The sequence below is a fragment of the Pseudomonas sp. H2_D02 genome (assembly GCF_054677635.1).
Genome location: NZ_CP162816.1, coordinates 6,083,062 through 6,140,732, shown reverse-complemented (window position 1 = coordinate 6,140,732; position 57,671 = coordinate 6,083,062). Strand labels below are relative to the sequence as shown.

General features: G+C 58.0%; 43 protein-coding genes and 3 pseudogenes (2 of these 46 only partly in view). 29 read left to right on the top strand and 17 right to left on the bottom strand.

The window, feature by feature from the left end:
* The 5 genes and pseudogenes from recB to AB4N42_RS28065 form a co-directional block, all read left to right on the top strand.
* Window positions 1–1,048: pseudogene (gene recB / locus AB4N42_RS28085) on the top strand (exodeoxyribonuclease V subunit beta); it begins 2,643 nt to the left of the window's first position.
* A complete protein-coding gene (gene recD, locus AB4N42_RS28080; RefSeq protein ID WP_460115639.1) occupies window positions 1,045–3,141 on the top strand; it encodes an exodeoxyribonuclease V subunit alpha in 2,097 nt (698 codons plus the stop codon). The pseudogene recB and the gene recD overlap by 4 nt, the downstream one beginning before the upstream one ends.
* 138 nt (window positions 3,142–3,279) lie before the next feature.
* Window positions 3,280–3,852, top strand: a complete 573-nt coding sequence (locus tag AB4N42_RS28075) for a YfiR family protein (protein ID WP_030139714.1) — start codon at window positions 3,280–3,282, stop codon at window positions 3,850–3,852.
* Entirely contained in the window at window positions 3,849–5,117 is a 1,269-nt protein-coding gene (locus AB4N42_RS28070; RefSeq protein ID WP_030139715.1) for a diguanylate cyclase domain-containing protein, read from the top strand. Before AB4N42_RS28075 ends, AB4N42_RS28070 begins: the two co-directional genes overlap by 4 nt.
* A gap of 4 nt (window positions 5,118–5,121) precedes the next feature.
* Complete coding sequence (locus tag AB4N42_RS28065) at window positions 5,122–5,625, top strand: OmpA family protein (protein ID WP_030139716.1); 504 nt, start codon at window positions 5,122–5,124, stop codon at window positions 5,623–5,625.
* Here the strand turns inward: AB4N42_RS28065 and AB4N42_RS28060 are convergent.
* The gene (locus AB4N42_RS28060; protein WP_030139717.1) at window positions 5,622–6,569 is read right to left on the bottom strand and encodes a LysR family transcriptional regulator; all 948 of its coding nucleotides are present in this window, start codon (window positions 6,567–6,569) and stop codon (window positions 5,622–5,624) included. The two genes, AB4N42_RS28065 and AB4N42_RS28060, sit on opposite strands and share 4 nt — an antisense overlap.
* A 139-nt stretch (window positions 6,570–6,708) precedes the next feature.
* Between AB4N42_RS28060 and AB4N42_RS28055 the strand changes: the two genes are divergently transcribed.
* Together AB4N42_RS28055 and mmsB are read left to right on the top strand one after the other, a co-directional pair.
* The gene (locus AB4N42_RS28055; protein ID WP_460115638.1) at window positions 6,709–8,235 is read left to right on the top strand and encodes a CoA-acylating methylmalonate-semialdehyde dehydrogenase; all 1,527 of its coding nucleotides are present in this window, start codon (window positions 6,709–6,711) and stop codon (window positions 8,233–8,235) included.
* A 10-nt stretch (window positions 8,236–8,245) separates the two neighbouring features.
* Window positions 8,246–9,133, top strand: a complete 888-nt coding sequence (mmsB, locus tag AB4N42_RS28050; protein ID WP_030139719.1) for a 3-hydroxyisobutyrate dehydrogenase — start codon at window positions 8,246–8,248, stop codon at window positions 9,131–9,133.
* Window positions 9,134–9,367: 234 nt separating this feature from the next.
* Here mmsB and AB4N42_RS28045 read toward each other — a convergent pair whose 3' ends face one another.
* Window positions 9,368–9,712: a cupin domain-containing protein gene (locus tag AB4N42_RS28045; protein ID WP_003177747.1), complete on the bottom strand. Its 345-nt coding sequence runs from the start codon at window positions 9,710–9,712 to the stop codon at window positions 9,368–9,370.
* 99 nt (window positions 9,713–9,811) lie between these two features.
* The gene (locus tag AB4N42_RS28040) at window positions 9,812–10,693 is read right to left on the bottom strand and encodes a LysR substrate-binding domain-containing protein (RefSeq protein WP_460115637.1); all 882 of its coding nucleotides are present in this window, start codon (window positions 10,691–10,693) and stop codon (window positions 9,812–9,814) included.
* Window positions 10,694–10,900: 207 nt separating this feature from the next.
* On the opposite strand from AB4N42_RS28040, the gene AB4N42_RS28035 reads away from it, so the two are divergent.
* Complete coding sequence (locus tag AB4N42_RS28035; protein ID WP_431146288.1) at window positions 10,901–11,665, top strand: sulfite exporter TauE/SafE family protein; 765 nt, start codon at window positions 10,901–10,903, stop codon at window positions 11,663–11,665.
* Here AB4N42_RS28035 and AB4N42_RS28030 read toward each other — a convergent pair.
* Complete coding sequence (locus AB4N42_RS28030) at window positions 11,655–11,969, bottom strand: putative quinol monooxygenase (protein ID WP_030139722.1); 315 nt, start codon at window positions 11,967–11,969, stop codon at window positions 11,655–11,657. The genes AB4N42_RS28035 and AB4N42_RS28030 overlap by 11 nt on opposite strands.
* 198 nt (window positions 11,970–12,167) lie before the next feature.
* Between AB4N42_RS28030 and AB4N42_RS28025 the strand changes: the two genes are divergently transcribed.
* From AB4N42_RS28025 to AB4N42_RS28015, 3 genes are all read left to right on the top strand, one after another.
* Complete coding sequence (locus AB4N42_RS28025) at window positions 12,168–12,758, top strand: NADPH:quinone oxidoreductase MdaB (protein WP_030139723.1); 591 nt, start codon at window positions 12,168–12,170, stop codon at window positions 12,756–12,758.
* 174 nt (window positions 12,759–12,932) lie between these two features.
* Window positions 12,933–13,844, top strand: a complete 912-nt coding sequence (locus AB4N42_RS28020) for a LysR substrate-binding domain-containing protein (RefSeq protein WP_460115635.1) — start codon at window positions 12,933–12,935, stop codon at window positions 13,842–13,844.
* A 102-nt stretch (window positions 13,845–13,946) separates the two neighbouring features.
* Complete coding sequence (locus AB4N42_RS28015; protein ID WP_460115634.1) at window positions 13,947–14,840, top strand: NAD-dependent epimerase/dehydratase family protein; 894 nt, start codon at window positions 13,947–13,949, stop codon at window positions 14,838–14,840.
* A gap of 152 nt (window positions 14,841–14,992) precedes the next feature.
* Here AB4N42_RS28015 and AB4N42_RS28010 read toward each other — a convergent pair whose 3' ends face one another.
* Both AB4N42_RS28010 and AB4N42_RS28005 read right to left on the bottom strand, forming a co-directional pair.
* Complete coding sequence (locus tag AB4N42_RS28010; protein WP_323154035.1) at window positions 14,993–16,438, bottom strand: SulP family inorganic anion transporter; 1,446 nt, start codon at window positions 16,436–16,438, stop codon at window positions 14,993–14,995.
* Window positions 16,435–16,776: a hypothetical protein gene (locus AB4N42_RS28005; protein WP_407682836.1), complete on the bottom strand. Its 342-nt coding sequence runs from the start codon at window positions 16,774–16,776 to the stop codon at window positions 16,435–16,437. Before AB4N42_RS28005 ends, AB4N42_RS28010 begins: the two co-directional genes overlap by 4 nt.
* Here AB4N42_RS28005 and AB4N42_RS28000 point away from each other — a divergent pair.
* The 4 genes and pseudogenes from AB4N42_RS28000 to AB4N42_RS27985 all read left to right on the top strand — a co-directional run bounded on the left by AB4N42_RS28000 (window position 16,775) and on the right by AB4N42_RS27985 (window position 20,985).
* Window positions 16,775–18,124, top strand: a complete 1,350-nt coding sequence (locus tag AB4N42_RS28000; RefSeq protein ID WP_460115632.1) for a GntT/GntP/DsdX family permease — start codon at window positions 16,775–16,777, stop codon at window positions 18,122–18,124. The genes AB4N42_RS28005 and AB4N42_RS28000 overlap by 2 nt on opposite strands.
* A gap of 21 nt (window positions 18,125–18,145) precedes the next feature.
* Entirely contained in the window at window positions 18,146–19,006 is an 861-nt protein-coding gene (locus AB4N42_RS27995) for a MurR/RpiR family transcriptional regulator (RefSeq protein WP_460115631.1), read from the top strand.
* A 1-nt stretch (window position 19,007) separates the two neighbouring features.
* A pseudogene (locus tag AB4N42_RS27990) lies at window positions 19,008–20,475 on the top strand (N-acyl-D-amino-acid deacylase family protein).
* Window positions 20,476–20,616: 141 nt separating this feature from the next.
* The gene (locus AB4N42_RS27985) at window positions 20,617–20,985 is read left to right on the top strand and encodes a glyoxalase superfamily protein (protein WP_030139730.1); all 369 of its coding nucleotides are present in this window, start codon (window positions 20,617–20,619) and stop codon (window positions 20,983–20,985) included.
* A gap of 69 nt (window positions 20,986–21,054) precedes the next feature.
* Here the strand turns inward: AB4N42_RS27985 and AB4N42_RS27980 are convergent, their stop codons facing one another.
* Together AB4N42_RS27980 and AB4N42_RS27975 are read right to left on the bottom strand one after the other, a co-directional pair.
* On the bottom strand, window positions 21,055–21,759 hold the full coding sequence (locus AB4N42_RS27980; protein ID WP_460116423.1) for a methyl-accepting chemotaxis protein: 705 nt from the start codon (window positions 21,757–21,759) through the stop codon (window positions 21,055–21,057).
* 201 nt (window positions 21,760–21,960) lie between these two features.
* Window positions 21,961–22,839, bottom strand: a pseudogene (locus AB4N42_RS27975) (methyl-accepting chemotaxis protein); the annotation flags it as partial.
* Between the two features lie 394 nt (window positions 22,840–23,233).
* On the opposite strand from AB4N42_RS27975, the gene pmrG reads away from it, so the two are divergent.
* From pmrG to AB4N42_RS27945, 6 genes are all read left to right on the top strand, one after another.
* Window positions 23,234–23,905: a lipopolysaccharide core heptose(II)-phosphate phosphatase PmrG gene (pmrG, locus tag AB4N42_RS27970; protein ID WP_460115630.1), complete on the top strand. Its 672-nt coding sequence runs from the start codon at window positions 23,234–23,236 to the stop codon at window positions 23,903–23,905.
* Window positions 23,906–23,929: 24 nt separating this feature from the next.
* Window positions 23,930–24,778: a phosphatase PAP2 family protein gene (locus AB4N42_RS27965; protein WP_030139733.1), complete on the top strand. Its 849-nt coding sequence runs from the start codon at window positions 23,930–23,932 to the stop codon at window positions 24,776–24,778.
* A gap of 318 nt (window positions 24,779–25,096) precedes the next feature.
* Window positions 25,097–26,803: a ShlB/FhaC/HecB family hemolysin secretion/activation protein gene (locus tag AB4N42_RS27960; RefSeq protein WP_460115629.1), complete on the top strand. Its 1,707-nt coding sequence runs from the start codon at window positions 25,097–25,099 to the stop codon at window positions 26,801–26,803.
* Window positions 26,804–26,825: 22 nt separating this feature from the next.
* Complete coding sequence (locus AB4N42_RS27955) at window positions 26,826–34,508, top strand: two-partner secretion domain-containing protein (protein ID WP_460115628.1); 7,683 nt, start codon at window positions 26,826–26,828, stop codon at window positions 34,506–34,508.
* Window positions 34,509–34,518: 10 nt separating this feature from the next.
* The gene (locus AB4N42_RS27950) at window positions 34,519–34,965 is read left to right on the top strand and encodes a hypothetical protein (protein WP_080628548.1); all 447 of its coding nucleotides are present in this window, start codon (window positions 34,519–34,521) and stop codon (window positions 34,963–34,965) included.
* A 685-nt stretch (window positions 34,966–35,650) separates the two neighbouring features.
* Window positions 35,651–36,286: a hypothetical protein gene (locus AB4N42_RS27945; RefSeq protein WP_030139736.1), complete on the top strand. Its 636-nt coding sequence runs from the start codon at window positions 35,651–35,653 to the stop codon at window positions 36,284–36,286.
* A gap of 215 nt (window positions 36,287–36,501) precedes the next feature.
* Here AB4N42_RS27945 and AB4N42_RS27940 read toward each other — a convergent pair whose 3' ends face one another.
* The 3 genes from AB4N42_RS27940 to AB4N42_RS27930 all read right to left on the bottom strand — a co-directional run bounded on the left by AB4N42_RS27940 (window position 36,502) and on the right by AB4N42_RS27930 (window position 40,266).
* Window positions 36,502–37,863 (bottom strand): Fic family protein, encoded by a 1,362-nt coding sequence (locus AB4N42_RS27940; protein WP_030139737.1) that lies wholly within the window; start codon window positions 37,861–37,863, stop codon window positions 36,502–36,504.
* A 183-nt stretch (window positions 37,864–38,046) separates the two neighbouring features.
* Window positions 38,047–38,319 (bottom strand): hypothetical protein, encoded by a 273-nt coding sequence (locus tag AB4N42_RS27935; RefSeq protein WP_030139738.1) that lies wholly within the window; start codon window positions 38,317–38,319, stop codon window positions 38,047–38,049.
* A gap of 384 nt (window positions 38,320–38,703) precedes the next feature.
* A complete protein-coding gene (locus tag AB4N42_RS27930) occupies window positions 38,704–40,266 on the bottom strand; it encodes a delta-60 repeat domain-containing protein (RefSeq protein WP_460115627.1) in 1,563 nt (520 codons plus the stop codon).
* A 175-nt stretch (window positions 40,267–40,441) separates the two neighbouring features.
* Here AB4N42_RS27930 and AB4N42_RS27925 point away from each other — a divergent pair, with 175 nt between their 5' ends.
* The 3 genes from AB4N42_RS27925 to AB4N42_RS27915 all read left to right on the top strand — a co-directional run bounded on the left by AB4N42_RS27925 (window position 40,442) and on the right by AB4N42_RS27915 (window position 43,810).
* Window positions 40,442–41,923 carry a leucine-rich repeat domain-containing protein gene (locus tag AB4N42_RS27925; RefSeq protein ID WP_460115625.1) on the top strand — a complete coding sequence of 494 codons (1,482 nt, stop codon included), beginning with the start codon at window positions 40,442–40,444 and terminating at the stop codon, window positions 41,921–41,923.
* Window positions 41,924–42,023: 100 nt separating this feature from the next.
* Window positions 42,024–42,857, top strand: a complete 834-nt coding sequence (locus tag AB4N42_RS27920; RefSeq protein WP_460115623.1) for an oxidoreductase — start codon at window positions 42,024–42,026, stop codon at window positions 42,855–42,857.
* A 23-nt stretch (window positions 42,858–42,880) separates the two neighbouring features.
* Complete coding sequence (locus AB4N42_RS27915; protein WP_460115622.1) at window positions 42,881–43,810, top strand: AraC family transcriptional regulator; 930 nt, start codon at window positions 42,881–42,883, stop codon at window positions 43,808–43,810.
* 31 nt (window positions 43,811–43,841) lie between these two features.
* Here the strand turns inward: AB4N42_RS27915 and AB4N42_RS27910 are convergent, their stop codons facing one another.
* On the bottom strand, window positions 43,842–44,588 hold the full coding sequence (locus AB4N42_RS27910) for an NADPH-dependent F420 reductase (protein WP_460115621.1): 747 nt from the start codon (window positions 44,586–44,588) through the stop codon (window positions 43,842–43,844).
* 102 nt (window positions 44,589–44,690) lie between these two features.
* Here AB4N42_RS27910 and AB4N42_RS27905 point away from each other — a divergent pair, with 102 nt between their 5' ends.
* Entirely contained in the window at window positions 44,691–45,044 is a 354-nt protein-coding gene (locus tag AB4N42_RS27905; RefSeq protein ID WP_198797640.1) for a winged helix-turn-helix transcriptional regulator, read from the top strand.
* A gap of 43 nt (window positions 45,045–45,087) precedes the next feature.
* On the opposite strand, the gene AB4N42_RS27900 is transcribed toward AB4N42_RS27905, so the two are convergent.
* The gene (locus tag AB4N42_RS27900; protein WP_198797639.1) at window positions 45,088–45,966 is read right to left on the bottom strand and encodes a LysR family transcriptional regulator; all 879 of its coding nucleotides are present in this window, start codon (window positions 45,964–45,966) and stop codon (window positions 45,088–45,090) included.
* 99 nt (window positions 45,967–46,065) lie between these two features.
* On the opposite strand from AB4N42_RS27900, the gene AB4N42_RS27895 reads away from it, so the two are divergent.
* From AB4N42_RS27895 to AB4N42_RS27880, 4 genes are all read left to right on the top strand, one after another.
* Window positions 46,066–47,235, top strand: a complete 1,170-nt coding sequence (locus AB4N42_RS27895) for a mandelate racemase/muconate lactonizing enzyme family protein (RefSeq protein ID WP_217861228.1) — start codon at window positions 46,066–46,068, stop codon at window positions 47,233–47,235.
* Window positions 47,236–47,336: 101 nt separating this feature from the next.
* Window positions 47,337–48,644, top strand: coding sequence for a C4-dicarboxylate transporter DctA (gene dctA / locus AB4N42_RS27890; protein ID WP_460115618.1), 1,308 nt, complete (start codon window positions 47,337–47,339; stop codon window positions 48,642–48,644).
* 757 nt (window positions 48,645–49,401) lie between these two features.
* Window positions 49,402–50,136, top strand: coding sequence for a hypothetical protein (locus tag AB4N42_RS27885; protein ID WP_057396610.1), 735 nt, complete (start codon window positions 49,402–49,404; stop codon window positions 50,134–50,136).
* Window positions 50,126–52,408, top strand: a complete 2,283-nt coding sequence (locus AB4N42_RS27880; protein ID WP_460115617.1) for a DEAD/DEAH box helicase — start codon at window positions 50,126–50,128, stop codon at window positions 52,406–52,408. Before AB4N42_RS27885 ends, AB4N42_RS27880 begins: the two co-directional genes overlap by 11 nt.
* 295 nt (window positions 52,409–52,703) lie before the next feature.
* Here AB4N42_RS27880 and AB4N42_RS27875 read toward each other — a convergent pair whose 3' ends face one another.
* The 4 genes from AB4N42_RS27875 to hsdR form a co-directional block, all read right to left on the bottom strand.
* Window positions 52,704–53,831 (bottom strand): SIR2 family protein, encoded by a 1,128-nt coding sequence (locus tag AB4N42_RS27875; RefSeq protein WP_460115616.1) that lies wholly within the window; start codon window positions 53,829–53,831, stop codon window positions 52,704–52,706.
* Complete coding sequence (locus AB4N42_RS27870) at window positions 53,828–55,543, bottom strand: restriction endonuclease subunit S (protein WP_460115615.1); 1,716 nt, start codon at window positions 55,541–55,543, stop codon at window positions 53,828–53,830. The genes AB4N42_RS27875 and AB4N42_RS27870 overlap by 4 nt, the downstream gene beginning before the upstream one ends.
* Entirely contained in the window at window positions 55,540–57,009 is a 1,470-nt protein-coding gene (locus tag AB4N42_RS27865) for a type I restriction-modification system subunit M (RefSeq protein ID WP_460115614.1), read from the bottom strand. Before AB4N42_RS27865 ends, AB4N42_RS27870 begins: the two co-directional genes overlap by 4 nt.
* 99 nt (window positions 57,010–57,108) lie before the next feature.
* A protein-coding gene (hsdR, locus tag AB4N42_RS27860; RefSeq protein ID WP_460115613.1) for an EcoAI/FtnUII family type I restriction enzme subunit R crosses the window boundary here: on the bottom strand, window positions 57,109–57,671 show its end. The gene runs 1,801 nt beyond the window's last position; 563 of the gene's 2,364 nt are visible here — the last part of the coding sequence; its start codon lies off the right edge, out of view; its stop codon occupies window positions 57,109–57,111.

The window sequence follows — 57,671 nt, the reverse complement described above, 5'->3', positions numbered from 1 at the left end:
GGAGGATCTGCAACAAGGCAGCACATCGGTGAACTGCCAGGATATGCCCCAGGCCAACGACGAACACTACCTGCCAGCCCAAAACGAAGCGGTGTTGCGCGCACCTTTGTTGCCGGTACGCAAAGCCAGCGAGAACTGGTGGATCGCTTCCTACAGCGCATTGCGCCTGGGCGAAACGCTTAGCGCGGGGGGAGACACCGCACCGGAAAACCCACAGGCGCAGAAACAGTTCGATGATGAGCGTCTTGACCCGGATGCCCCCAGGGAAGTGGTTGCTGTCGGCGGCGACATCCATCGCTTTCCACGCGGCCCAAACCCGGGCACGTTCCTGCATGGCCTCCTGGAGTGGTCGGCCAGGGAAGGATTTACCACCACGCCAGCGATAATCGAGGATGCCATTGCCCGACGTTGCAACCGCCGAGGCTGGAAAGGCTGGATCACCACGCTAGGCGACTGGTTGCAGCACCTGATTACAACACCTTTGCATATCGGTGGCGGCCAGGCTCCGGTGTTGTTGACGCAACTGACTCGGTTCCAGGTCGAAATGGAGTTCTGGTTCGCCAGTCACAAAGTCGATGTGCTCAAGCTTGACGAACTCGTCTGCCGACTCACCCACGGCGGCGTGGCTCGCATCGCCGCGGAGCCGGTGTTGCTCAACGGCATGTTCAAGGGTTTCATCGACTTGACCTTCGAACATGACGGTCGGTACTACGTGGCTGATTACAAGTCCAACTGGCTGGGGGCTGATGACACGGCCTACACCGTGCAGGCGATGGAGCAATCGATCCTGGATAATCGCTACGACTTGCAATACGTCCTGTACCTGTTGGCGCTGCATCGCCAGCTCAAGGCACGCTTGCCCGATTATGACTACGACCGGCATGTCGGCGGAGCGTTGTATATATTCTTGCGTGGCACGCGCGCAGCCAGCCAGGGCGTGTATTTCACCAAGCCCCCGCGAGCCTTGATCGAACAACTCGATCGCCTGTTCCGAGGGGCGCCCGAACCCAAGGCCGAACCGGCGTGGGTACAGGGAGAACTGTTATGAGTCGTTCCTTTGCCGACCTGCTCCCCAGACCGTCCGAAGACGAGAGCCTGGCCAACCTTGCGCCGCTGAGTGAGGCGAGTGATCTGTTGCTGCTGCTCACGCGCTGGGTGGAGCGCGGCTGGCTTCGAGCCCTGGACAAGGCGTTTGTCGCGTTCCTCCATGAGCTGGAGCCCAACGACGATCCGCTGGTACTGCTCGCCGCGGCACTGACCAGTCACCAACTGGGTCATGGACACGTCTGCCTGGATCTGTTCGAGACACTCAGCGAGCCGGACTTCGCACTGTCGCTCCCTCCCGAGGGCGACGTTCAGACAGGCGCAACGCTGTTGCCGTCCCAGATACTGCAAGCTCTGGACCCCGCCCATTGGTGCAAGGTCCTGGCATCCAGTCGCCTGGTCGCCTTGGCGGTCGACATGACTGAAGAGGCGCAGCAGCGGCCGTTGGTGCTGTCGGGCAAACGCCTCTATCTGCGCCGTTACTGGGCCTATGAACGGCGGATCGATGAAGCATTGCGTCAACGGCTGGCCGATCATGGCGCAGCGCCCGATGACCTGCGCGAGCGCCTTGCGGGATTGTTCGGAGCGGCCAGTCTCACAGGTCCGATCGATTGGCAGAAGCTGGCCTGCGCGCTGGCGACCCGGAGCGCTTTCAGCATCGTGACGGGCGGCCCGGGCACAGGGAAGACCACCACGGTCGTGCGTCTGCTTGCCTTGTTGCAGGCGCCGGCTGTCGAGGCTGGGAAACCGCTGCGTATTCGCCTGGCCGCGCCCACTGGCAAGGCAGCGGCGCGCTTGACCGAGTCCATCAGCCAGCAGGTCCGGACGCTGGATGTGTCCGATGGCGTGCGCGAGCGCATTCCCTGCGACGTCACCACCGTCCATCGACTGCTGGGCAGCCGCCCTGGTACTCGGCATTTTCGCCATCATCGGGGCAATCGCTTGCCACTGGATGTGCTGGTGGTTGATGAAGCGTCAATGATCGACCTGGAAATGATGGCGAATTTGCTGGATGCACTGCCGCCTCATGCGCGCCTGGTGCTGCTGGGTGACAAGGACCAGTTGGCGTCGGTCGAGGCGGGTGCGGTTCTGGGGGATCTATGTCGGGATGCCGAGGAAGGCTGGTATAGCCCGCAGACCCTGGCCTGGCTCGAGTCCGTCAGCGGCGAGAACCTGGCGGCCAGCGACCTGAAGCAGGACCTCGATGGCGCTCATCCCCTGGCCCAGCAAGTGGTCATGCTCAGGCATTCCCGGCGCTTTGGCGAAGGCAGCGGCATTGGGCAATTGGCCCGCAGCGTGAATCGGCAACAGCCGGAGAAAGCCCGTCAGGTGCTGCAGGGCGGTCAATATGTGGACCTGTTTTTCCTTGGGCTCAAAGGCGAGCATGACGGAGTGCTGGAGCGTTTTCTGCTCGACGGCCGAGTAGATGGCCCGCAAGGGTATCGGCATTACCTGAATCTGCTGCGGCAACGGCGCCCGGACATTTCTCGTCCGTTGGAAGACAGTTGCTGGACGGAGTGGGCCAGGGATGTCCTGGCGGCATTCGACGAGTTCCAGTTGCTTTGTGCCGTGCGCAAAGGCCCGTGGGGTGCCGAGGGGTTGAATCAGCGGATCACGGCTGCGTTGCTCAAGGCTCGTTTGATCGACAGCGATCATCTCTGGTACGAGGGGCGTCCGGTACTGATGACTCGCAACGACTACGGGCTCGGGTTGATGAATGGCGATATCGGCATCGCCCTAAAGCTGCCTGAGCGTGACGGGCCTGATGCGGGCAGACAGGTGTTGAGAGTTGCCTTCCCCCGTAACGATGGCCAAGGTGGCGTGCGTTTTGTCCTGCCCAGTCGCCTGAATGATGTGGAAACCGTGTACGCCATGACGGTGCACAAGTCCCAAGGCTCGGAGTTCGCCCATACGGCGCTCATCCTTCCCGATGTGTTGAACCCCGTGTTGACCAAGGAACTGGTATACACGGCGGTTACCCGGGGCAAGCACTGGTTCAGTCTCATAGAGCCGAGAGCCGGGGTATTCGAGGAGGCCGTCCGCCGCAAGGTCAAGCGCCTGAGTGGGTTGATGTTGGAATGGGAACAAGGTGGCTGATTGCCTAACTTTCACCTTTAATGCTTCGATCGCGGTTCTGCCTGTTTTTTGTCGGAAATCGCCGTAGGGCACTGTCTCGCTGGCTTTTTGACACTGTGTTATCGTTTCGGCTCTTATCTTAATCAGAGATCATCCAGGATGGTGGCAGTTCGGGGGGCAGCGTGCAGCGAGAACTGGAAGCCTCATGTGCTTGCCGGCTTCCTATGGATGCTGTCATTCGCGGTGGTCGCTCAAGAGCAGGCAACCCCCGACCGCGCCGACCAGCGAGCCGAAGCGGTCACACAGGTCGTGCTGGGCATCCTCAGCTATGCCCGTTGGCCTGTGGAGCCGACACAATTGCAGCTCTGTATCGTCGGTCCGACTCAATATACCGATGTGCTTGTCAAAGGTACGACCCAGGCCACGGGCCGACCGGTATCCGTGCAGCGGGTGCTGGCAGATCATCCTGGCATCGCCGACGACTGCAACGCTGTCTACATCGGCAGGCTGACCAATGAGGAACGCTCGCGCCTGTTCACGTCATTGATTGGCAAGCCTGTGTTGAGCATCAGCGAGGGGGGCGATCAATGTACCGTGGGCAGTCTGTTCTGCCTGCGGGTCGGCGATGAACAGGTCTCGTTCGAGGTCAACCTTGATTCGGTTGCGCGCAGTGGCGTGCGAATTCATCCGAGCGTTCTCCAGCTTTCACGTCGCAGGCCGGCCGCCCCATGAGTTCCCCAAAGCCACGAGTTCGGCCCACGTTGGGCTCGGTTATCGGTCGCGGCCATCTGATCGTCGCACTGGTGGCGATCTCCATGGCCAGCATTTCGCTGACGCTGCTCGGCGTGCTCGCGTTGCGGGTCTATGCCGATCACAACCTGCATTTGATCGCCCGTTCAATCAATTACACCGTGGAGGCCGCCGTGGTGTTTGATGACGCGGCCGCCGCCACGGAAGCGCTGGCGCTGATTGCCGCCACCGAAGAAGTAGCCGATGCGCAGATATTCAATGAGCACGGTCGCCTTCTGGCTCACTGGCAGCGACCCGACACCGGCCTCTTGTCGGGTCTGGAATTGCATATCGCGAAGGCATTCCTGGAAAAACCGATCAGCCTTCCCATCGTCCACCAAGGACAGAACATCGGCAGAATCTTGCTGGCCGGACATGGCGGAAGCCTGTTGCGATTTTTGCTTAGCGGCCTCGCGGGCATTGTTTTATGTACGGCGATAAGCGCCTGGGTCGCGCTGTATCTGGCGAGGCGCCAGTTGCGGTCGATTACCGGGCCACTGCGCAGCCTGGCTGAAGTGGCTCACGCCGCGCGCTGCGAGCGCGCTCTGGATCGTCGCGTGCCGCCGGCCGACATCGCTGAACTGGACAACCTGGGCAACGACTTCAACGCCTTGCTTGCCGAACTGGAATCCTGGCAGACCCATCTGCAAAGTGAAAACGAAACCTTGGCTCACCAGGCCAGCCACGACAGCCTGACCGGATTGCCTAACCGGGCATTTTTCGAAGGTCGATTGATCCGCGCGTTGCGCAATGCCAGCAAGCTCGACGAGCAGGTGGCCGTCCTGTATCTGGACAGCGACCGCTTCAAGGGCATCAATGACAACTTCGGTCACGCTGCCGGCGACGCGGTGCTGACTGCCGTGGCGACCCGGGTCCGCGCGCAGTTGCGAGAGAATGACCTGGTCGCGCGCCTGGGGGGCGATGAGTTTGCCGTGCTGCTGACGCCCCTGCACAAGGTCGAGGATGCCGAGCGGATCGCTGAGAAAATCATTGCCAGCATGGACATGCCGATTCAGTTGCCCGGCAATGCCTCGGTCTTGACGTCCCTCAGTGTCGGTATCGCGGTTTTTCCCGAACATGGTGCCACGCCCGGCGCCTTGCTGAGTGCCGCCGATGCGGCGATGTACCAGGCCAAGCGCCTCGCCCGAGGCGGCCAACACACGGCAGGGTCGGAGCACCCGGTCGCGGATCTTCAAACCAGGAGCTGATTGCATGCGTTCAAATGCTCGTTTCCCCCTGCTGCGATTCGCAGCATTTTTATTGATCGCCGTTTTTACCCTCGCCGGGTGCCAGACCACACCGCCGAAAGGCCTGACCCCAGCGCAGATCGCCGTCCTCAAGGAGCAGGGTTTCAAGTTGACGGAGGAGGGCTGGGCCTTCGGTCTCTCCGGCAAAGTGCTGTTTGGCAGCGATGTGGAAAGCCTCAATCCTGCCAGTACCGAAATTGTCGAGCGGATCGGCAAGGCCCTGTTGGGCGCAGGTATCGAGCGAGTACGTGTCGACGGTCATACCGACGCATCGGGCTCCCAAGCCTATAACGAACAACTGTCGGTACGCCGGGCCAACAGCGTTGGCAAGGTCTTGACAGGCGTGGGCATGCGAGAAGAAAACGTCCAGCTGCGCGGCCTGGGCAGCAGCCAACCCGTCGCATCCAACGACACGGCCAGCGGCCGCACCGAAAACCGCCGCGTCGCCATCGTGGTCATTGCCGACTAATCGGCAAACACCATCTCCCGGCTGTCGCCCATCAGCAACAGCCGGTTCTGTTCAGTCACCTCGCGAATGTAATCCCACAACAAGGTGATCCGCTTGAGCTTGCGCAGGTCCTCCCGGCAATACATCCAGAACTGCCGGGTAACCGTGATTTCCTCCGGCAGCACCGGCAACAGGCGTGGGTCCTGGGCCGCCAGGAAGCACGGCAGGATCGCCAGCGACCGCCCCTGTTGGGCCGCGACAAATTGCGCGATCACGCTGGTGCTGCGCAGGTGAGCATGCGCGCCGGGCAGGACGTTGGCGAGGTAGAGCAGCTCGGAACTGAATGCCAGGTCGTCCACATAGCTGATGAACGAGTGCTTGCCCAAGTCCGCCGGACGGTGGATGGGCGGGTGGTTGTCCAGGTATTGCTGGGTGGCGTAGAGCTGCAGGCGGTAGTCGCACAGCTTGCAGCATACGTATGGGCCGTGTTCTGGGCGTTCGAGGGCGATGACGATGTCGGCTTCGCGCTTGGAGAGGCTGATGAAGTGCGGTAGCGGCAGGATGTCCACGGAAATGGCCGGGTAGGCATCGACGAAGTGGCTCAGTTGCGGCGTGATGAAAAAACTGCCGAAGCCTTCTGTGCAGCCCATGCGCACATGGCCCGACAGCGCGACGCCGGAGCCTGAGACCTGTTCGCAAGCCATGTGCAGCGTGCTTTCGATCGATTCGGCGTAGCCCAGCAATCGTTGGCCTTCAGCCGTCAGGACAAAACCGTTGGTCCGGGATTTCTCGAACAGCAGCGTACCCAGTGAAGCTTCCAGCGAGCTGATGCGTCGCGACACCGTGGTGTAATCGACCGCCAGGCGCTTGGCGGCCGTGCTGGCCTTGCGGGTACGGGCCACTTCGAGGAAAAACTTGAGGTCATCCCAATTCAGCGACCCCAGGGAGGTGATGTTTTTTTGCATGATGGACCGGACTTTATGTGCGTTCTTATTAGAAGTTTGCACATCTATACTCCAAAAACCGTCTTATCACCAAGGTGTCCGTTCACCTTGGTCGTTGCTGAACCAGCGCTCTCTTATAAGAACAATCCCGGAGGCCAGCATGAACGTTTCCCTTACGCCCAGCGACACTGCCCTGCAAACCGTCAGACTGTTGATCGATGGCGAGTGGGTTGAATCCCAATCCAACGAATGGCATGACATCGTCAACCCGGCCACCCAGCAGGTATTGGCGAAGGTTCCGTTCGCCACGGCCTCGGAAGTCGATGCCGCCATCGCCGCCGCCCAGCGTGCTTTCCAGACCTGGAAACTGACGCCCATCGGTGCGCGGATGCGCATCATGCTGAAGCTCCAGGCATTGATTCGCGAGCATTCCAAGCGCATCGCCGCGGTGCTCAGCGCGGAACAAGGCAAGACCATCGCCGACGCCGAGGGCGATATTTTCCGTGGCCTGGAAGTGGTCGAGCATGCCTGTTCCATCGGCACCCTGCAGATGGGCGAGTTTGCCGAAAACGTCGCCGGGGGGGTGGATACCTACACGCTGCGCCAACCGATCGGGGTGTGCGCGGGCATCACGCCGTTCAACTTCCCGGCGATGATTCCGCTGTGGATGTTCCCGATGGCCATCGCCTGCGGCAACACCTTTGTGCTCAAGCCGTCGGAACAGGATCCGTTGTCGACCATGCTCCTGGTGGAGCTGGCCATCGAGGCCGGCGTGCCGGCGGGCGTTCTAAACGTGGTGCACGGCGGCAAGGATGTGGTGGATGCGCTCTGCACCCACAAGGACATCAAGGCCGTTTCCTTTGTCGGTTCGACGGCAGTCGGTACCCATGTCTATGACCTGGCGGGCCGCCATGGCAAGCGCGTGCAATCGATGATGGGCGCCAAGAATCATGCGGTGGTGTTGCCCGATGCCAATCGTGAGCAGACCCTCAACGCCTTGGTCGGTGCTGGTTTCGGCGCGGCGGGGCAACGTTGCATGGCCACCTCCGTGGTGGTGATGGTGGGCGCAGCGAAGCAATGGTTGCCGGAGCTCAAGGCCCTGGCACAGAAACTCAAGGTCAACGCCGGCAGCGAGCCAGGCACGGACGTTGGGCCGGTAATTTCCAAGCGGGCTAAGGCGCGGATCCTCGAACTGATCGAAAGTGGCGTGCAGCAAGGCGCGAAGCTGGAACTCGATGGCCGTGGCATCAACGTGCCGGGCTTCGAACAGGGCAATTTTGTCGGCCCGACCCTGTTTTCCGGCGTGACGACCGATATGCGCATCTACACCGAAGAGATCTTCGGCCCGGTGCTGGTGGTGCTGGAAGTCGATACCCTCGACCAGGCCATTGCCTTGGTCAACGCCAACCCATTCGGCAACGGCACCGGCCTGTTCACCCAGAGCGGTGCGGCGGCGCGCAAATTCCAGAGCGAAATCGACGTCGGGCAGGTGGGTATCAACATTCCGATCCCGGTGCCGGTACCGTTCTTCAGTTTCACCGGTTCCCGTGGTTCGAAACTCGGCGACCTCGGCCCTTACGGCAAACAAGTGGTGCAGTTCTACACTCAGACCAAGACCGTGACCGCGCGCTGGTTCGACGACGACAGCGTCAATGACGGTGTGAACACCACCATCAATCTGCGTTGAGGAGCCGGACATGAACATTGCATTTATCGGCCTGGGCAATATGGGCGCACCCATGGCGCGCAATCTGCTCAAGGCCGGCCATTCGCTGAACCTGTTCGACTTGAACCAGGCGGTGCTGGCCGAACTGGCGGCGTTGGGCGGCACCATCAGCGCCTCGCCCCGCGACGCGGCCCAGGGCGCGGCGCTGGTGATTACCATGTTGCCCGCCGCCGCTCATGTGCGCAGCGTCTGGCTGGGTGAGGACGGTGTGCTTGCCGGCATCGCCGCCGGTACGCCGGCTGTGGATTGCAGCACCATCGATCCGCAGACCGCCCGCGACGTCGCGGCTGCCGCGGCGAAGCAAGGGGTGGCGATGGCCGATGCGCCGGTCTCGGGCGGCACCGGCGGTGCCGCGGCGGGCACGCTGACCTTCATGGTTGGCGCCACCGACGAGCTGTTCGCCACCCTGCAACCGGTGCTGGCGCAAATGGGCCGCAACATCGTTCACTGCGGCGAAGTCGGCACGGGGCAGATCGCCAAGATCTGCAACAACCTGCTGCTGGGGATTTCCATGGTCGGTGTCAGCGAAGCCATGGCCTTGGGCGATGCCTTGGGGATCGACACCCAGGTGCTGGCCGGCATCATCAACAGTTCAACCGGGCGATGCTGGAGCTCTGATACCTACAACCCTTGGCCCGGCGTGATCGAAACGGCGCCGGCATCCCGTGGCTATACCGGCGGTTTCGGCGCGGACTTGATGCTCAAGGACCTGGGCCTCGCCACCGAAGCGGCGCGTCAGGCTCGTCAGCCGGTGATATTAGGGGCGGTGGCGCAGCAGCTGTATCAGGCGATGAGCCAGCGGGGCGAGGGTGGCCAGGACTTCTCGGCAATTGTGAACAGCTATCGCAAGCCGCAGTAAAACCTGCGGTGTTCTGAAGCTTTTGTGGCGAGGGGATTTAGCGAAACGTCGCACCGCCCCGTTGGGTCGCGAGGCGGCCCCAAAACAGTCAGTACTATTCATCTGGCACACCGAGGCGTCAGATTTCAGGGCTGCTTCGCAGCCCAGCGGGGATAAATCCCCTCGCCACAGGGTTATGCATTCCAGAAGTTGTTTTCCGAGAGACCACGTCGGGTGGTCTCTCGGTTTTTTGTATCAGGCAAACACGAAATATTTGCGCACGGTCTCGACCACTTCCCAAGTACCTTTCATGCCCGGCTCGACGACGAAGATGTCACCGGCCCGCAGATGGATCGGTGCCATGCCGTCCGGGGTGATCACGCAGTAGCCTTCCTGGAAATGGCAGTATTCCCACTTCACGTAATCCACACGCCATTTGCCGGGCGTGCAGATCCAGGTACCCATGATCTTGCTGCCGTCCTCGCTGGTGTAGGCGTTGAGGTTGACGGTATGCGGATCGCCTTCAAGCTTTTCCCATTTGCAGGCGTCGAGTACGGGCAGCGGATGGGTGTCGCGCAGGACGGTGATGGGTGCGGTCATGTGAGCTCCGGAAAAGGGGCAAAAAAGAACCTGCACCCTAGCGCGGAGCAAGAGTGGGCAGATGCCTGTGCTCGACACCGGGCTGTCCAGAAGCGCGCATCAATCAGCCAGATGCCGAGCCAGGGTCTTGGCATAGGCAGGCAAAGCTTCGAAGTTGCGGGCGCAGAGCAGCAACGCCCGGTGGGCCCATGCCTCTTGCAGCGGGACACAGTGATACCCAGGCTCGGGCGGGCGCCGGTCGATGGCCGCCTTCGGCACGATGGCGATGCCCGCACCGTGCGCGACCATGCGAATCACCCCGTCGAAACCGTCGGCGCGAATGCGGATCTGCATGCGCGAGCCGATGTGCAGGGCCTGTTCTTCCAGGTGGATCGCCAGGGCACTGGAGGCGTTCAGGCCGACATAGTCGTGCCCGAGGGTCTCGCTGAAACGCACGGCTCGGTCGTCAGCCAGTGGGTGTCCAGCCGGTAGGATCAATACCAGCGGGTCGTCGCGAAAAGGCCAGGCCTGTAGGCCATCGGTGTCAACGGCGTCGGAAATGATCCCGAGATCCGCCGCGCCTTGGCGCAGGGCATGGGTGATGCGTGAACTGGGCAGTTCCTGCAAGTCGATATCCAGGTTCGGATGGGTCTTGAGAAAATCGGCCAGCGGTTCCGGCAGGTACTCGGTCATGGCGCTGGTGTTGCACAGCAGTCGCACCCGGCCCTTGACGCCTCTGGCGTATTCGGCCAAGTCTTGTTGCAGATGTTCGGTGTGCTGCAAAAGGATTCGGGCATGCTGGGCCAGGGCTTTGCCGGCCGGTGTCGGGGTCACGCCACGTCGCCCGCGTTCGAGCAAATCGATGCCCAGGGACGCCTCCATGGTGCGGACTCGAGCGCTTGCCGCGGCCAGGGACAAATGGCTGCGGGCTGCACCGGCGGTGATATTGCCGGCGTCGAGGATATTCAGGTAGAGGCGCAGGTCGGTGAGGTCGAAGTGCATGAGGGCCTGTCTCAAGTTTTACGGTGTTTGGTATGCCGTCTTCGCGAGCAGGCTCGCTCCCACAAGGAATTGCGTTTCAACTGTGGGATCGAGCCTGCTCGCGAAGGCGCCAGGAGCGCCAACAGAGTCTCAGCCTCTTGCTGAAAGAGAGGCACCCTCAGTGTATGACACATTTCCAAACCAACGCCCCGGGCGCACGATAACCCCATGGACACCCTCATCGCGTTCTACCAAAACCTCGGCCCGGCCCTTTCCCTTCTGGTCATCGGTACCTTCCTGTTGGCCGGCACGATCAAGGGCGTGATCGGACTCGGCCTGCCAACGATCGCCATGGGCTTGCTCGGGTTGGCTATGGCTCCGACGCAGGCTGCGGCGTTGCTGATCATTCCGGCGACACTGACCAACGTCTGGCAATTGGCGTTTGGCGGGCATTTACGGGGGCTTGTCCTACGCCTATGGCCGTTGCTGCTGGCGATTTTCATTGGCACCGGATTCGGTACGCTGTGGATCGGCATGGTGGGAGGGGCCTGGGCGATAAGGGGACTGGGCGCCGCGCTGATGGTGTACGCATTGAGCGGTTTGTTTTTACCGACGTTGCGGATCGGCGCCGTGCAGGAAGGCTGGCTCGCTCCGCTTTGCGGGTTGCTCACCGGTGTGATCACCTCAGCCACCGGTGTATTCGTCATTCCGGCGGTGCCGTATCTCCAGGCGTTGGGCTTGAACAGAGATGAGCTGGTACAAGCCCTGGGCCTGTCATTCACCGTTTCAACACTGGCCTTGGCGGCCGGTCTGTTGTGGCGAGGCGCCTTGGGCGGCGGCGAGTTGAGTGCATCGCTGCTGGCGCTGATACCGGCGTTGCTGGGAATGTGGCTCGGGCAATGGCTGCGCCAGCGGATCAGCGCCGTGCTGTTCAAACGGGTATTTTTCATTGGCCTCGGTGTGCTCGGCGGCCATCTGCTGGTCAGCGGTTAGCCGAGGACCGGCTGAGCATGTCGACGCGACGAATCTCGAAATCGCGCTCCAGGTAATCCATACGCTGTTCGAAAAACTGCTTCATGTGCGGCAGGTTCGAATGCACGTCCAGATCAGCCTGGGACGCCCAGATTTCGTAGAAGATGAACAGCGTCGGGTCCTGCTGGTCCCGCAGCATGTGGTATTCAATGCAGCCGGGTTCGGCGCGACTGGGTTCGACGTAGGCGCGGAACAACGCTTCGAAGGCTTCGGCTTTTTCCGGGCGGGTCTTGGCGTGCAGGATGAAACCGTGCAAATCACTCATCAGGGTAGGCTCCTGGACTGAAAGTGCGGAGGATTCTAAGGCAACAATCAGGCGCTTATTCGTGCGTATGGATCAAAACAGTTTTGTCGTTGCGGTGCTTATTCCGCGCGCAGCTCATCGGTACCCTGCCGCCATCATTTTTAATCTTCCCCTTGGCGACGCCCCAGCGGCCACGCCTTGGAACCGATGAGGCTCCCGATGAAAAAAGTCCTGCTGCTCAATGGCGGTAAACAGTTCGCCCATTCCGACGGTCGCTATAACGCAACCCTTCACGACACCGCACTGAGCGTCCTGGACCGTGGCGGTCTTGATGTGAAAACCACTTTCATTGACGGTGGCTACGACATCAAGGAAGAGGTCGCCAAGTTCCTCTGGGCCGACGTCATCATCTACCAGATGCCCGGCTGGTGGATGGGGGCCCCGTGGACCGTGAAAAAATACATCGACGAAGTCTTCACTGAAGGCCATGGCAGCCTCTATGCCAGCGACGGCCGCACTCGCTCCGATGCGTCGCAAAAATACGGCAGCGGTGGTTTGGTGCAGGGCAAGCAATACATGTTGTCGCTGACCTGGAACGCCCCGCAGCAAGCGTTCGATGACCCGACGGATTTCTTCGAAGCCAAGGGCGTGGACGCCGTGTATTTTCCCTTCCACAAGGCCAACCAGTTTCTCGGCATGACCGGCCTGCCAACGTTCCTGTGCGTGGACGTGATGAAGCGCCCGAACATCGAGGAAGATGTGGCGCGGTATGAGCGGCATTTGGCCGAGGTGTTCGGCCTTTCGCGGTAATCCGTTAGTATCAGGGTTCACCTGAAACGAAGGTGTAACCGTGGCGAGGGAGCTTGCTCCCGCTGAGGTGCGAAGCGCCTCCCAAAAGCGGTCGCTCCGCGCCCAGCGGGAGCAAGCTCCCTCGCCACAAAAGCATCCATCACATTGGGTGTGCATTCCATCGAGAGCATGTCTGTGAAAGCCAGATCCGACGAGTTGCAGATTTTCGTCTGCGTGATCGAATGCGGGTCGATCTCCGCCGCCGCCGAGCAGGTCGGGCAAACGCCTTCGGCGGTCAGTCGCACCTTGTCGCGGCTGGAAGCCAAGCTCGACACCACGTTGATCAACCGCACCACACGGCGCATGGACCTGACCGAAGAGGGCAAGTATTTCTTCGAGCAGGCCAAGGGCATTCTTGACCAGATGGACGCGCTGGAAGAGCGCTTGTCGTCCCGCCAGAAGAACCCAGCCGGGCGCTTGCGGATCAACGCCGCATCGCCTTTCATGCTCCACGCCATCGTTCCTCACATCGACGAGTTCCGCACGCTCTACCCGGACATCCAGTTGGAGCTCAACAGCAACGACTTGATCATCGATCTGCTCGAACAGAGCACCGACGTCGCCATCCGCATCGGCACCCTCACGGACTCGACGCTTCACGCCCGCTCGCTGGGTTGCAGCCCGTTGCACATCCTCGCCAGTCCGACTTACTTGAAAGCGCGTGGCACGCCCGCGAGCGTCGCTGAACTGGCGGAACATTCGCTGCTGGGGTTTGCCCTGAACGATGGCCTCAATCAATGGCCGCTGCGCCACACCCATGGCGACCGCTGGCCGATCCAGCCGGCCATCAGCGCGTCCAGTGGCGAAACGGTGCGTCACCTGGCGCTGCAAGGGCAGGGCATTGCCTGCCTGTCGGATTTCATGACCCGTGATGACATTCGTGCCGGTCGGCTCAAGGTGTTGCTGGTCGATTCCAATAGCGGCTATCGCCAGCCGATCAATGCGGTGTACTACCGCAACTCCCAATTGGCCTTGCGCATCCAGTGTTTCCTGGACTTCATCCAAGGCAAGCTCGCCGAATACGCTTCGCGAGATTTCAAGGGCTGATTCGTGACTTCAAGGCAAGGGTGATTTGGGCCATGTGGGCTGTTTCGGCAAGGAATGGCCCTCGATACTCGTCCCATCACTTAGTTTGCCAAGGAGTTATCCATGAATGTATTCATCACCGGTGCCGCCGGTTTTATCGGCGGTTCCATTGCCACTGGCCTCGTGCGGGCCGGGCATCACATCACCGGCCTGGTGCGCAGTGTCGAGCAAGCCAACGAGTTGACCGCGTTGGGCATCACGCCGGTCATTGGCACCCTTGAAGACAGCGCAATGCTGGCCGAGCAGGCCCGTGCCGCCGACGCGGTGATCAACGCCGCCAGCAGCGACCACCGTGGTGCAGCCGAGGCGTTGGTCGAAGCCCTCAAGGGATCGAACAAGGTTCTGCTGCACACCAGCGGTTCGAGCATTGTCGGCGATGCCTCGGGCGGTCGCGCCAGCGATGACATCTACCACGAAGACAACCTGCCACAACCCACCGCCGACAAGGCTGCACGTGTCGCCATCGACAATCTGGTCCTTGAAGCGGCCAAGCACGGTGTGAACTCGGCGGTCATCTGCAACACCTTGATCTACGGCCACAGCCTGGGCGTCAAGCGTGACAGCGTGCAACTGCCGCGCCTGCTCAAGCAGGCCCGTAAGAGTGGCGTGGTGCGGCATGTCGGGCCTGGGCAGAACATCTGGTCCAACGTGCACATCGAGGATGTGGTCGAGCTGTACACGTTGGCGCTCACCCGTAACCGGCCCGGCACGTTCTACTTCGTTGAAAGTGGCGAAGCGTCGTTTATCGAAATGACCACCGCGATGGCCCATGCACTGAATCTCGATGCGCCACAGGGTTGGCCGCTGGCGGAGGCCGAGGCCGAGTGGGGGTATGAAATGGCCAACTATGGGCTGGGCTCCAACAGTCGTGTGCGCGGCACGAATGCCCGTGAATTGCTCGGCTGGACGCCGAAGCGGACGTCGGTGGTGGAATGGATTCTTGATGAGATGGTGTGAGTCACACCGGAACTGGAGAGATCCACAGTAAAACATGAGACCTGTGGGAGCGGGCTTGCTCGCGAAAGCGGTGTATCAGGCAGCATTTTCGCCGACTGAAACACCGAATTCGCGAGCAAGCCCGCTCCCACAGGTTTTTGTTGGGTGTAGCTTTAGTCGTGCTGCACACCCGCGCGCTTGAGCATTCGCTTGCACCGCTCGGACAGGTGGAACACGCGCAGATGTTTGCCGGCCTTGCTGTAGCGCTCGCGCAGGGTCATCAGCGCGGCGACGGCGGAGTAGTCGACGAAGCGCAAGTGACGGCAATCGACCGTTACCAGGGCTGGGTCGCTGGCTGGGTCGAACTGGTTGAGGAACTGGGTTGTCGAGGCGAAGAACAACGTGCCGTGCAAGTGATAAAGCTTGCTGCCGTCCGCTTCCAGGTGCGCATCGGCGTACAGTTCGCGGGCTTGTTGCCAGGCGAAATTGAGCGCCGCGATGATGATCCCGCAAAGCACTGCGATGGCCAGGTCGGTGAATACCGTAATGATCGTCACTGCAACGATGACCAGCACATCGTTCGCCGGTACTTTGTTGACCACCCGCAGCGAGGCCCAGGCGAAGGTCTGTTGCGACACGACGAACATCACGCCCACCAGCGCCGCCAGCGGAATGCGCTCGATCAGCGGCGACAGGAACAACACGAACAGCAACACCATCACCCCGGCCACCACACCTGACAACCGCCCGCGTCCGCCTGAACTGAGGTTGATCATCGTCTGGCCGATCATCGCGCAACCGCCCATGCCGCCCAGCATCCCGGAGGCCATGTTGGCCGCACCCAGCGCCACGCACTCACGATCGGGATAGCCGCGACTCTCGGTAATTTCGTCGGTCAGGTTCAGGGTCAGCAGGGTTTCCAGCAAACCGACCATCGCCATGATCACTGCATAGGGCGCGACGATTTGCAGGGTTTCCAGGTTCCAGGGAATGTCCGGCAGGGCGAAAACTGGCAAGCCGCCAGCGATGTGCGCCATGTCGCCCAGCGTCCGGGTCGGCAGGCCAAGCAGATAGACCGCCAGGCCGACGCCGAGGATTGCCACCAGGGCCGGCGGCACACTGCGGGTCAGGCGCGGCAGCAGGTAGACGATGGCCATGGTCAGCGCCACCAGGCCCGCCATCAGGTACAGCGGGGCGCCGCTCAGCCAGGCGCCGTCGCGCTTGAAATGCTCCAGCTGCGCCAGCGCAATCACGATGGCCAAGCCATTGACGAAGCCGAGCATCACCGGGTGCGGCACCATGCGAACCAGCTTGCCCAGCCGCAACAGCCCGAACGCCATCATGATCAGTCCGCCCAGCAGCACGGTCGCCAACAGGTATTGCACACCGTGCTGGACCACCAGCGCGACGATCACCACGGCCATCGACCCCGCCGCGCCCGACACCATCCCGGGCCGACCGCCGAACAACGCGGTCAGCGTGCAAATGATGAATGCGCCGTACAGCCCCATCAGCGGGTTGAGGTGGGCCACCAGGGCGAAGGCGATGCATTCGGGGAGCAGGGCGAAAGAGGTGGTGAGGCCGGCGAGGGCGTCGGCGCGAAGACGTGCTGGTTTCATGGTTTACCTGACTGGGCGCCGACGGAGAGTCGGCTGCCGGGGAAGCGGTGTAAAAACAGGTGCGGATGGTACGGAATTGAGTGCGGGGCGGCCAGCCGTTGGTCGATTAGGTTGATGAACTTGGGTCTGCTGCGCAGCCCAGCGGGAGCAAGCTCCCTCGCCACAAGAACGATGAAAGTCTTGCGCTGGATTTTCATCAGCGCCATGTCGCGATGTCCGTCAGCGACATCTTTTGTCTGTGCGCGAAAATTACTTTCAGTCGGCTTGAAAAATCCAGGTCGAAATGATTTATGAGTTTCACAACACATCGACGTCACCCCATTCGAGGAGTCACGCATGGCACCTGCTTTCGGATATTGGCTACTGGTCTACGCGGCCATCGCCATCATTGCGCTGATCGTCCTGATCGCGCGCTACCGGCTCAATCCGTTCATCGTGATCACCCTGGTGTCCATTGGCCTGGCGCTGCTGGCCGGGATGCCGCCCTCGGGTGTGGTGGGCGCTTACGAGGCAGGTGTCGGCAAGACCCTGGGACACATCGCGCTGGTAGTGGCCTTAGGCACGATGCTCGGCAAGATGATGGCCGAGTCCGGCGGGGCGGAGCGAATGGCGCAGACGTTGATCGAACGCTTCGGCGAGCGCAACGCCCACTGGGCAATGGTGTGCATTGCCTTCCTGGTTGGGCTGCCACTGTTTTTCGAAGTCGGTTTCGTGCTGCTGGTGCCTATCGCGTTCACCATCGCCCGGCGCGTGGGCGTGTCGATCCTGATGGTGGGGCTGCCGATGGTCGCCGGGCTGTCGGTGGTCCATGCCCTGGTGCCGCCGCATCCGGCGGCGATGCTGGCGGTGCAGGCGTTCCAGGCCTCGGTGGGGCAGACCTTGCTGTACGCGATCCTGATCGGTATTCCCACTGCGATCATCGCCGGCCCGCTGTACGCCAAATTCATCGTGCCGCGCATCCAGCTGCCCGCTGAGAACCCGCTGGAACGGCAATTTCTCGACCGCGAGCCACGGGCCAATCTGCCAGGCTTTGGCATAACCCTGGGGACGATCCTGCTGCCGGTGATACTCATGCTGATCGGCGGCTGGGCCAACCTGATCTCCATACCGGGCAGCGCGTTCAACCAGTTCCTGCTGTTCATCGGCAACTCGGTGATCGCTTTGTTGCTGGCGACCATCCTCAGCTTCTGGACTCTCGGCCTGGCCCAGGGCTTCAATCGCGAATCGATCCTCAAGTTCACCAATGAATGCCTGGCGCCGACCGCCAGCATCACCTTGCTGGTCGGCGCCGGTGGCGGCTTGAACCGGATTTTGGTGGACGCCGGGGTGACCCAGCAAATCGTCGGCCTGGCTCAGGAATTCCAACTGTCACCGCTGGTCATGGGCTGGTTGTTCGCCGCGTTGATGCGCGTTGCCACCGGTTCGGCCACGGTAGCGATGACCACCGCCTCGGGCATCGTCGCGCCTGTGGCGATTGGCCTGGGTTATCCCCATCCCGAGTTGCTGGTGCTGGCGACCGGGGCCGGGTCGGTTATCTTTTCCCACGTCAACGACGGCGGCTTCTGGCTGATCAAGGAATACTTCAATATGACCGTCGCGCAAACCTTCAAGACCTGGACCGTGCTTGAAACGCTGATCTCAGTGGTCGCATTCGCCTTGACGCTCGGGCTTGCGCGTGTGCTTTGACCGACATTGCAAGGAACCGTCATGGACATCCTCTACCAGATCCGCTCCCGCCAGGATTCCTTCAGCGCCGGCGAAGGAAGAATCGCCCGGCTGATGCTCGACGACGTAGGCTTTGCCGCCTCCGCCAGCCTGGAAGAGTTGGCCCTGCGCGCCGAAGTCAGCAGCGCCACGCTGTCGCGCTTTGCCCGCACCGTCGGCTGTCGCGACCTGCGGGACCTGCGCCTGCAACTGGCCCAGGCCAGCGGCGTCGGCAGCCGTTTTCTCGACCCGACCGGTGCGCCGGAACAGTCGGCTTTTTATGGTCAGATCGTCGGCGATATCGAGTTGACGTTGCGCCAGCATCTGTCGGGCTTCGAAGAGTCGCGATTCGGCGACGCCATGCGGATGATCGGCAAGGCACGGATGATCCACGCATTCGGCCTCGGTGGCTGGTCGGCGCTGTGCGGCGAGGAGTTGCAAGTGCGACTGGTGCGTTTTGGCTACCCGATCGCCGCCTGCCGCGACCCGGTGATGATGCGCATCACCGCCACCTCGTTGAGCGACCAGCATCTGGTCATCGCCTGTTCCCTGACCGGCATCACGCCGGAGCTATTGAGTGCTGTTGAACTGGCCCGCAGCTACGGCACCTCGATCCTGGCCATCACCCGCGCCGACTCGCCACTGGCCCAACTGGCAGATTGTGTGTTGCCCCTGCAAGGCGCCGAAACCCCTTTTATCTACAAACCCACGGCCGCGCGCTACGGCATGTTGCTGGCCATCGACGTGCTCGCCACCGAGCTGGCGCTGGCCCACCCCGAAGACAATCAAGAGCGCCTGCGGCGGGTCAAACTCGCCCTGGACGATTACCGTGGCGGCGACGATCAACTGCCGCTGGGAGACTGAGATGCTGTACGACACACTTATCCGCAATGCGCTGGTCATCGATGGCAGCAACATCCCCGGCTACCGCGCCGACGTAGCGATCCACGGCGGTCGCATCGAGCGCATCGGTGAGCTGCGCGAAACTCGCGCGCGGGAAGAAATCGACGCCGCCGGCCGCGTGCTGGCGCCGGGCTTCATCGATGTGCACACCCACGACGACACGGTGGTCATCCGCCAACCGCAAATGCTGCCCAAGCTCAGCCAGGGCGTGACCACGGTGATCGTTGGCAATTGCGGCATCAGCGCATCCCCTGTCAGCCTTCGGGGTGATCCGCCGGACCCGATGAACCTGCTCGGCCCGGCCCGGGCATTTGCTTACCCACGCTTTGCCGATTATCGCGGTGCGGTAGAAGCGGCGACACCGGCCGTCAATGTGGCCGCGTTGGTCGGTCATACGGCGTTGCGTAGCAATCACATGGATGATTTGTTGCGCACAGCCTCGGTAGGAGAAATCACTGCCATGCGCCGGCGAACTGCGCGAAAGCCTGGAGGACGGTGCGCTGGGCCTGTCCACCGGCCTGGCTTACGCCAACGCCTTCTGCGCAGCCACTGATGAAGTCATGCAACTGAGCGAGGAGTTGGCAGCGTTCGGTGCTGTCTACGCCACCCATCTGCGCAGCGAATTCGAACCGGTGCTCGAAGCCATGGACGAGGCTTTCCAGATTGGTCGACATGCGCAGAGCCCGGTGATCATTTCCCACCTCAAATGTGCTGGCGCCGGTAATTGGGGGCGTAGTCCACAGGTGCTCGCCGCGTTGGAAAGCGCGGCTCAAAACCACCCTGTCGGTTGCGATTGTTATCCCTACGCCGCGAGTTCTTCGACCCTGGACCTCAAGCAAGTGACCGATGCCCATCGCATCACCATTACCTGGTCGACGCCGCATCCGCACATGGGCGGTCGAGACCTGACGGACATCGCGGCTGAATGGGACGTGTCGCTCCTCGAAGCTGCACGTCGCCTACAGCCAGCGGGTGCGGTGTACTACGGCATGGACGAAAGCGACGTAAGACGAATCCTCGCGCACCCATTATCGATGGTTGGCTCCGACGGCCTACCCGAAGACCCTTTTCCCCACCCTCGTCTGTGGGGCGCTTTTCCGAGGGTGCTGGGCCATTTCAGCCGAGACGTTGGGCTTTTTCCTTTGCACACCGCCGTGCACAAAATGACCGGCCTTTCAGCGGCGCGCTTCGGCCTGAAGGCGCGAGGTGAAATCCGTGAAGGGCACTGGGCCGACTTGGTCTTGTTCAATCCCCAAACCGTTCGCGACGTCGCTGATTTCAACACGCCACAACGGGCTGCCGAGGGCATCGATGGGGTGTGGGTCAATGGCGTCCTGAGTTATCGCGAGGGACAAGCGAACGGCAAAAGAGAAGGGCGTTTCCTGGCGCGTGAAGGCGATCTGCGCCGGGGTTTTCAATGTGTTCAGTAGCGTTTGAAGGCATGTAGGTGCTTGGGATTGCTTTAATTGGCGCCACAATAATGGCACTGCGACACTAAAGAACCTGAATTAAAAGCCGAAGCAGTGGGTTCAACCCATCTAGACTGGGTCTTTTCAGCCAGGGAGCAACCCATGAGCTTCGGTAAAATCACTCCAATCCTGCGGATCTTCGATGAAGCCAAGGCGTTGGCGTTCTATGTCGACTTCCTGGGCTTTACCGTCGACTGGCAACACCGCTTCGGTGACAACTTCCCGCTTTATCTGCAAGTCTCCCGTGGTGATTGCGTATTGCACCTGTCCGAGCATCACGGTGATTGCACGCCGGGCTCGGCGCTGCGAATCGAGACCGACGAGCTGGAAGCCTTCCAGCAGCAATTACTCGCCAAGCAATACCGCTACGCCCACCCACAAATCCAGGCCATGCCCTGGGGTAGCCAGGACATGGCGATCAGTGATCCGTTTGGGAATCGGTTGGTGTTTACCAATGCGATCAGTGTGTGACAGGCGCAAGAATGCTGCTGCATGGGCTGTTTGCCCGCCTCCAGAAAAGAAGCGGGCAAACGCGTTTCGTCAAACCCTGAAGTGGCTGACCATCTGCTGCAATTGACCACCCAACCGCGCCAGTTCAACGCTGGACGCCGCGGTTTCATCGCTGGCGGCGGCGGTCTGTTCGGACACGTCGCGCACGTTGATGATGCTGCGGCTGATCTCCTCGGCCACGGCGCTTTGCTGTTCGGCGGCCGCGGCGATCTGCTGGTTCATCGACTGGATGTTGGACACCGTGCGGGTGATGTTTTCCAGTGACACACCGGCCTTGCGGGTCAGGGCCACGCTGCTGTCGGTGAGGTTGCGGCTGTTGTTCATCACGGCGGCCACTTGCTGGGTGCCGTTCTGCAGGCCGGCCACCAAGCCTTCGATTTCCTCGGTGGATTTCTGCGTACGCTGGGCCAGGCCGCGGACTTCATCGGCGACCACCGCGAAGCCACGTCCGGCTTCACCGGCGCGGGCGGCTTCGATGGCGGCGTTGAGTGCCAGCAGGTTGGTCTGTTCGGCCACGGCCTTGATCACGTCCATCACGGCGCCGATCTTGTCGCTTTCCTGTTGCAGCACGCCCATGGCGTCAGTGGAACGCACCACTTCGCTGGCCAGGCGTTCGATCTGGGCGATGGCTTCGTTGACCACTTGATCACCGGCCCGCGCTTCGCCGTCGGCGGCGGCTGCTGCTTGGGAGGCTTCTTCGGCATTGCGCGCCACTTCCTGGACCGTGGCGGTCATCTCATGCATGGCGGTCGCGACCTGGTCGGTCTCGACTTTCTGGCTGTTGACCCCGGCGCTGGTCTGCTCGGTGACCGCCGACAGTTCTTCGGCGGCGCTGGCGATCTGGGTCACGCCGTCGCGGATGCCACTGATCAGGTCGCGCAGGGTCACGCCCATGCGGGCGATGCCCTGTTGCAGCACGCCAAGTTCATCGCGACGGGTGACGATGACGTTTTGCGACAGGTCGCCACCGGCGATGCGTTCGACCACGGCGAGGGTTTCACGCAGCGGGCGGGTGATCTGGCGGGTGATGACCACGGCCGCGATGATGCCCACCAACAAAGCCAACAACGTGCTGACCAATTGCAGCGTGCGGGCCTGGGCGCTTTCAGCGTCGCGACGGTCGAGCTGGATCTGGTACAGCTGCTCGCTCAGGGAGACGATGGTCGCGCCCTGGTCGGTCATTTCCTTGCGCGCCTGCGCCACATCGGCCATGGCCATCTTGAAGGCCTGCACGGCGCTGCGGTATTGGGTCAGGGTCGTTTCCAGCTGACGCAGTTCATCCTGCCGAGCGTTGGCGAAATGTTCGTTGAGCGGCTTGAGCGAAGCGATGGCGGCGTCGAGTTGGGCGAAGGCCTTGCGTTCGGTATCGGCATTGCTGTTGGCGGTGTAGCCGCGGACTTCATAGCGGGCCAGCATGAATGCCTGCTTGGCCTGGGTGATGGCCTGGAATTGCGCAAAGCGCTCGTCGCTGAGGGCCATCTGCTTTACGTCGGAATCGATGCTTTCGATCAGCTTGTAGGCCGTCTCGGCGTTCGCGCCCATGACGTCCCGGGCACTGTTGCCGGTGCGGTAGGCACTGCGCATTTTGTTTAGTGATGTCTGGTAGGCGCTGATGGTCGCGCTCTGCTCCTTGAGCAGCTTGACGTTCTCGGGGCTTTTAAAGCTGCTGAGCAACGCGTTTTGTTGCGCCACGAAACCATCGAGGGTGGTTTGCACATTCTGTGCGGCGGTCTCGTCACCGTTGGTCAGCATGTATTGCAGGCGAGTGACCCGCAGTTTGGTCAGGCCAGCGTTGAGCTGGGTGATGTCGCTCATCCAATTGCTGCGGTCGATCAAACCGCCCAGGCTGGTCCAACTGGTCAGGGCCAGGACGCAAGTCAGTACCAGCACCAGGCCAAAGCCCAGGCCCAATTTCATATTGACGCTAATGTTGCCAAACCAGCTATTCATCAAATTCCTCCAGGAACGTTGCGCTGCTTGATCATCGGTTGGCTGGAAGATTGTTGTTTTTAAGAGCCAGCAAAAACGTGTAACAGGGCTGTATCGGCGGCCACCCATGAATCTGAAAATTTTTTTTGTATAGGCAATCCCGGGTTGTCGCCGAGCGCGCCAAGCTTTTTTTCACATTGGTTTCACTGCCTGCCTACGTCTACGTCTTTACCGTCTCGCCAACGAAATGACTGGTTGGGTGCCGTCGGGGCGGCTTGATGTGGAACTGAGACTGAGCCTTTTTGGCGTGACGCGCTCGATTGATACGAGCTGGCTTGTCCGCTATCGAAACGCGGCGGTGATCCTGGCTTCGGCAATGCTGGTGATTCCGCTGACCCTTTGGCTGCTGGGGCCGGCAGCGGTGCCGGATCTGGCCCATGGCAATATTGTTGGCGCCCGGGCGCTGGCTGATGGCTGGGCCAAGGGGGAGATGATCGTGCTGGTGCGCCACGTCGAACGATGTGATCACTCCAAGGCCGTGTGCCTGGGGGATCCTTCGGGAATCACCGACCGTGCCCGCGCCGTTGCAGTGGGCCTCGGCGCGCGGTACGAGCAACTCGGCCTGGAGAATGCGGACATTTATAACAGTCCGCTGGTTCGAGCGACCCAGACGGCTGGGTACATGTTCAACAAGGTGAGCACCGGCGACGATTGGCTGAGCCATTGCCGCCATGACCTGCTGCGCAATGCCCTGGTCCACAAGGTGCCTGGGCGCAACCTGATCCTGGTCACTCACAGCGAATGCATGCAGGCGATGGAAACCGAGCTGCGGCGACCTGTTTCGGCGTTTGGCTATGGCGCTTCGTTGTTTGTATCCGTCGCCCAGCCACAAGCTCCTCGGCTGCTGGGTTTTATCGAGGCGTCCGACTGGCTCTCAATGAAGTTTCAGTAACCTTTCCCACGATTAGGACCGCTCATGCTGACGTCTGCTCGCGTTCGTTTTTACCGGCTCAACCTCGGAATACCCCTGGTCTGTGCGGCGGTGGTGTTCCTGCTGTTCGACATGACCCGCATCGACATCGCCTTCAGCGATCTTTTCTACGACCCGCTGCACCAAGTCTTTCCGCTGGGGCATGTACGGCTGTTCGAACAAATCACCCATAAGTGGGCCAGGGTCATTCCGAACTGGACTGGCGAGGCGGCCATTATCGGGGCGCTGTTGTCGTTCGTCTGGCCGCTGTTCCGGCCGGAAAAGCGCCCAGGGCTGCTTCGTGTCCTGGATAAGATCCGGCTGACCAAACCGCTATGGTTTGCCCACAGGCACCGTCGCGATTTTCTCTATGTTGTCTTCGCCTTTTCCCTCAGCACAGGCGTCATCCATTACCTCAAGGGCCACACCAGCGTGTACTGCCCGGTGGAAACCACCCAATACGCGGGGAAGATCGAGCACAAGGAGTGGTTCCAGAATTTCGATTTACTGAAAGTCGCGGGGGACGGTCGTTGCTGGCCCGGTGGCCATGCTTCCGGTGGTTTCACGATGCTGGCGCTGTACTTCGTTGCCCGGCGCTATCGCTGGCGTCACTCCAAAGCCCTGATGTACGGCGCGCTGGCCTTGGGATTTGTCTACGGCACGACGCGAGTCCTACAGGGTTGGCACTACATGTCCCACACGTTCTGGGCGGGAATCTTCGTCTGGTTGAGCTGTTGGCTGATGGCAATGTTTTTTTACGGGCGCGCAGTCTTGGAACAACCCTTGTTGAAGACCGCGTCGCCCAAGGTCAAACCTAGCTTGACCGTGCTGGGCGATGCGCAGCCTGCTCCATGAATCGCGGGCAAAAAAAAGCCCGCGGGAGAGCGGGCTAAAACCTTAGTTTCTTGAATGAGCGAGGGGACTGTACCGGATCGCGTTAACCCATGGGGTGAAGAAAAGTTCATGCGGGCTCAGCTTGATGCGTTCCTGATAGAGCTTTGTCAACGAGGTGATTTCGGACGTGTCCTGTGAGACAAGTCTCTTTTTTGAATAGAAAAATGCCCGCTCTCTGAACCGAAGGCGATAAGCAAGGTCTGGTATGCGCGAAGCAGGTCGATTTCGATTTGGCCTGCGCCGCAATCTTGCTGTCGCTTTCGTATCGAGGGATCGAACATGTCCGTGTCTGCCTTAGGGACGAGGCTTGTCGTCGCGTCGCTGTGTTTTTTTGCGATGGACCTTGCCATGGCCGCGCCAACCCCCGGCGACACGGACCTGATCCGCGAACGTCAGAATCGCTTGCTCGAAGAGCAGCGCCGACGCCTCGAAGAACTCAAGGACCTGCCAGGCAAAGAAGCAAGGCCGGTCCAGCCGACAAAACCCGCCGATACCCGTTGTTTCCCCATCAAGACCATCGAGCTCAAGGGCGCCGACGCCTTGTCCGAACGCGAGCGCCAACGCTTGCTCGAGCCCTATCTCAACCAATGCCTGGGCGTGCCGCAGCTTAACGAGTTGCTCAAGACCATTACCGATGCGTACCTGGAAAAGGGCCTGGTCACGAGCCGTGCCTATTTGCCGCAACAGGATTTGTCCAGCGGTCACCTGCAAGTGTTGGTGGTCGAGGGGCGACTTGAAGGCCTGAAGGGCGCCGAGGACAGCGGACTCTCCAAGCGGGAGCTGGCGATGAGCTTTCCCGGCAAGCCGGGCGATCTGCTCAATCTGCGGGAGATCGAGCAAATGGTCGATCAACTGAACCGTCTGCCATCCAACAGTGCCCGCATGGAGCTGACGCCGGGGCAGAACATCGGCGGCAGTGAAGTGCTGGTCCAGAACACCCCACAGAAACCTTGGCGCGCCGGCCTGTCACGGCATAACGACGGGCAGAAGAGCACGGGCGAGCAGCAGTGGGGAGCCTCCCTGGACTGGGACAGTCCTTTGGGCTTGGCCGATCAGCTAGCCTTGCGCGGTGGTCACGATGCCATAAGCGACCATCAGAAAACTTCACGCAACGCCATGCTCTATTACAACCTGCCCTTTGGTTGGTGGAACCTGAGCTACACCTACAGCCAAAGCGAGTACCGCGCGCTGGGCCAGGCCAACGGATTCAACTTCAAGCAGAGCGGCGACAGCCAGAACCATCAGGTGCTCCTGGAGCGGGTGGTGCACCGTGACGCGGTGAGCAAAACCTCCCTGAACACGGGCCTGGCGTACCTGCGCACCAACAATTTCATCGAAGACAGCAAGCTCGCCGAGAGCAGCAATCGCATCAGCGAGGCGCAGTTCGGCATCAACCATGGGCGACGGATCGGCAATGCCTTCGTCAACCTCGACCTTGGCATGCAACAAGGTATCGGCGCCCTCGATGCCCAAGGCGATCACGAGCCGGGGCCTGGGCTGCCGGATGCACGCTATCGCAAATACACCGCCACCCTCAGCTATCTGCAAGCCTTCCAAGTGTGGGGCGAGTCCTTCAGCTTCAGCAGCCTGATGACCGGCCAGCGCAGCGAAGACGCGTTGTTCAGCCCGCAGCGCATGAGCCTCGGCGGGTTGTCTTCGATTCGCGGCTACAAGGACCAGACGCTGGCCGGCGACAGCGGTGGCTACTGGCGCAACGACCTGCGCTGGAGCCGCCCGGTGACGCTGGAGTGGCTGCGCCCGGTATTCGCCGAGTACGGCACCAGCCTTGGTTACGACCAAGGCGTGATTCGCGGCGATCGCTACAACGGTAGCGAGCATGGGCGCATGTCGAGCAACTCCCTGGAGTTGTTCGCCCGCGGTGAGAACCTCAGCGCCAGCGTCACCTTCGCCCATTCCCTGGAACGTCCGGACGCCCTGACCGAGCGCGAAGCGCCGATCTACTTCCGCTTAGACGTATCCATTTAATTCGCTGCAACGAGACCCGATCATGGACGACCGCCAATACGCCTTCCTGGCCCGCCAGCCCGCTGCTGCCCTGAAACCCCGCGATGCCTTCTGGGGCATGCCCAAGCGTGGCCTGGCGTTCCTGTTGGCCAACGTCATGTTCTGGCAACCGCTGTGGGCCCAGGCCGACGGCATCGTCGTCAGCGCGCCGGGCACCAGTCTTGGCAAGGCGGGCAACGGCGTGCCCATCGTCAACATCGCCAAGCCCAACGGCAGCGGCCTGTCCCACAACAAATTCAGCGACTACAACGTTGGAAAAAACGGCGTCATCCTCAACAACGCCACCAACCCCGCCCAACCCACGCAACTGGGCGGGATCATCCTCGGCAACCCGAACCTCAAGGGCACGGCGGCCAAAGTCATTCTCAACGAGGTCAACGGCGGCAACCCCAGCCAGTTGCGCGGCTACACCGAAGTGGCGGGACAGTCGGCCCATGTCATCGTCGCGAACCCGTATGGCATCACCTGTAACGGCTGCGGCTTCATCAATACGCCAAAAGCGACCCTGACCACGGGCAAGCCGATCATCGAAAACGGCCAGTTGAGCCGCTATCAAGTGGATCAGGGCAGCGTCGCCATTGAAGGCGCGGGCCTCAACGCGAACAACGTCGACCGTTTCGAAATCATCACCCGCAGCGCCAAGATCAACGCCGAGATCCAGGCCAAGAACCTGACGATCGTGGCCGGACGCAATGACGTCAACGCCAACACGCTGAACGCCACGGCCCGTGCAGACGACGGCAGCGCCAAACCCGAACTGGCGATCGACTCCTCGGCGTTGGGCGGCATGTACGCCGGCGCGATCAAGCTGGTGGGCACCGAAGCGGGTGTCGGGGTGAAGCTGGATGGCAAGATGGTTGCCAGTGGCGGGGATATCCAGCTCGATGCGAATGGGCATTTGAGTCTGGCGCAGACAGCGGCTGCCGGCGCCATCGACATCGAGGCCAAGAGCCTGGAGACCCGTGGCCAGGTGTATGCCGGTAGCCGGCTCGAAGTCAAAACCCAGGGTGACCTGACCAGCCAGCAGAACCTGGTGGCGCGCGACAGCATTCACCTGGACAGCGGCGGCACGCTGACCAACAACGGCATTATCGAGGCCGGGGTCAACGCCGATAACAGCCGCAATACCACGGGGGATGTCACCCTCACCGCCAAGCAGTTGAACAACGCTGGCAAAACCGTCATCGCCAGTCGCGACCTGAATGTCACGTCCACCGCTGCGCTGAATAACCAGGGCGGCACGCTCAGTGGGCAGGGCAAGACCACCGTCACCGGCAACGTTGTGGATAACCGCAATAAAGGCCGGATCCTGGGTAACACCGAACTGCACCTGAGCGCCGATCAAGTCCTCAACAGCCAGGGCGGCCTGATCAATAGCCAGGGCCTGCTGACGGCCAGCCTGGGCCATTTGGAAAACAATGCAGGTGAACTGTCGAGCCTGAACAGCGCGACCCTGGTCCTCGGCAGCCTGGACAACCTGACCGGCCTGGTCATGGCCGGCAAGAACCTCGACATCACTAACACCGGCGCGATCAACAACCGGGGCGGCGAGCTATCCAGCCAAGGCGTCATGACCGTGCGCACCGCCAGCCTGGACAACAGCAACAAAGGCACCGTGGCCGCCAATGGCAAGTTGCTGGTCAGCGCCACCGGCGCGGTCAACAACGCCGAAAAAGGCCTGCTCGCTAGCCGTGCTGCCGAGGTCGAGTTCGATGCTGCCAGTCTGAATAACGCCAAGGGCACGCTGCAAGGCGAGGGCCTGGTCACCGTGGATGTATCCGGCGACATCGATAACCAGGGCGGCAGCATCATCGCCAAGGACGCCAAGCTGAGTGTCTTTGCCACCAACCTGGACAACCGTGGCGGCGTGCTGTCCAGCGTCAAGGCCGCGCTGGAAGCACGCACCACCGGCGTGCTGAAAAACGGCTACGACGTGAACCGCCGGGGCGGCACGATCCAGGCCCAAGGACTCAGCATCCAAGCCTTGGCTGGGCTGTTCAACGACGGCGGACGCATCGCTGCGCAAGCCGGCGATGTCGTGGTCACCAACGCAGCGGCGGATATCAACAATCGCAACGGCGGGATATACGCCACGGGCAAGGTCTGGGTCACTGGCCGGGGCATGGACAACAGCGGCGACGGGCAGGTCAGCGCCAGTCGCATCGACTTTGACCTTTCGGGGGCGCTGAACAACAACGCCGGCATTATTGAAAGCCAGGACAGCCTGGACATTCTGGCCGCCAGTTTGAGCAACCAGAAAGGCCAACTGCGCACCCTGGGCCAGAACAGCACCACGGCATTCAAAATCGGGGGGCTGTTCGATAACAGCGACGGCACCCTCGAAACCGCCAGTAATGATGTGGGCTTCATCACCGGCAGCGTCCAGAACGTGGGTGGCAAGCTGCTGCACACCGGCCTGGGACTGTTTGGTATCAGCCAGGCCAACCTGGGCCAGGCGGGTGGGCAACTGGTGACCTACGGTAACCTGACGGTGACGGCTGACCGCTGGACCAACAGCACCGCGATCCAGGCCGGCCATCTGGTGGTTCATGTCGATCAGCTGACCCAGACGGCCACCGGCCAGTTGCTCAGCGCCAATAGCATGGAAGGCCGCGGCAGCAACTGGCGCGTGGACGGCCTGATCGGCAGCGACGGAGCCATAGATCTGCAACTGACCGGTGCTTATACCGGCAATGGCCGCTTGAGCAGTCTCGGCACCTTGGGCCTCAAGGCGGCACTGATCAACCTGGAGCAAAACGGCAGTATCGCGGGCGGTGGCAACACAACCGTCGTGGTCGATGGCGTCCTCAACAGCTACGGTCGCCTGACCTCGGCGGCGGATATGAGCGTCACGGCCGCCACGCTCAACAACTACGGCACGCTGGGCAGTGCCGGCGCGCTCGGCGTATCCACCGGCGACTTGCTCAACGAACATGGATTGATCTTCAGCGGCGGCAATACCAGCCTGCGCGTCAACAGCCTGACCAACCGCTATGCCGACATCTACAGCCTGGGTGATCTGAGCATCGATCGCGACGGCCTCGGCACCCGTGCCAGCCGCATCCTCAACAGCTCCGGCACGCTGCAAAGCGACGGCAACATGCGCCTGGCGGCCAGCACGATCGACAACATCCGCGAGGTCTTGACCACTCACGATGCAGGCATCTACACCGCCTCGATCAGGGAAGTGACATGCATCGAAGGGTACAACGCCGGGGATTGCAGCGGTGGCAAGGAAAACCACGTCTGGCAGATCGTCCAGCGCGACAAGTTCGAAGTCACCGCGGCCAGCGCCGCCTCCAGCATCACCACCGGCGGCAACCTGAATATCCAGGGCGACACCCTGACCAACCGGAGCAGCAGCATCGGCGTCGGCGGCGCATTGACCGCCAACCTCGTCAGCCTGGACAACATCGGCATCGAGACCGGCGAAATCGAAACCTCGCGCACCTTCAGGTCCGAGCGCACGCGCCACCCGAGTGGCTGGCGCGCCGCTGCCAACGACTTTACCAACAAATACTGGTTGCAGAGCCCGGGCTACAACGCCAATGACCTAGGTGGCCTTGAAGCAGCGATGAGCCGTTTCATCGGCATGACCGAACGTGAGCTACCGCAGTTCCACACTCAAACAACCACCACCGATAACCAGACCTATGCCGCGATTATCCAGGCCGGTGGCGCCGTCGACATTCCTACCCAGGGCGACCTCAACAGCGGCGTCGTGCGTGGCGGCTACAACTACGTCGGCGCCGGCCCGCGTACCGACACCCAGGCCGACAACGCCTTCTCGACCCGCATCAGCGTCAATCGGCAACTCCCGCCGAGCCTGACCCAGCAACAGGTCGATCCACTGGCCCTGCCGGGCTTCGACTTGCCCACCGGGCAAAACGGCCTGTTCCGCATGAGCGGCGACGGCTCGACCACGCCGACCCAAGGTGCGGGGCTGACGCAAGTGCGTGGCCTGCCGGATCGCTCGTTCCAGGCCAACCCGCAAAAATACCTGATCGAGACCAACCCGGCGCTAACCGACATGCGCCGCTTCATGAGCTCGGATTACCTGCTGTCGAATCTGGGCTACGACCCGGACACCGCCGCCAAGCGCCTGGGCGATGGGTTCTACGAACAACGCCTGATCCAGCAAGCCGTGATCGCCCGAACCGGCCAGCGCTTCCTCGACGGCCAGACCTCCGACGACGGCATGTTCAAGTACCTGATGAACAACGCCATCGCCAGCAAGGACGCTCTCAAGCTGTCCCTGGGCGTGAGCCTGACCTCCGAACAGGTTGCGGCCCTTACCCATGACATCGTCTGGATGGAAACTCGGACGGTGAATAACGAGCAGGTGCTGGTGCCGGTGCTGTATCTGGCCCAGGCCAATCATCGTCTGGCGGCGAATGGGGCGCTGATCCAAGGCTCGGACGTCAGCCTGATTGCTGGCAAGAACCTGAACAATGCGGGCACCTTGCGGGCGTCCAGCAACCTGAGGGCGACGGCGGGCGACAGCCTGGTTAACAGCGGGTTGCTGGAGGCGGGCAATCGGCTTGAGGCGTTGGCGGGTAATGACCTTACTAACCGGGCTGGTGGGGTTATTGCTGGGCGGGATGTGAGTGTTGTTGCCCTCACCGGCGACGTGATCAACGAACGTACAGTTACTACTCACGAAAGCAGCAGCGGCTACCGCACCGAACGCACCGACTTCATCGACAGCGCCGCCCGCATCGAAGCGGGAAACAACCTGGGCGTCAGTGCCGGGCGTGACATTAACAATGTCGGCGGTGTGCTGAAAAGCGGAGCCGACACCACGCTCAATGCCTCGCGCGATGTCAATCTCATTGCCGCCGAACGCATCACCAGCGGCACTCGCGGTCGGCATCGTGACCAGGACATCAAACAATATGGCTCCAGCCTCGACAGCGGCCGCGACCTGACCGCCAATGCCGGCCGCAACCTCACCGTCGTCGCCAGCCAGATCGATGCCAAGCGTGACGTCACTCTCGCCGCCAAAGAAAACTTGACCCTCGCCTCGGCAGCGGATGAGCAGCACTCCTACGACAAGTCCAAGAAGGTCACCAGCCAAGAGGATCATGTCATCCAAATGGCTTCGACGGTCAAGGCGGGACGCAACGTTGCCTTGAGCGCGGGGCAGGACCTGGCGCTGATTTCCAGCAAGGTCAACGCTGCAAACGAGGCCTATTTCGTGGCGGGTGGCAGGCTTGAGCTGCTAGCTGCGCAAAACAGCCACTATTCGCTGTACGACATGAAGAAGAAAGGGGGCTGGGGAAGCAAGAAGACTCAGCGGGATGAGGTGACCAAGGTTACGCATGTGGGCAGCCAGATCATTACGGGCGGTGACTTGGTATTGCTCAGCGGGAGCGACCAGCGTTATCAGGCGGCCAAGCTGAGCAGCGGCAATGACCTGACGTTACAGAGCGGCGGTTCGATTACCTTCGAGGGTGTCAAGGATCTGAGCCAGGAAAGCCATACAAAGAGCGATTCAAGTCTGGCTTGGAACTCGATGAAGGGGAAAGGCCATACCAACGAAACCTTGATTCAGAGCCAATTGCAAGCTCAGGGGAACGTGGCCATCAAAGCGGCCGATGGCTTGAACATCGATATCAAGCATATCAACGAGAAAACAGTCAGCCAGACCATCGATGTCATGGTCAAGGCTGACCCCAAGTTGGCGTGGCTCAAGGAGGCCGAGCAGCGAGGGGATGTGGATTGGCGGTTGATCAAGGAAACTCACGAGTCGTTTAAGTACAGCCACTCGAGCCTGGGGCAGGGCGCGATGTTGGCAATCATTATCATCGTTACCGTGCTGACGGCGGGTACTGCAACTGCCGCTACAGTCGGCGCCAGTGCTGGCAGCGCCGCTGCTGGGGCGGCAACTGCCGCAGGTGCTTCAGCTGCCACGGCTGCGACCGTAGGCGCTGCTGCATCGGCCGCCGCCACGGCGAGTTTTTCGGCAGCAGTTGCGCAAACGGCGGTCAGTACGATCAACAACAAGGGTGACCTGGGGGCGACCTTCAAGGACGTCTTTTCGTCAGATAACCTGAAAAACTACGTAATCGCCGGGATCACGGCCGGTTTTGCCAAGGGCGTCATCGACCCCGCACTCGGCGGCAATACAGTGCCGTTCAACAACCTCACCAAGGGTTTTGATTTAAATACGCTTCAAGGAGTGGGTGGTTTTGCGCTGCACGCCGGGGCTCAGGGTGTTGCGGGAGGCATCATCAAAACCGCTATCAATGGAGGTAGCCTCGGTCAGAACCTCCGTGATGGGCTGGTCTATCAGGCAAGTACCGTCGCAGCGGCGACAACGTTCAATTTTGTCGGTGGTTATGCACAGGACCATTGGCAAACCGCGAAGAATGCAGGCGATACCACAGGCATGGCCATGTGGGCCGAAGGGGGCGTCGCTCGTACTGCCATGCATGCATTGGCGGGAGGAGCGATTTCCAGCGCTACCGGCGGCGACTTCAAGACCGGGGCCATCGCGGCGGGTGCCAGCCAGGCCATGGCTGGAGAACTCAATGCCATTTTCGATACACAGCCTGATTTGCGACAAGCGGTTTCTCAGATCGTCGGTTTGACGGCAGCCGGTCTTGCTGGCGGCGATGTCGAGAAAGCCTCTTGGGTCGCATTGATGGCTGACGAATACAATCGCCAGCTTCACCAGAAAGAGACCGTTGCACTTGAGAAACTACAAAAGGAAACACCTGAAAAATCCTATGAACTGAAAGCGGCTGCGTGTGCTCTGGTTCATTGCTCCGCCTCGGTTCCGGTGGACGATCCAAACTACCAGGCGGTCAAAGCGCTTGAGGCGGATGGCAAGGGATTCTCAGGTGCGCAAAGCGCGCTGATTGCGACCGGTGCCTATGACGAATATTCGAAATGGGACCAAGCCAACGATGACTTGCTGCTAAACGACAAGGAGCTCAGACAGTCGTCCCAGGCAAGCCGCGCGGTACTCGGCGCGATAGGGGCAGCGGCAGGGTTCGGCGGCGCGATCCTCTCCACGCCCGCTTGTATCACCGGAGCCGGTTGCGCTATACCTGCGTTCTCCGGTCTGGGCGGCGCCGCGTCGTTTGTCGATGGGTGGCAGGCCACAGGGCAGTTGTTCGCTCCTTACGATTACACGCAAGGAAGCAAGGTACTCGCATCGTTCGACAGCGCGACTTATCCTGGCGACGTAAACCCCCTCCGCGACTATGGAACCGAGGCCGCTAAGGCGGCGATGGAAATCGCGCTGCTCAAGGGGGCTGGGAAGTACCTTGATGGGAGTGGGGCGTCGGTACTGGTTTCGGGGGTTAAAGCAACAGGTCCGATTGTACCTGACGTAATTAGTCCCACTTATCGAGAGCTTCAGGGGTTAAACAAAGGATTCCAAGCGCATCACACCTTGCCTCAATATTTGGGAAAGATGCTTGGGTATACGAAAAATGACATGCTGGATCACCCAGCGACTTTAATTACCCAGTACTCTCATACGGGAAAGGTGAATCCTGATGCAATGCATAAAGCTATCAGTAAATATTTACCTCCCATGGTGGGTGGTAAGCCGGCTACGTATACTTCTGGGCAGATAAGCTCCGGGTTGCAGAAAGCCTATGGCGATATAGGGCGGCCCGAATTGTTTGACTCAATCAAGCATTTGATTAAATAGGTATGCAAGCATGACTGATAAACAAATATATGAATTAACCATTGATGATCTTGCTTGCTCTGGCGTTTGGTACTTCCCTATGGATGAGTCTGCGGAAGATGAGCTGACAGTCCGACCTCTCCTTGACAAGGAGATTTGTAGTGACGCTCAAATAATCGTTCGCGCTAGTTTTGTTGGGCTGGATGGTTCTAGTTATTTAGGCTATCTGTACTGGGATGGTAGTGGAGAGGTTGAGTATTTAAAACCTGTAATTCTTCTTGAGGATGGCTCGTTTGTTACATTTTGGAATGGGATGGTTGAGCCTTCTTGGGCAGACTACTCTGCAAATGCTCAAGCGCTGAGGAGCAGACTCCCTTTTTTGTATGTTTCAGATTCTGTTCTCGACCTGCCTAAAATTTCAGGAAAGCTTGAGGGGCTATATTATTTAGATGGGGATCACATTTCCTGGATAAGTTGATGGTGCAAAAGGGGGAGCAAAAGGAGGGGCAGGTGTTGAGGAGGCGTTTTTCAGGACGGTGACTCCGCTACGGGCCTTCTGAGTACGCAATTAGCTAAGGATACCAAGTCGTAACTTACAGATATTCAAGATTTGAGAGGTAGGCAGTTCACTCCCCAATAACTCGAAATTTTGAAAGCAGATCTTCGGGGAAACGCTTACTCGCGTCTCGCCAAAGAAGATGTCGAGTTAAACCGAGTTGATTTTGAAAGAAAACTGCCGAAACTCAGGAAGAAATGGGAGCGGAACACGGGTGAGAGTTGGCCGAAGGAAGAACGGTAGTGGGGATAAAAGTGCGGCAGAGAGTAAAGTCCATTGCTTTGTGTTAAGTAAAACTGTCTCCTTTTTTAAAATTCTAGTAGTCGTGGAAAGGGGGCAGGTTTATTTAAAGGGCGAGTGGAAGTCATCGCTCTGATGGTTAAATAAATCTGTCCCCTTTCTTTGCTGGCGCCAAAACGGTAAGAACACGAACTTTGAAAACGCGCTTAAAGCTCTCAGTCTGTCGGATGCAGTGGTAGCGTGTGCGGCCGGAAGAATCAAGTCACCAATTTGCACTCTAGAGGCGCCTGCTCAATGGTTTGGTTTTCCACCTGCGCTGGTCCCAATCTGGAGTGATGGCTCTCGTCCTACCTATATTGGATATTGGATGCACTGGTTCGTGGAGCGGGAGCCTTGTTTTGTAAAGATGTTTGTAAGCTCCGATCGCATGACAACTGAGATCGCGAGAACTCCTTCCCAATTGTTTGGAGTAATCGCGATGATGGCGATCAGTTTGGATGATGGGGTGACGTTAGATCTTGAGCAGTTCGCGGCGAGGGTAGGACTTGAAAACTTATCGGAGCTTGATGCAGTCTCTCTGAAAACAGGTGACGATTCAAAGGGGTTTCCCAAGGCAGAGCTGTTTAGAACATTAACCCCTCTCGAATGTATTTCCTATGACGGCAATCCATATATGGGAGACTTTCCCAGTGAGTTTGCCAGAGGGAACTGGTGGGAAACTAGCTGTTCCTTTGAAGTTCTCAGTAAGAATATGCGGATATCAGAGAGCGCGAGTTTGCCTGGCTGGTTTGATCCTGCTCAAGTGAAAACGACGCTATTCGAAAATTTTATGTCGGCGGGTCGTTTGGACTATGCCTGGCTGACATTGAACTCGACGGGCTGGTTAATTGCTGATGCAAGACGGGCGATTATAGAACTGCAAGCTCGCACCAGTGATGAGGTTTTCGGTTGTGTTGCTGCGTCTTGGCTATCTTTTGCTGATGATAGTGTTGGGGGTTATTGAGTGAGGAAGAAAAGGGAGCGATTTATTTAAGGACAAACGCAGAGGGGCAGATTTGTTGGTTTTGCTCGGTTTATAAATAGATCTGTCCCCTTTCTTCGTCCCCTTTCTTCCTTTCTTTGTTTGAATCAGGCGGCTAAGAATTTAAATCATGGTTGAAACGGTCCGTAATGGGGCGGGGAAAGACCGCGTTATCTGTCCACTTCTTTACTCACCTATCAGTGGCCATGGCGCGACTTCCAGGACATGAACTCTGATGGTCGTAACCCATAGCGTGCGAGAACCCCTTCGTGCAGTCGACGGAGTTCTTCGACGATCAATGCTTGCACCTCCGGTTGCTCTCTTTCCGGAACATATTCCGCTACCGCGCGTTGAATACATGACAATGGGTCAAGCTCTGGGTGAGTGACGATTTCCCGAATGGTCTTCTTGATGAGCTCTCGCCATGCCAGGCGTAAAGGATCGGGTTCCGCAAGGTCTTGCTTGATTGCCAGATATTCCTGTGTTGAGCGTTCGTAGGCCCAGATATAAAGGTCGCGAAGCAGCTCTACACGGGTCATTTCGTACACACCCAATGTGGCTCGGCTGTACGCCTGCTCCGGTACATCCAGAAAGGTCAGCGGACAAAGATTGGCACGGAACAAGGGGAGATTCGCTGCCAGTCGGGAGGTGCGTTTATTGATGTCGGCAAAAGGCTGCAAATAGGGCAGATGCACCATCATGAAGAAAGACTGCTCGAACGGATCAGCGATCTGATTGGCTTTGCCAAGCAGGACGTCCAGTGCATCTTCAATTTGCTGTGGCGTTGAGAGCGGGCGATAGGTGCTTTTCCCGATGTCGACGGCGTGCTGGCGAATTCGGCCTTCGTCTGCTGGGTTGGGCAGCAGGTTTTCGGCCAAGGCGCTATGCAGGTTCATTAATGTGTAACGGTTGAACTCGGCACTCTCGATGTTCTCGACCAAAAGCTCGATAGCTGTCTTATGGTTCAAGATCATCTGCGTTTCTATAGCGGCCTTGCCCTGTGCTGCCTTACCTTGCTCAATGAGTTGTCGTGTGTCGAGCCGTGAGTAGGTGTTCCCTTCCAGATGGCTTGATGCCCACGACAGATCAATCAACAAGCGATTCAGGACCGCCCGGCTGTAAGTGCCTGCTGGCTCCGTCGCATCTGCGGTTTTGCCCATCCTGTGCAATTGGCGCCGCAACGACTCAGGTAAGTACCCTGTCTCGTTAGGACGATAGGCGTCCAGAAAGTCACGTTGGTAGCCCACCGGCTTGCGCGCTTCTGTGGGCTGGTTGATATAGGCGAGTATGTCCCGGCTGTCTGCAGATAATGGAATGAAGGCAGGGAAGGCATCGGTGTCAGTATTCAGGGCGTGGGTTTCGGCCTGGTGTTCTATTGCGAAATAACGTCGTGCCCTGCCTTCTCCCTGTGCAGTGATTTGGCTGCTTTCGACCAGGTTTGCAAGGATGCGCTGCGCCGTTCGCCGGGCGATTTCCGGGTGCTTGGTCAAAAGCTCTGAGAGGCTCGCCCCGCTCCTGGATGCCAGGATACTGTTCAGTATGTCGGTGGTCGAAGGCATGGTTATGTTGGCGCTGTTAGAGAAGATTTGGCGCGATTATGGCGCAGTTCTCAGAATCGCGCCATTTTGGGTTGAAAATGTGGCGCAGTTCTTGACGAACTGCGCCACAGCTCATCGGAGTAGATAGATGTAGTTGCTCCCGACGGTGGGGCCTACGTTATGGCCATAGTCGCCCGTCTTCACTTACTCCGGCGCCTGCGCCCGCAATCGCCTGCCAATCACATCCATCACATCACACCCGTCACGCAACGCGATCGTCAGCATCTTGCAAAAGTCGGAAAGCACCAGCGTGTCGGAACTGATCTCCGAGCGGAACGCGATATTTTCCAGCAGTTGGGTCACGGTGCGGATGCGGTAGTCAGCGGTTTCGAAGAGGACATCAAGCGGGGCTTCGGTGTCGATCAGCAGGGTGGCGGGGGTGCAGTCGATGCCGGTGATGGGCATGTATCGGTTCATGGGTAGGACCTCATTCAGTTGAAAGAGCTACCTCGTTTCCGGGTCGCCAAACCCGAGTCGCCATTGGGGCGACGACGAACTATAGGCCGTCCCGCTCAAGTGCCACAAGACACCGCTTTCCGAGCTTCGTGTAGGAGCGTTGGCGTTCCAGCAGTGGTATTTCCCTACATCGCTTTGCCGCTATCAACAAGGTCGAAACCAGCCGTCCATTGGGCACATTGGCATCGCTAGAGAGGTGACCGTGGCGAGGGAGCTTGCTCCCGTTCGGTTGCGTAGCGACCGCAAAATCGTAAGGCTGCTTCGCCCGAAGCATCGGACCGGCCCAACGGGAGCAAGCTCCCTCACCACAGCGTGAAAAGGCCAAAGATTTATTGCGAGGCCCCATCAAACCACCGTCGGATCCTGATCCGTCATGCCTATCAGCCTCAGATCCACGTACCCTGGCGCGGTCGGGTCAGCCAGATCCGCGCCATTGTCAGGCCCGGCCTGCGCGGCACTGTTCGGCGCGCTGAATATCAGGTTGCTGTCGTCAAGTTGGGCGACGAAGTCGCCATCGATCATGAGTTCGAAGCGTTGGCCTTCGGCGTTGGCTTCGAAGCTTTTCAGATAGGTGCGGGTATTGTCGGCATTGCTCCGGATCGCCAGCGTGCCGTCGTAGCCGTCGCCTATGCCAGTGAAGCCCAGGGTGCTGAAATCGATGCGGTCCTCGCTGGGGTTGAAGTCGAGTATGCGGTCGCTGCTGCTGGTTTCAGCGGTTCGGAAGCTGTCGGCTACGCTGGTGTACTTGAACACATCGTGCCCCGCGCCGCCGGAAAGCAGGTCGCGGCCAAGGTTGCCCTGTAGTACATCGTCCCCTGCCAGGCCGCGCAGGATTTCGTCTGTCTCCAAGCCTTTCAACAGGTCGCTGCCAGAGGAACCGACCAATCTGGCGCTTCCGTCCGTGCTGCCGAACGTGGTGTCCAGGCTGCCGTCGGCGTTTAGCTGAACGACGGCAAAATCGCTGCCGCCGTTGGCAAAAGCAGTTCCGCCCAGCAGCATCTTGCCGTCGGGCAGCAGCGTGATTTCGGTTGAGGCGGCCCAAACACCGGGCAGGTCGATGCGAGCCAGGCCCTGGTCGCCGAAGCTGACGTCTGGGCTGCCATCGGCGTTGAACCTCATTACGGTGAAGTCATCGAAGGCGGTCGTGGCGGACATCACTATCTTGCCGTCATCCTGCACTGCAACGCCGCCGCGATAGCTGCCAAAGCTCGTCAGCGCGAGGACGCCGTTATCGCCGAAGCCGGTGTCGAGTTCCCCGCTCGCGGTGTACTTGAACAAGCTGTTGTGGAAAGCGGGTGCGCCGTGGACCAGCATGCTGCCATCCGCGAGCGTGGTAATGCCTTGCACGGACTGAAGCGTGCCGGGGGCAGGCAGCGTCATCACACCGTCGATGCCAAATGACATGTCGCGCGTGCCATCGGCGAGCAACTGGGCCACCTTAAGCGACTGGCCGTCCACTGCGGCTATCTGTACACCGCCATCGGCGTTGGCCTCCACGATCGGCCCGTAGCCGAACCCGCTGGACAAGCTGGCCGCAGCGTTGCTGTTGAATACCGTATCGGCTTTGCCGTCGGGGCCCCAACGCTGGACGATGGGCGTGTCGTCGTGACCTTCATGAACGGCTACGACCGCGCCGTCGGCCTGGACTCGCAGGGTGTAAGTTTTTTCAAGGGGGATTTGTTTATGAATCTCCTCTCGTCCCGCGTTGCCGTACGTAGTATCCAGACTCCCGTCGGGGCGAAGGCGCGCGAGAGAAAAATCCATGCCGTAATCAGGGTCGAGGGGGTGATCAGTGAAACCGGCGATCAGTATCGAACCGTCGGGCTGTATGACCACGTCCTGGGCGTTCTCGGCTTGCCCGGAAATATCGACGATCATGATGCCAGGGGCGCTGTAACGGGTGGGCATGATTTCAATCCTTTAAAACTTGGCAAAGCATTGACTCTAGCCTAGGGTCTGCGGTGCGCCAGGAGCCCTGGATAAGCGGTCATAGCGGCTTGCACGGCGTCTTCATAGTTTTTCTTGCGCCCTGTTTCATCTCTCAACTTGTCTTTCGCGCCCCTGACTTTCGGACTGATAAACCGTGCCAACCCCTACTCGCAATGCGCTGATCGCCCAACTCGCCGCCAACCCCGATGACATCACCACACGCGCATCGCTCTATCGCGACCTGCTCGATACCGGGGAGGCGACACTGGAAGGTTTGCGCGTCGCGGCGGGCCTGGGCGATCCGGCGGCTAATGGGACGGTGGCTCAACTGAGCACCACGGCCCTGACAAATCGCCCCGGCCCGTTGCTGCCGCAACTGCATGGCCTGCCGGTGGATCATCTGGAATTGGACAATGCCGAGCCAGAATGGTGTGACGCCCTGGCCGGGTTGCCCCTGCGCACGTTGGTGCTCAACAGCCCCAGGTTCATCTGCGGCCCGCAGATGTGGCAGCGTTTGCCTGCCAATGCCCTCGAAACCTTGGAAGTCAGTAATTTTTCCCGCGACGATAACGCCCAGTGCCTACCGCCGACCACGCGGTTGCGCCGGCTGAAACTGCAAACCTATGGCGAGGATTTTGATGACCGTTTTCTCCATCAACTGAGCGACAGCCCGTTGCAGGAATTGTCGTTGAACCGTTGCGATGACATCACCGACGATGGCCTTAAAGCACTGTCACGCCTCAAGCTGCGATCTTTGACGTTGCAACGCGTGGGCGAGTTGACGTCCCGTGGCATGGCGCAGTTGGCCAGTCATCCCCTCGAACGGTTGTCGCTCAGTGACCGCGGCGCGATCCTCGATGATCCTGCCTGGCTTGGCGACTTGACGGGGTTGCGCTCGTTGAGTCTGGACGACTGCTACGCAGGCGAGAGTGTGTTGCAGGCTATTCGGGGGCTGCCTTTGGAAAAGCTTTCGCTCCAATCTGCATTCATCTGCGAAGACGACCTTGAAATCCTGGAGGGAATGCCGCTCACGGAGCTGAACCTCAAGTGCCTACGGCAGGTGATCGAGCGGCTCGACGTGCTGCACGGGTTTCCTTTGAAGCGCTTGGGATTGTCTGATGTGCAAGGTGTCTGCGCAGATACGTTGAGTGATCTGCGCGGCTTGGACTTGGAGTCCCTGGAGTTGTCGTTGAACGACACCACCTGGAAGGAACTGAAGCAACTGGCCGGCCTGCCGCTGAAGCGGCTCGATCTGAGTTTTTGCCGGGGCATCGATGGCAAGGTGTTGCGCAAGCTCGTCGAGTTGGGCTTGCCGTTGGAGCAGCTTGAAATCAGCGGCCTGGACCTGCGCGACGCGGACCTGGCCTGTTTGCGCGACCTGCCCTTGCAACGCCTGGGCTTGCATGACAGTCCTTGGCTGACCGACGCCGGGGTGGCTCATCTGGCGGGCTTGCGGTTGCGGGACCTGGCGCTGGGTGCTGATCCAGGGGAATCGCGGATCACGTCGGCCGTGGTGCCCGTATTCGAGCAATTGCCGCTGCAGAAGCTGTGGTTGCCCAATTGCTCGGGGATCGATGCGAACGGTTGGGATCGCTTGGCCAGGTTGCCAGCCCGTGTGACAGGCCCGGGAATCTGACGCGCTGATAGGAATAGGCAATGCCCCAAGGCAAACCGGCATAGGTGGGCCATTTTTCGATCGTTACCATGGCCTCCTGTCTATCCATCTGGAGTTCACCATGCACGACAGGAAAATCCTCTTCATCACCGGCGTGAGCAGTGGCTTGGGCAACGCCCTGGCGCAGGAGGCGCTTGCGGCGGGGCATCGAGTCATTGGCACCGTGCGCAGTGAGGCGGCGTTGCAGGCCTTCGAAGCGCTTTCCACGGAGCGTGCTCACGGCGTGATCCTGGATGTCACCGAGTTCGACCGAATAGATAGCGCAGTGGCAGCGGCAGAGGCCAGCCACGGCCCGGTCGATGTCTTGGTCAACAACGCCGGCTACGGTCACGAAGGCATCTTTGAAGAATCGCCGCTGGAGGAAATGCGTCGCCAGTTCGACGTCAACGTGTTTGGCGCGGTCGCGGTGACCAAGGCCTTCGTACCGTATTTTCGCCAGCGCCGTGCCGGCCATATCCTCAACATCACGTCCATGGGCGGCACCATTACGATGCCGGGTATTTCCTATTACTGCGCGAGCAAGTTTGCCCTCGAAGGCCTCTCCGATACGCTGAGCAAGGAACTGCTACCGTTCAACATCTTCGTGACGGCCGTTGCGCCGGGCTCGTTCCGCACCGACTGGGCAGGCCGTTCGATGCAGCGCACGGCGAGGAGCATTGCCGACTACGACGCCAGTTTCGATCCGATACGCAAAGCGCGCGTGGAGAAAAGCGGCAAGCAACTGGGCGATCCTCGCAAAGCGGCGCAGGCGATGTTGCAGATCATTGCCAGCCCGACGCCGCCCGCGCACTTGCTGTTGGGCAGCGATGCACTGAACCTGGTGCGCGACAAGCTCAGTCGGGCGGCCAGCGAGATTGATCAATGGGAAGCGCTGACCCGTTCGACCGACGGTTGAACGGCCAGCAAAAGGGGGCGTCGATGACTCAGGCCGCTGCGCGCATGGTGCAGTTGATGGAACAGCTCGCGCCAGTCGAGGGCTACAACCTCAGCGCACTGGACGACATTCGTTTCCTTCGCTCGAACCGGCCGCTGACGCGCACGCCGGTTCTGTACGAGCCCGGTATCGTGATCCTGTGCCAGGGTCGCAAGCGCGGCTATCTGGGCGATGAAGTCTATGTGTACGACGCCCAGCATTACTTGGTGGTATCCGTTCCGGTTCCATTCACCATGGAGACCGACGCCAGCGCCGAGGAGCCCATGTTGGCGATCTACATGCGCCTCGATTTGCAACTGGCCAGCGAGCTGATGTTGCAAGTGGATGAGACCCTCGGCCCCAGCGATGCCCAACCCAAAGGCATGTACGCCTCGCCCATGGACGATCAGCTGCGCAGCTCGACGCTGCGTTTCCTGGAAGCCATGAGTCATCCGGGCGACGCGCTAATTCTCGGACCGTCGCTGATCCGGGAAATCTACTACCGGATCCTCACCGGCGAGCAGGGCGGCTCGATGCGCGCCGCCCTCAGTCGCCAGGGGCACTTCGGCAAGATTACCCGGGCGATCCGTAAGATCCACGGCAGCTACCACGAGCATCTGGATGTCGAAACGCTCGCCCAGGAAGCAGGCATGAGCGTGCCCAACTTTCACCTGCACTTTCGCAGCGTGACAGACTCTTCGCCCATGCAGTATTTGAAATCGACGCGCCTGCACCAGGCGCGGTTATTGATGCTGCGCAACACCATGAGCGCCTCGACGGCAGCGTTCAATGTCGGCTACGAAAGCGCCTCGCAATTCAGCCGCGAGTTCAAGCGGATGTTCGGCAGGACGCCCCAGGCCGAGATTGAATGGATGAAGGCGACCTATGCATTGCCTGCGCCTGCTGGTCCGTCTGTTTATGTTTCGTCGCATTAGAACGGGGCGAAATCGCGCCGGTCAGTACGCGTCAATCAGGTGCGTTCAAGGAGCGGTTCATGGCGACAATATCGGCATGGCTTGGGTTGGGGCCGAGCCGCTCGAAGTGTTTAGGAAACTCGTCTCGTTTCGCAGCGGCTTGTCCTTTGGAGGCGGTCAAAAGCGCCTTGCGCAGAGTCTCGGCGTCGTAGTCGCAGCAATAGCCTGGCGTACACGGTTGCTGTCTCCAGGACTCTTCCAGGGAACCTCCGTCCACCGGATCGAAGCCCGCTTGGTTGACCAGGGACATCACCGTTTCCTTCGCCTTGGGATCGTCGCCAGCCACTGCCGCTGCCAAGCGACCCGGGGTGCCTTCGGCACTGCCCAACTCTGCCAAGGTATAAGCCAGGATATTGTTGAAAGCCTTGATGACGGGGCGCCCAATCTGCTTCGAAACCCAAACGCTTTCCGTCATCCCTTGATCAATTTCAGCAATGTTGGGGTCACGTATGCCAGGGTAGTAATTACTCGTGTCCACCACCGGGACGCTGCCCGGTACAGCGGCAAACAGATCAGCAGGCAGTGCGCTCAACGCCGGTAGCGGTATGGAGAGCACGATCACATCCGCACCCTCGACTGCGCCGCGAATGTCCACCGGTTCGGCTCCAATCTCTTCGGCGAATGCGCGAACGCCGTTGATGCCTCGAGAGTTCGCAACACGTATGTCGTGACCCGCTGCCTTGAATTTGCGAGCGAGGGTGCCCCCGATATTACCGGTTCCGATGATGCCGATTTTCATGGCTGAGCCTCCTGGGTCATTTGTCTTGCACCGATTCTAGGAGGCTGATGTGATAATGGTAAGTACCTACCAAAAGGTGTGTAACTCACCATCGAGGAAGAAATGGAACGGGAGTGGGATTGCGGCGATCCGCAAAATCGTCGGAAATGGGCCGAGGCAACGACCGAAACGCTTCGCGTGCTGGAAGGGAAGTGGAAGATCATTATCTTGTGCCAGCTTTTCGCGGCGAAGGGCGCGCTGCGTTTCTCGGATCTGGAGAAGCTGATAGAAGGGATCAACCAGAAAATGCTGATCCAACAGCTAAAACAGTTGGAAAAGGACGGCATTGTGCTGCGGACGGTGTATCCGCAAGTGCCACCGAAGGTGGAATACAGGCTCACGCCCATGGGGCATGCACTCGGGCCGTCTATCCAGGCATTGATCGAATGGGCAGAGATGAGGCGCGATCACACCTGAGATGACTGTCGAGGCGCAATGGCCCGACGCGGGCGAAGCAACTTCAGCAATCCTTTAGCTTCGCCCAGAACTCCTCCGCCGATGGGCTAATGGCACCCGTTGGACGAGTGAGGTGAATATCCAGCGGGATATCCCAGCTTTCGTCGAGGGCTCGTACCAGGCGTCCGTCGGCGACCTCTTGCTCGGTCAGGCTGCTTGGCAGCCAGGCCACCCCTTTGTTTTCCAGCGCCATGGACATGAGCACCGCTGCGAGGTGGCTGCTGAACAGCGGCTTGAGGTGCAGGAACTCTTCCTTGCCTTGGAGTCGATGAGCGACGATGCGCCCCAGCCCGGACTCCTGGGTATACGCCAGGTACGGCAGCGTTGCGGGCGCATTGCCAAAGTTTGCGGAAGCGCTCGCCAGTGGGACGAGTACATCCTCGCCGACCTTCTTGCCCATGAACTGATCCGGGGCCAACAGCGGCGGGACGTCCGGATGGCGATGGCAAAGCAGGAACTGCACCTGGCCCTGGATCAGCATCTGCTCACAGGCCGCCATGCTATCGGAATGCAGTCGCACCGCCTCGATGGGGGCACCGTTCTCCGTGCTTCTCAGCCACTTCGGAAAAAACGTGAACGACAGCGAATGGGTGGCCGCGAATTGCAGCGTCTTGATCGCCATGCCTGCCACTTCCTGGGCTTCGCTGCGCATGCGATACAAGCGTCTAGCCGTCTCTTGGGCACTGGGCAAAATCTGCTTCCCAGCCTCGGTCAGCGTGGCACCTTGTGGCGTGCGAACGAACAGTTCCACACCCATCCAGTTTTCCAGTGCACGGACTCTGCGGCTGAATGCCGGTTGAGTCACGTGGCGCGCTTCAGCGGCGCGAACAAAGCTGCCGTACTCCGCCAATGCTGAAAAATCTTCTAGCCAAACGAGTTCCAAGGGCAATGCCTCCTGTGCATGGGGCGCGGCATTATTAGCATTGGGCGGGTGTCATCGCAAAGCATAACGTGGGGCCATCAACAACAAGAGGAACCCGCCATGCGCATCGTCGACATCCGTGAAAAAACCGTTTCCATTGCCTCGCCAATTGCCAACGCCTACATCGACTTTTCCAAGATGACCTGCTCGGTCGTCGCTGTCGTCACGGATGTGATTCGCGAGGGTAAACCGGTCATCGGCTACGGTTTCAACTCCAACGGTCGTTATGGTCAAGGTGCTTTGATGCGTGACCGTTTCCTGGCGCGCATCACCGAAGCCGACCCTGAGTCGCTGATCGATAAAGAAAACAATAACCTTGATCCGTTCGCCATCTGGAAAACCCTGATGACCAACGAAAAACCGGGTGGCCATGGTGAACGCTCCGTTGCAGTTGGCACCATTGATATGGCGGTGTGGGATGCCGTTGCCAAGATTGAAGGCAAACCTCTGTATCGCCTGCTGGCCGACCGTTATCGCGACGGTGTGGCAGATGACAAGGTATGGGTCTATGCAGCAGGTGGTTATTACTACCCTGGCAAAGACCAGACCAAGCTCAAAGCGGAAATGCAGAGCTATCTGGATCGTGGCTACGACGTTGTCAAAATGAAGATCGGTGCGGTTCCTCTGGACGAAGATATCCGTCGCATCGAAGCGGTACTTGAAGTGGTAGGTGATGGTCGTCGACTGGCGGTCGATGCCAACGGTCGTTTCGATCTGAAGACCGGTATTGCATACGCGGAGGCCATCAAAAAATACAACCTCTTCTGGTACGAAGAAGTGGGCGATCCGCTGGACTACGCACTCCAGGCTGAGCTTGCAAATCACTATGAACTGCCCATGGCCACCGGGGAAAACCTGTTCTCCCATCAGGACGCCCGTAATCTTCTGCGTCACGGTGGTATGCGCCCTGATCGCGATTACCTGCAGTTCGATTGCGCGCTGTCCTACGGCCTGGTCGAGTACATGCGCACCCTGAAAGTGATGGAGGAGATGGGCTGGTCTTCGCGTCGCGTCGTTCCGCACGGGGGCCATCAGATGTCCCTGAATATCGCCGCGGGCCTGCACCTGGGCGGTAACGAATCCTATCCCGATGTGTTCCAGCCGTTCGGCGGGTTTGCCGACGGGATTCGCGTGGAAAACGGCTACGTGGGCCTGCCGGACATTCCGGGTGTCGGCTTCGAAGCCAAGTCCGCCTTGTACGCCGTCATGCGCGAATTGGGCGAGGGCTGACAGCCCCGAACGCGGCCTCTTCGCCTGAGGCCGCCGTTATCCGGCGTCAACCGTTGGCGCCACACCACACGCCCATCACAACAATAAAATGAGGTGCTCCCGTGGAAATCTCCAAGTCCCGCTGGTATAGCCAGCTGTACGTCCAGGTGCTGATCGGCATCGTGGTCGGTGCCGCAATCGGTCACTTCGAACCGCAATTCGGCGCCAAGCTCCAACCTTTCGCAGATGGCTTTATCAGGCTGATCAAAATGCTCTTGGCCCCCATTATTTTTGGCACCGTGGTAGTCGGTATCGCCAAGATGGGCAGCATCAAGGAGGTCGGTCGGATTGGCGTCAAGGCGCTGGTCTATTTCGAGATCCTTTCGACCATCGCTCTGGTCATCGGCCTTGTCGTGGTCAACGTTGTAAAGCCTGGCGTTGGGATGAACATCAATGTCGACACACTCGATGGCAGCGCTATCGCCAAGTACAGCCAAGCCGCCACGGAGCAGGGGGGCACCATTGATTTCTTCATGAACATCATCCCGCAAACCTTCATCGGGGCGTTCTCCAATGGCGCCATGCTGCAAGTCATCCTGCTTTCTGTCTTGATGGGCGTGGCCCTGGTTCAAATGGGGGAAACCAGCAAACCGCTGATCAATACCATCGATCTGTTCCTGCAAGGGCTGTTCAAGATTGTTGCCATGGTCATGCGCCTGGCTCCGATTGGTGCTGGCGCGGGGATGGCGTTCACGATCGGCAAATATGGTATCGGTACGCTGCTGTCCCTCGGCCAGTTGTTGATCGCGCTCTACGTCACCACCCTGGTCTTCATCGTGATCGTGCTGGGCACGGTGGCTCGATGGTCAGGCATGCCCCTGTTGCAGTTTCTCCGTTACTTCAAGGACGAGATCCTGATCACGCTCGGGACGTGCTCAACCGAGGCCGTGCTGCCGCGAATGATGGTCAAGCTTGAAAAGCTGGGCTGCAAGAAGTCGGTGGTGGGAATGGTGCTGCCGACGGGCTACACCTTCAATGCGGATGGCACCTGCATTTACCTGACCATGGCCGCGATCTTCATTGCCCAGGCGACCAATACGCCACTGACGTTTATGGACCAGATGATCCTGTTGGGCGTTTTCCTGCTCACGTCGAAAGGTTCGGCTGGCGTGGCGGGGGCCGGATTCATCACCCTCGCGGCAACGCTCACTACCATCCACTCCATTCCGCTGGTAGGCCTTGTCCTGCTCTTGGGCATCGACCGATTCCTCAACGAAGCGCGAGCCGTGACGAATTTGATCGGGAACGGTATCGGCACGATCGCCATTGCCAAGTGGGACAATTCTTTCGATGTGGAAGCGTGTGAGCGGGAGATTGCGGCGATGAAAAATGAGAAAGCGGCGCGTAGGGTGTTGGCTGCGCAGAAGTGATTGGTATTGCTTGCTTGGTGGTGCTGGGAGCTTGGTTTGACTGGATTCCAGGCACAAAAAAAGACGTCCGAGGACGTCTTTTTTTGTTGGATTGGTGGGCCGGGGTAATCTGAATTAAATTGCTAACCTATTGTTTTTGATGATTAAAATATGTTCTGATTTTTCGATGGAATACCATTTGGAATACTAAAAACCAAAAAAGAGGCTTTTTTGTATTTGGCTTAATGAAAGTAAGACGCTCAGTCGGTGAGGCTGCAGCGCTTGGAGCCCGGAAAGTAAATCTGTCTCCTTCATCCCCAATCCTTTCGGCAGCTACCATCGTTTCTTATGACCTCACGCTGGCCATCAAGCAGGGCACTGCGGCATAGTGTTATGGCTCAGCATGATGAATCCTCGCGCTTGCCCCGCCAAGCCAGGGCGGTTCATAACAGAGATTTCCCGCTTCCATCCAGACTGGTTTAGGCAGTAGTTTTCCAAAAATTAGACCAATGTAGTTACTGCAGGCTCTTTACCTTCTAAGCCTAGCGCGCTAGCCTCATCCGTGATGGCGATGTGCCTAATCAGGGATTCGATTTGTGGCTAAGACTACCTATAGAGTGGACGTGCCTTGCTTTTCGCTTAGAGCTGATTCTCGTCAGTTAGGGTGCGCTTTTCTTCCGCATTCCTTCTTTCTCATAATTCCAGACCTCATAAGATCCGCAGACTGTTGTGGCGTCCTTCCAATTTTTTTTAGCCCGCTTTTCAAGGAGGAATCTACGTGACGATAACTTATGGCGGGACGCTTCCGGATTCTAGCTGGGGGTGTGAGTTCACCGAGGTATTCAATGCAAATGGAATTGACTTCGTAAAACTCTGCCATGTTCATGTGTCCCAGATATCAAAAATAGCCAAGGTACTTTCCGAGTCTGTAGTGGATACTTCATGGATGATGACCTTGGATGCCGGCACCAGATCCTCCTATGAATACACTGTTCAAGAAACCGCGCAGCTTCTTGTCGAAATATTTAAAGCTGCTGAAAGAGAAGACTCTGTCGTTGATGAGTTTGGTGAGCTAATGGTCTCAATGGGAGCGGCCAAAGCTCTTGAGGTTGTTTTCAAACACACTCTCATACCCATCGCGGAGCTTTGGAAGCCTCAAGCTAAACAGAATGAAGGCTTCGATTTTCATAGTATATGCCCTGGCCATATCATAAATTTTGGAGAGGCGAAGTATTGCTCAAGCACTACTTCGTATGGGCGTGCGCTAAAACAAGCTGGAGATTTCGTTACGGTAAAAAAACACAAACGAGATAGGGTTCACTTAGTAAGCCTGGCTACAAGCGAAGGGATTTCTAATCTTGATAATAACGTTCATGGTGTTATTGCGGCGTTTTCGATTCATGCCGATGATCAGCTCACAGTATATAGAAATGCACTAAAGAAAGCTGCAGAGTTTTCCGAAAATCATAGCGTGAAATTTGTTTATATGATTGGTGTGACTCATGAAGGTTAGATTGATTCGAAATAGTTTAACTCCTTTTGAAGATCTGGTTGGAGTGCTTGATGAAGTCCATAGGATAGGGCCGATTAATTCAGGTATATTAGAAACTCTATCTTTATATAGAGTGTTTCATCCGGATGTGTTTTCTCAGCTTGAAGAGCGAATAATCTCCGCGCTAGGACTTTTCTATAAGGTCATTAGGCCTGAGAATCTATACTCTTTGCTTCTATCTTCCATAGGTGAAGCTCATAAAAAAGCCTACGGGGGATACTTGACTCCCGTGCAGGCAAGTGTTCGTCGAGCTATTGATAGCAAGCAATTTGTATCAATATCGGCGCCAACTAGTGCTGGGAAGTCCTATTCGATTCGGGATTTCATTGCTGAGCAAGAGGGTGATGCAGTTGTTGTTGTACCTTCTAGAGCCTTGATTGCTGAATATATAAATACTATGAGGGAGAGGTTTGATGGCGATAAGGGGGTAATGATCACTCCATTTGTTGACGCTATTTTTACAAGTCGAAATCCTCGTAGAATATTTGTACTCACTCCTGAGCGAGCTAGAGATCTTTTTACAACTTCAGCCAAGCTGGATCTAAGAGTCTTTTTCTTTGATGAGGCACACGTTTCTGAAGATCGGTCGCGGGGTGTGATTTTTGATGTTTTAGTAAGGCGAATACAAAAAACATTCTCATCAGCAAAACTTATTTTCGCTCATCCTTTCGTGGACAATCCTGACGCTCAGTTTAAGAAACACGATATTCCTGAAGGTAATGGTTATGCTAGGTCTTACACTCACGGGACAGTGGGAAAAATTTGTGTCTTTCAGCATTCAAATGGCAACTGCTATATATTTTCACCTTTCGAAGAGAAAGGTAATCTTCTACGCAATTGTGTAAAGTTTGAGGGTGGATTTGAGTCTTTTGCCTTTAGTGGTGATCATTCCATTTTGATTTATGTGTCCAAAGCATCTATTTATAATGGCTCCTTTCTAGAGGGGTATGAAGAGCATATAGCCAAATTTCCTAGCATTACGCATCCTAAGGCCAGGCAGATAATAACTTCTGTCGAGAATTTGCTTGGCGCCAACAAAATTGACCACCGCTCAAGAATGGTTGAACTACTGCAAAAAGGAGTAGTCATCCATCATGGATCAGTTCCATTAGAAGTTCGCTTTTTGGTCGAAGAATTCATTCGGGCAGGTTTTGCAAAGATTTGTTTTGCAACCAGTACCCTCGCTCAGGGTGTAAATATGCCCTTTGATATCGTCTGGCTAGACAATATGCGATTTCAAGGTGAGAGTGACGAAGAGAAATCACTTTCATTTAAAAACTTGATTGGACGAGCGGGGCGGCTTTCAAAACAAGCGATATTCGATTATGGATATGTGTATACAAGAAGCGCTGATCTTTTCATTACTAGGATTAACGATAAATTTGTGTTGAACGAAAGGTCAGTTATAGATCAGCCGTATGACGAAGATAGCGATAACGCCGAGCTCTTAGATTCTATGAAAGATGGGACATTTGACGACGAGCTCCATTTGCCCTCTACAAAAATTGATAGATTATCCTCTCCTGAAGTTATTGACGCTGCCAAAGAAATATTGGGTGTGCTTTATGGCTCAAATTTGACTATTAGAAGTGTCCTTCAGGGGGATGAAAATCGTGATGCCAGAATTCGCTTGAATGACTATTTTTTAGTTATCTTCGAGCGTTCTTTGGACAGAGAGCTAGGCAAGGGGGAGATGAATGTCTTTGAAAGTGCAATCAGTATAATGCTTCAAACGTTTCAAGGACGATCATTCAAGGAGATTGTAGGGGTTAGATATAGCCGTATATCACGTAGGAGCTTTGGGCGTCGTGGCGCCGCTGAGTTTTCTCAGCCGGCTCATAAGTTACCTCATAGTGGTCTTTATGTATATTCACTTCACAAGGATGGGACGCCCGCAACTGATGTCAGTTACGATGTGATCGTCTTTGATACATATGACTATCTAGATCAGGTTATATCTTTCTCCCTCTCGGACGTTTTTATAGCGGCTTTTAAAGTCTACAAAACGTTTACCGCTGATGCCCGTGCAGACAAGATGATTGAGTTGTTAAGGTTTGGAACAAATAATTCGATGCATATGCTGCTTATGCGTTACGGTTTTGCGCCCGAAGATATCGAAGAGATCACCGGTTATGTGCAATCTATATCGGAGTCAAATATAGTATTTAAAAGTTCTGTTTACGAGGCGCCTTATCATGTGCGGGATATTATAGATTGGTACCTCCCGGAATGATAAAGATTGGTGTGGATTTTTACTGGGCGTTATTGGGTTGGTTGTCTTGGGGTAAGTCTCATTGTTTAAAAATATTAATGGACTGGGGCTTGACGCGGAATGCGTTAATGAGTGGTCATAGAACCTCAACCAAGCAGCCATGCAGCATAATCCCTCTCTCTTGGCTTGAGCTTACGTTGGGGGGGCATTCCCTAGAATGGGTCTGCCGCGGTCCATCATTGAGCGACTGCGCCCAAGGTCTCGATGGGTAGCTCGCGGCGCGAATACGGTGTCTAATACCATTAGAAACTTTGCATCAACCTGTTTTATCAAATTTCAGTTGTTTGAGTATTCTGGAAGGTGAGTCCCACTCACCCTCTGGAAACCAGATTGGGCTAATTCCATGGCTTGCGAGAAATTGGTCTCGGGCTCGGCGCTCTGCTTCATCAGTTGGTGCGTTTAATATAGCAAAGTGTTTAGGCATGTATTCTTTGTGTGTGTCATAAAGCTCTCTTAGTATATGAAGGTAGCGGTCAGATATTAGGCTGCATCCCATGAAAATTACGCTGAAGCTGCCAAATATTTTACTTAGGAGGGTTGGGATTGGGTGGTCATAATTAATGCCGGCTTCCCCGTAGGCAGCGTTATATTCCTCAAGGGTTAAGACTCTATTGCGTTGTTCGTCAATACCGCCATGCAGTTTTAGTAGGTAGTTATAGCCACTATAAATGGCTCTAACAAAGCGTCCGCTATGTTCATTTCCGACTGGTTTTTCTCTGAATGGCTCGCCAAGAGACTCCAAGCAGTTTTCAAGTACGTCGTCAAAATTGGTGGTGATCATGCAGCCACTAAAGAGTCCTGACAATTCTGCGCAGGGGCTAAGTGATGGTGTTATCCTAGGGCCCTGGAAAACGCGCTGGAAATCTCTGCTGAATACTGGAAGTGTTTGCGCCTGAATGACTTCATTCATCACGAGTTCTTGTTCACCTGCCTGGATGCGTACACGAACTTCGTCTTCATTAATTCCAGCCTTTCTAGCTTGGTCAGCGATGTAATTTGACCAAGATGGGCAGCCTGCAGATACGGAGAAGCCTGCACCAATAAATGGTATTACAATACTGTGACGCTTTATAATGCCCAGAAGCTCGTCATATGTACCTTCATTTTCTGGGAACTGTTCTATCCATAGATTCGAATACTTAGCCTGTTCTTGGTCTGCACGAAATATCTGTTGATATGTGGGCTGGTCTGCGAAAAAAATAGCCTTGCTGATTGGCTCGATTTGTTGTTCTCCGTCAGGTGTTCGAAGTATAAGTTCGTATCCTTCTATGTCACCTTCATCGAGCCGTTTATTGAAATCTTCGTTGCGTTGATAATCATGATGGCTATCTATGAGTTCGGCGGATTTTTCTATTGCAGCTAGGATTGTTTTGGCAGTACTCATGCCAGTCCCTCGACGATGAGTGCGCTGGAAATTAAATTATGTACATTATATGACGTGCTGATTTTTATTTTGATCGCTTCGCAGATGTTCATAACTTGATCGGCTGCATTTACAATGCGATTTTGTTCGGCGAGAGGTGGGATTGGAAGTGCCCAGTTGTTTAGTGCACTCATCCCGATGTTGGCCTGGTTTGCAGTGCCAGTAGAGCTTCTAAAAATCGGATCAAGTAGTCGCTGATCTTGAAGGATTAGGGTCAGAAACTTCTGGTTGATATATTGAGTTCTAATTGCGCAAAGGCGTTGATTCAGAAAAAGTGGGCTTTTTTCTAAATGCTTCTCCTCAATCAGAACGGAGTACATGTAGTCCTGCTTGCCTTTGGTTCCTGTCATGGTCAAAACTATATCGCCCGCAACAAGAGAAAAATCAAATGTGTCGCGTGCCAGATCATTTGATATGAATGCTGGATTTGTTTCTAATCGAAGCATGCCGGGACGTATATTTCCCATACGTATAACCTGATTTTTTCCTACCTCGCTGAACGCTTCGCTTTTATAGGCTAAGCCACTTTTCAGTTCTGAAAAGCTGGAAATTCGTGCCCACTCCCAATTTTGAGGTATCGCAAAAAGTTTTTCCTCTTCGGTAATTTCTGTGAGGTTTTTTTGCTTTTTAAATCGTCCCTCATTCGCTAACTGTTGCCTATCTGACACAATTCTCCCAAGCAGCTTGTTAGCCGGCTCGTCGTTGGGATCTTGTGGAGCAAGTTTGCCCATCACGGCCAGTTGCAGCAGGGTTTGTTTAAGGGTGTCGATGCTGAATTCGGTGGTGAATAGGGTGTGAAAGTGTTCGGCTAAGCGCTGCCAGCTGGCGGCGAAGTCGGTGGCGTCGCTGGCTTGGGTCAGGCTGTCGAGTAGTGCCTGTACCAGTTGGGCGTGGGCGCTTTCGGCGTCGGCCTGCTGGGCTTCCAGCCGGTCGCACAGGGCCATTAGCTCATCGACTTTGGCGACGATACGGTGTTGTTCGGCGATGCCTGGTAGCGGAAGGGGAATAGCCTCCCACTTTCCTTTATTCAAAATCGCTATGGTTGTACTGGATGACTCGCTCCAGGCTTTGGCTTGGAAGTATGGGGAGCGTGCAGCAATCTTCAGATATTGGGGGAGACCTTTGTAAAGGGTTGCCGAGTTGATTTGTTGATTAAAAGAGCAGTCTCGATCAATCAGGTTGCACTTGCCAATAGTGCCGATACAAACCATCAGAAGGGAGCCGGCTTGTGCTATTCGGCCACTTTGGGATGCACCCAGGGACGACAAGCTTTCGCCGTTATAGTCAACTTTGTTTGGATAGATGTCGCCGGGTTTTATAAATGGCACATCCGAGCCAAATAGCTCGGGTTGGCTCTTGCTCGGCGTTGTACCTGTTTGCGTCAGGCAAATTTCGCCGAGGCGAGTCCACAGCCATCCCGCAGGTAACTCAAACGGCTCTTCTTCATCCGATATTTCCGCCAGTGAATTCTGCTTTTTAATCTTCCCCTCAGCCAACAATCGCACCTTTTTCTCGGCAATTCGCTTAAGCAACTCAGTGGCCGGTTCATCACTCGGATCTTGTGGAACCAACTTGCCGCGCACCGCCAATTCCAGAATCAGCTCCCGCAGCTTTTTAATGCCATTGGGCGCACCGGCCAGCAGCGGCAGGTTGTCGGTAAGCAACGCCGTCATACCTCACGCTCCAGGGCTTCAGCCAGCACGGCTTTAAGCTGGTCACGCAGGTCGCTGATTTCGCCTTGCAGGTTGGCGTAGTTACGCAGCAGCTCGTCGGGGTCTTGGCTGATCTGTTCGTCGATATGCGGGTTTTTGCAGTCTAGGTTCCAGTTGCGCGCTTGCAGCTCTTCGATTCTGACCTGCCAGGCGAACTCATTCTCCACCCGCGCAGCAAAGCCATCGCCTTCGTTACCCCACCAGGTTTCTTCCACGGCGAATTCTTCGATGCGCATGGGACGGGTCTTGGAGTAGTTCTTTACCCCGGCCGGGTACTGGTGCTCGTAGAACCACACCTGTTTGGTTGGTGTGCCCTTGGTGAAGAACAGCAGGTTGGTCTTGATGCCGGTGTAGGGGTTGAACACGCCATTGGGCAGGCGAACGATGGTGTGCAGGTTGCACTCAGTGAGCAGCTTTTCCTTGATGCGGCTCTTGATACCCTCGCCAAACAGAAAGCCATCGGGCAGCACCACGGCGGCGCGGCCACCGTCTTTCAGCAACTGCATGATCAGCACCAGAAACAGGTCGGCGGTTTCCCTGGTGCGAAAGGCGGCGGGGAAATTGGTTTCGATACCGTCTTCTTCCATGCCGCCGAACGGCGGGTTGGCGACGATGCAGTGCACGCGTTCGCTCGGCCCCCAACTGATCAGCGGTTTGCTCAGGGTGTTGTCGTGGCGGATCTGGCTGGGCACTTCGATGCCGTGCAGGATCATATTGGTGGTGGCCAACAGGTGCGGCAGCGGCTTTTTCTCCACGCCGAAGATGCTGGATTGCAGTGTGCGTTCGTCTTCGGCGGTTTTTACATAGCGGCTGCGCTTGTGCTCGATGGCGCAGGTGAGAAAGCCGCCGGTGCCGCAGGCCGGGTCTAAGACCTTTTCATCCAGCTTGGGATCGACCATGCGCACCATAAATTCGGTGACCGGGCGCGGGGTGTAGAACTCGCCCGCGTTGCCGGCGTTCTGCAGGTCTCGCAGCAATTGCTCGTAGAGGTTGCCGAACTCGTGGCGTTCCTGGGCCTTGTTGAAGTCCACGCCTTCCTGAATCTTATTGATCACCTGGCGCAGCAGCTGACCGGATTTCATGTAGTTGTAGGCGTCTTCAAACACGCTGCGCACCACGAAGGCCGAGGGCGTGTTGCTGTACTCGTGCAGGTTCTGCAACTGGGGGAATAGGTTGTTGTCGATAAAGTCCTTCAGTGCATCGCCGGTCATGCCCTCAGGGTCGGCGGCCCAGGTGCGCCAGCGGCAGCTGTCGGGGATGGGCGATTTGTAGTTGTCGTCCATCAGCTCCCATTCCAGCTCGCGGTCATCGAATATCTTGAGGAACAGCAGCCAGACCAGCTGGCCAATGCGCTGGGCGTCGCCATCGACGCCGACGTCTTTGCGCATGATGTCCTGGATGGATTTGATGGTGGAGCTGATGGACATAACGAATTCTCGGTCGGTGTGGCAAAGCGGGGATTGTAATGGAGTTGGCGGCTTAGGTGGACAAGGCTGCGCCGTTGCCCACCCTACGGGTAGAGCGGGTTAGCTGGCGTACAGCGCGTCTTCCAGTTCATGGATAGCTTTGTTGTAGCCAGCTTTGCCGCCAAAGGCTTTAACCAATTCTATGGGTGCACCGAGCTGGTTAAAGGGATCGAGCTGAAGGATTTTGATGTCTTCGATGTGCTCAATACCGGTGTCGGCGTATTTATCCAGCAGCGCTTCCAGCACCTGGCGGGCTGCACCGGAATATTTGGAGAAGTAATTGCGCTTTTTCACCTGTTCGGCGCGTTCTTTACGCGACAGTGGCGGTTGGTCGAAGGCGACGTGGCAGATCAAATCAAACGGATCAAGGGGCTTGCCCTGTTTCTTTTCCACTTCTTCGGCCAGGGCTTCCCACATCACGCCCTGGGCGGCCATTTCGTCGATGATGGCCTTTTTCTGCTGGGCATCACTCCAACGGCGCAGAAAGTCGTCCAGCGAGGCGAACTGCCTTTGCACGCAGGTGCGGGTGTAGTCGTGCAGCGATTCGGTGACCAGCCGACCATCAGGGCCGTAGTACTGCACACGCTCGGCGATGACATAGATCGGAATGCTGTCGATGACGT

Coding starts and splice junctions, on each gene's coding strand:
- AB4N42_RS27945 (WP_030139736.1), top strand. CDS start 35,651: ATGCACTGGTTCGTGGAGCGGGAGCCTTGTTTTGTAAAGATGTTTGTA.
- AB4N42_RS28075 (WP_030139714.1), top strand. CDS start 3,280: ATGGTGGCAGTTCGGGGGGCAGCGTGCAGCGAGAACTGGAAGCCTCAT.
- AB4N42_RS27985 (WP_030139730.1), top strand. CDS start 20,617: ATGAGCTTCGGTAAAATCACTCCAATCCTGCGGATCTTCGATGAAGCC.
- AB4N42_RS28055 (WP_460115638.1), top strand. CDS start 6,709: ATGAACGTTTCCCTTACGCCCAGCGACACTGCCCTGCAAACCGTCAGA.
- AB4N42_RS28070 (WP_030139715.1), top strand. CDS start 3,849: ATGAGTTCCCCAAAGCCACGAGTTCGGCCCACGTTGGGCTCGGTTATC.
- AB4N42_RS28035 (WP_431146288.1), top strand. CDS start 10,901: ATGGACACCCTCATCGCGTTCTACCAAAACCTCGGCCCGGCCCTTTCC.
- AB4N42_RS28000 (WP_460115632.1), top strand. CDS start 16,775: ATGGCACCTGCTTTCGGATATTGGCTACTGGTCTACGCGGCCATCGCC.
- AB4N42_RS27880 (WP_460115617.1), top strand. CDS start 50,126: ATGAAGGTTAGATTGATTCGAAATAGTTTAACTCCTTTTGAAGATCTG.
- AB4N42_RS27935 (WP_030139738.1), bottom strand. CDS start 38,319: ATGAACCGATACATGCCCATCACCGGCATCGACTGCACCCCCGCCACC.
- AB4N42_RS27865 (WP_460115614.1), bottom strand. CDS start 57,009: ATGTCCATCAGCTCCACCATCAAATCCATCCAGGACATCATGCGCAAA.
- AB4N42_RS27905 (WP_198797640.1), top strand. CDS start 44,691: ATGGAACGGGAGTGGGATTGCGGCGATCCGCAAAATCGTCGGAAATGG.
- AB4N42_RS27915 (WP_460115622.1), top strand. CDS start 42,881: ATGACTCAGGCCGCTGCGCGCATGGTGCAGTTGATGGAACAGCTCGCG.
- AB4N42_RS28005 (WP_407682836.1), bottom strand. CDS start 16,776: ATGCGTGACTCCTCGAATGGGGTGACGTCGATGTGTTGTGAAACTCAT.
- AB4N42_RS27965 (WP_030139733.1), top strand. CDS start 23,930: ATGCTGACGTCTGCTCGCGTTCGTTTTTACCGGCTCAACCTCGGAATA.
- AB4N42_RS28030 (WP_030139722.1), bottom strand. CDS start 11,969: ATGAGTGATTTGCACGGTTTCATCCTGCACGCCAAGACCCGCCCGGAA.
- AB4N42_RS27940 (WP_030139737.1), bottom strand. CDS start 37,863: ATGCCTTCGACCACCGACATACTGAACAGTATCCTGGCATCCAGGAGC.
- AB4N42_RS27895 (WP_217861228.1), top strand. CDS start 46,066: ATGCGCATCGTCGACATCCGTGAAAAAACCGTTTCCATTGCCTCGCCA.
- mmsB (WP_030139719.1), top strand. CDS start 8,246: ATGAACATTGCATTTATCGGCCTGGGCAATATGGGCGCACCCATGGCG.
- AB4N42_RS27875 (WP_460115616.1), bottom strand. CDS start 53,831: ATGAGTACTGCCAAAACAATCCTAGCTGCAATAGAAAAATCCGCCGAA.
- AB4N42_RS28025 (WP_030139723.1), top strand. CDS start 12,168: ATGAAAAAAGTCCTGCTGCTCAATGGCGGTAAACAGTTCGCCCATTCC.
- recD (WP_460115639.1), top strand. CDS start 1,045: ATGAGTCGTTCCTTTGCCGACCTGCTCCCCAGACCGTCCGAAGACGAG.
- AB4N42_RS27870 (WP_460115615.1), bottom strand. CDS start 55,543: ATGACGGCGTTGCTTACCGACAACCTGCCGCTGCTGGCCGGTGCGCCC.
- AB4N42_RS28060 (WP_030139717.1), bottom strand. CDS start 6,569: ATGCAAAAAAACATCACCTCCCTGGGGTCGCTGAATTGGGATGACCTC.
- AB4N42_RS28010 (WP_323154035.1), bottom strand. CDS start 16,438: ATGAAACCAGCACGTCTTCGCGCCGACGCCCTCGCCGGCCTCACCACC.
- AB4N42_RS27980 (WP_460116423.1), bottom strand. CDS start 21,759: ATGACCGCCACGGTCCAGGAAGTGGCGCGCAATGCCGAAGAAGCCTCC.
- AB4N42_RS28015 (WP_460115634.1), top strand. CDS start 13,947: ATGAATGTATTCATCACCGGTGCCGCCGGTTTTATCGGCGGTTCCATT.
- AB4N42_RS27910 (WP_460115621.1), bottom strand. CDS start 44,588: ATGAAAATCGGCATCATCGGAACCGGTAATATCGGGGGCACCCTCGCT.
- AB4N42_RS27930 (WP_460115627.1), bottom strand. CDS start 40,266: ATGCCCACCCGTTACAGCGCCCCTGGCATCATGATCGTCGATATTTCC.
- AB4N42_RS27960 (WP_460115629.1), top strand. CDS start 25,097: ATGTCCGTGTCTGCCTTAGGGACGAGGCTTGTCGTCGCGTCGCTGTGT.
- AB4N42_RS28065 (WP_030139716.1), top strand. CDS start 5,122: ATGCGTTCAAATGCTCGTTTCCCCCTGCTGCGATTCGCAGCATTTTTA.
- AB4N42_RS27950 (WP_080628548.1), top strand. CDS start 34,519: ATGACTGATAAACAAATATATGAATTAACCATTGATGATCTTGCTTGC.
- AB4N42_RS28045 (WP_003177747.1), bottom strand. CDS start 9,712: ATGACCGCACCCATCACCGTCCTGCGCGACACCCATCCGCTGCCCGTA.
- AB4N42_RS27920 (WP_460115623.1), top strand. CDS start 42,024: ATGCACGACAGGAAAATCCTCTTCATCACCGGCGTGAGCAGTGGCTTG.
- AB4N42_RS27995 (WP_460115631.1), top strand. CDS start 18,146: ATGGACATCCTCTACCAGATCCGCTCCCGCCAGGATTCCTTCAGCGCC.
- AB4N42_RS27955 (WP_460115628.1), top strand. CDS start 26,826: ATGGACGACCGCCAATACGCCTTCCTGGCCCGCCAGCCCGCTGCTGCC.
- AB4N42_RS28040 (WP_460115637.1), bottom strand. CDS start 10,693: ATGCACTTCGACCTCACCGACCTGCGCCTCTACCTGAATATCCTCGAC.